This is a genomic window from Sandarakinorhabdus limnophila DSM 17366, from assembly GCF_000420765.1.
GTDB classification, from domain to species: domain Bacteria; phylum Pseudomonadota; class Alphaproteobacteria; order Sphingomonadales; family Sphingomonadaceae; genus Sandarakinorhabdus; species Sandarakinorhabdus limnophila.
Genome location: NZ_ATVO01000007.1, coordinates 1 through 57,671, shown reverse-complemented (window position 1 = coordinate 57,671; position 57,671 = coordinate 1). Strand labels below are relative to the sequence as shown.

Annotated in this window: 49 protein-coding genes and 2 pseudogenes (1 of these 51 running past the window's edge); 16 read left to right on the top strand and 35 right to left on the bottom strand. The window is 65.3% G+C overall.

Going from position 1 to position 57,671, the window contains the following annotated elements:
- A protein-coding gene (locus tag G566_RS0109900) for a class I adenylate-forming enzyme family protein (RefSeq protein ID WP_022680517.1) crosses the window boundary here: on the top strand, positions 1-532 show its end. It extends 1,166 nt beyond the left edge of the window; the window shows 532 of its 1,698 coding nt (coding positions 1,167-1,698); the start codon falls outside the window, past its left edge; it ends in the stop codon at positions 530-532.
- 15 nt (positions 533-547) lie between these two features.
- Here the strand turns inward: G566_RS0109900 and G566_RS14845 are convergent, their stop codons facing one another.
- The 4 genes from G566_RS14845 to G566_RS15420 form a co-directional block, all read right to left on the bottom strand.
- Positions 548-1,822 (bottom strand): SPOR domain-containing protein, encoded by a 1,275-nt coding sequence (locus tag G566_RS14845; protein WP_156874493.1) that lies wholly within the window; start codon positions 1,820-1,822, stop codon positions 548-550.
- On the bottom strand, positions 1,810-3,045 hold the full coding sequence (locus tag G566_RS0109890) for a dihydroorotase (RefSeq protein WP_029131521.1): 1,236 nt from the start codon (positions 3,043-3,045) through the stop codon (positions 1,810-1,812). The genes G566_RS14845 and G566_RS0109890 overlap by 13 nt, the downstream gene beginning before the upstream one ends.
- Positions 3,045-4,034, bottom strand: coding sequence for an aspartate carbamoyltransferase catalytic subunit (locus tag G566_RS0109885; protein WP_022680514.1), 990 nt, complete (start codon positions 4,032-4,034; stop codon positions 3,045-3,047). Before G566_RS0109885 ends, G566_RS0109890 begins: the two co-directional genes overlap by 1 nt.
- Positions 4,035-4,095: 61 nt before the next feature.
- Entirely contained in the window at positions 4,096-4,260 is a 165-nt protein-coding gene (locus G566_RS15420) for an MgtC/SapB family protein (RefSeq protein WP_022680513.1), read from the bottom strand.
- A gap of 62 nt (positions 4,261-4,322) precedes the next feature.
- Between G566_RS15420 and G566_RS14130 the strand changes: the two genes are divergently transcribed.
- The 3 genes from G566_RS14130 to G566_RS0109865 all read left to right on the top strand — a co-directional run bounded on the left by G566_RS14130 (position 4,323) and on the right by G566_RS0109865 (position 7,738).
- Positions 4,323-5,120: a glycosyltransferase family 2 protein gene (locus G566_RS14130; protein ID WP_022680512.1), complete on the top strand. Its 798-nt coding sequence runs from the start codon at positions 4,323-4,325 to the stop codon at positions 5,118-5,120.
- Between the two features lie 38 nt (positions 5,121-5,158).
- Positions 5,159-6,460, top strand: a complete 1,302-nt coding sequence (locus G566_RS0109870) for an alkaline phosphatase family protein (RefSeq protein ID WP_022680511.1) — start codon at positions 5,159-5,161, stop codon at positions 6,458-6,460.
- A gap of 69 nt (positions 6,461-6,529) precedes the next feature.
- Positions 6,530-7,738, top strand: coding sequence for an acyl-CoA dehydrogenase family protein (locus tag G566_RS0109865; RefSeq protein ID WP_022680510.1), 1,209 nt, complete (start codon positions 6,530-6,532; stop codon positions 7,736-7,738).
- Between the two features lie 4 nt (positions 7,739-7,742).
- Here the strand turns inward: G566_RS0109865 and G566_RS0109860 are convergent, their stop codons facing one another.
- From G566_RS0109860 to G566_RS0109845, 4 genes are all read right to left on the bottom strand, one after another.
- Positions 7,743-9,806 carry an alpha-galactosidase gene (locus tag G566_RS0109860; RefSeq protein ID WP_022680509.1) on the bottom strand — a complete coding sequence of 688 codons (2,064 nt, stop codon included), beginning with the start codon at positions 9,804-9,806 and terminating at the stop codon, positions 7,743-7,745.
- A 30-nt stretch (positions 9,807-9,836) separates the two neighbouring features.
- On the bottom strand, positions 9,837-10,160 hold the full coding sequence (locus tag G566_RS0109855; protein ID WP_029131519.1) for a hypothetical protein: 324 nt from the start codon (positions 10,158-10,160) through the stop codon (positions 9,837-9,839).
- A gap of 63 nt (positions 10,161-10,223) precedes the next feature.
- Positions 10,224-11,009 carry an enoyl-CoA hydratase/isomerase family protein gene (locus G566_RS0109850; RefSeq protein WP_022680507.1) on the bottom strand — a complete coding sequence of 262 codons (786 nt, stop codon included), beginning with the start codon at positions 11,007-11,009 and terminating at the stop codon, positions 10,224-10,226.
- 1 nt (position 11,010) lies between these two features.
- The gene (locus G566_RS0109845; protein WP_022680506.1) at positions 11,011-12,354 is read right to left on the bottom strand and encodes an L-serine ammonia-lyase; all 1,344 of its coding nucleotides are present in this window, start codon (positions 12,352-12,354) and stop codon (positions 11,011-11,013) included.
- Between the two features lie 117 nt (positions 12,355-12,471).
- On the opposite strand from G566_RS0109845, the gene G566_RS15130 reads away from it, so the two are divergent.
- Both G566_RS15130 and G566_RS0109835 read left to right on the top strand, forming a co-directional pair.
- A complete protein-coding gene (locus tag G566_RS15130) occupies positions 12,472-14,358 on the top strand; it encodes an acyl-CoA dehydrogenase family protein (RefSeq protein WP_022680505.1) in 1,887 nt (628 codons plus the stop codon).
- 9 nt (positions 14,359-14,367) lie between these two features.
- The gene (locus G566_RS0109835; protein WP_022680504.1) at positions 14,368-15,168 is read left to right on the top strand and encodes a crotonase/enoyl-CoA hydratase family protein; all 801 of its coding nucleotides are present in this window, start codon (positions 14,368-14,370) and stop codon (positions 15,166-15,168) included.
- Between the two features lies 1 nt (position 15,169).
- Here G566_RS0109835 and G566_RS0109830 read toward each other — a convergent pair whose 3' ends face one another.
- The 11 genes and pseudogenes from G566_RS0109830 to G566_RS0109790 all read right to left on the bottom strand — a co-directional run bounded on the left by G566_RS0109830 (position 15,170) and on the right by G566_RS0109790 (position 24,786).
- Entirely contained in the window at positions 15,170-15,571 is a 402-nt protein-coding gene (locus G566_RS0109830) for a hypothetical protein (RefSeq protein WP_156874492.1), read from the bottom strand.
- A gap of 65 nt (positions 15,572-15,636) precedes the next feature.
- Positions 15,637-16,824: a CaiB/BaiF CoA transferase family protein gene (locus tag G566_RS14125; RefSeq protein WP_040605584.1), complete on the bottom strand. Its 1,188-nt coding sequence runs from the start codon at positions 16,822-16,824 to the stop codon at positions 15,637-15,639.
- 242 nt (positions 16,825-17,066) lie between these two features.
- A pseudogene (locus tag G566_RS15935) lies at positions 17,067-17,189 on the bottom strand (acetyl-CoA C-acyltransferase); the annotation flags it as partial.
- 11 nt (positions 17,190-17,200) lie between these two features.
- A complete protein-coding gene (locus tag G566_RS15125; protein ID WP_022680501.1) occupies positions 17,201-17,323 on the bottom strand; it encodes a PEPxxWA-CTERM sorting domain-containing protein in 123 nt (40 codons plus the stop codon).
- A 21-nt stretch (positions 17,324-17,344) separates the two neighbouring features.
- Positions 17,345-17,824, bottom strand: a complete 480-nt coding sequence (locus G566_RS14120; RefSeq protein WP_169522837.1) for a hypothetical protein — start codon at positions 17,822-17,824, stop codon at positions 17,345-17,347.
- A 116-nt stretch (positions 17,825-17,940) separates the two neighbouring features.
- Positions 17,941-19,137 carry an acetyl-CoA C-acetyltransferase gene (locus tag G566_RS0109815; RefSeq protein ID WP_022680499.1) on the bottom strand — a complete coding sequence of 399 codons (1,197 nt, stop codon included), beginning with the start codon at positions 19,135-19,137 and terminating at the stop codon, positions 17,941-17,943.
- Complete coding sequence (locus G566_RS0109810) at positions 19,134-20,282, bottom strand: acyl-CoA dehydrogenase family protein (RefSeq protein ID WP_022680498.1); 1,149 nt, start codon at positions 20,280-20,282, stop codon at positions 19,134-19,136. Before G566_RS0109810 ends, G566_RS0109815 begins: the two co-directional genes overlap by 4 nt.
- A gap of 6 nt (positions 20,283-20,288) precedes the next feature.
- A complete protein-coding gene (locus G566_RS0109805) occupies positions 20,289-21,089 on the bottom strand; it encodes an HTD2 family dehydratase (protein ID WP_022680497.1) in 801 nt (266 codons plus the stop codon).
- Positions 21,086-22,294, bottom strand: a complete 1,209-nt coding sequence (locus G566_RS0109800; RefSeq protein WP_022680496.1) for a CoA transferase — start codon at positions 22,292-22,294, stop codon at positions 21,086-21,088. The genes G566_RS0109805 and G566_RS0109800 overlap by 4 nt, the downstream gene beginning before the upstream one ends.
- 22 nt (positions 22,295-22,316) lie before the next feature.
- On the bottom strand, positions 22,317-23,570 hold the full coding sequence (locus G566_RS0109795; protein WP_022680495.1) for an acetyl-CoA C-acetyltransferase: 1,254 nt from the start codon (positions 23,568-23,570) through the stop codon (positions 22,317-22,319).
- Between the two features lie 73 nt (positions 23,571-23,643).
- The gene (locus G566_RS0109790; protein WP_022680494.1) at positions 23,644-24,786 is read right to left on the bottom strand and encodes an acyl-CoA dehydrogenase family protein; all 1,143 of its coding nucleotides are present in this window, start codon (positions 24,784-24,786) and stop codon (positions 23,644-23,646) included.
- Positions 24,787-24,875: 89 nt separating this feature from the next.
- Here G566_RS0109790 and G566_RS15415 point away from each other — a divergent pair, with 89 nt between their 5' ends.
- Entirely contained in the window at positions 24,876-25,700 is an 825-nt protein-coding gene (locus tag G566_RS15415; RefSeq protein ID WP_040605589.1) for a hypothetical protein, read from the top strand.
- Positions 25,701-25,858: 158 nt separating this feature from the next.
- Here G566_RS15415 and G566_RS0109780 read toward each other — a convergent pair whose 3' ends face one another.
- Positions 25,859-26,419 carry a cysteine dioxygenase family protein gene (locus G566_RS0109780; RefSeq protein ID WP_022680492.1) on the bottom strand — a complete coding sequence of 187 codons (561 nt, stop codon included), beginning with the start codon at positions 26,417-26,419 and terminating at the stop codon, positions 25,859-25,861.
- Between the two features lie 102 nt (positions 26,420-26,521).
- Here G566_RS0109780 and G566_RS0109775 point away from each other — a divergent pair, with 102 nt between their 5' ends.
- A complete protein-coding gene (locus G566_RS0109775) occupies positions 26,522-28,912 on the top strand; it encodes a zinc-dependent metalloprotease (protein WP_022680491.1) in 2,391 nt (796 codons plus the stop codon).
- Positions 28,913-28,985: 73 nt separating this feature from the next.
- Here G566_RS0109775 and G566_RS0109770 read toward each other — a convergent pair whose 3' ends face one another.
- From G566_RS0109770 to G566_RS0109755, 4 genes are all read right to left on the bottom strand, one after another.
- Complete coding sequence (locus G566_RS0109770) at positions 28,986-30,569, bottom strand: amidohydrolase (protein WP_022680490.1); 1,584 nt, start codon at positions 30,567-30,569, stop codon at positions 28,986-28,988.
- 24 nt (positions 30,570-30,593) lie between these two features.
- A complete protein-coding gene (locus G566_RS0109765) occupies positions 30,594-33,497 on the bottom strand; it encodes a TonB-dependent receptor plug domain-containing protein (RefSeq protein ID WP_022680489.1) in 2,904 nt (967 codons plus the stop codon).
- A gap of 213 nt (positions 33,498-33,710) precedes the next feature.
- Entirely contained in the window at positions 33,711-34,205 is a 495-nt protein-coding gene (locus G566_RS14110; protein WP_022680488.1) for a DUF6702 family protein, read from the bottom strand.
- Entirely contained in the window at positions 34,202-36,604 is a 2,403-nt protein-coding gene (locus G566_RS0109755) for a M1 family metallopeptidase (protein ID WP_029131516.1), read from the bottom strand. The genes G566_RS14110 and G566_RS0109755 overlap by 4 nt, the downstream gene beginning before the upstream one ends.
- Positions 36,605-36,768: 164 nt before the next feature.
- Here G566_RS0109755 and G566_RS0109750 point away from each other — a divergent pair, with 164 nt between their 5' ends.
- From G566_RS0109750 to G566_RS14105, 5 genes are read left to right on the top strand one after another with little or no spacing between them, the layout of a single operon-like run.
- Positions 36,769-37,056: a hypothetical protein gene (locus G566_RS0109750; protein WP_022680486.1), complete on the top strand. Its 288-nt coding sequence runs from the start codon at positions 36,769-36,771 to the stop codon at positions 37,054-37,056.
- Positions 37,043-37,735 carry an ABC transporter ATP-binding protein gene (locus G566_RS0109745; protein ID WP_022680485.1) on the top strand — a complete coding sequence of 231 codons (693 nt, stop codon included), beginning with the start codon at positions 37,043-37,045 and terminating at the stop codon, positions 37,733-37,735. Before G566_RS0109750 ends, G566_RS0109745 begins: the two co-directional genes overlap by 14 nt.
- Complete coding sequence (locus G566_RS0109740; RefSeq protein ID WP_022680484.1) at positions 37,732-38,958, top strand: ABC transporter permease; 1,227 nt, start codon at positions 37,732-37,734, stop codon at positions 38,956-38,958. The genes G566_RS0109745 and G566_RS0109740 overlap by 4 nt, the downstream gene beginning before the upstream one ends.
- A gap of 9 nt (positions 38,959-38,967) precedes the next feature.
- The gene (locus G566_RS0109735) at positions 38,968-39,441 is read left to right on the top strand and encodes a DUF3299 domain-containing protein (protein ID WP_022680483.1); all 474 of its coding nucleotides are present in this window, start codon (positions 38,968-38,970) and stop codon (positions 39,439-39,441) included.
- The gene (locus G566_RS14105) at positions 39,438-40,928 is read left to right on the top strand and encodes a serine hydrolase domain-containing protein (protein WP_022680482.1); all 1,491 of its coding nucleotides are present in this window, start codon (positions 39,438-39,440) and stop codon (positions 40,926-40,928) included. The genes G566_RS0109735 and G566_RS14105 overlap by 4 nt, the downstream gene beginning before the upstream one ends.
- 29 nt (positions 40,929-40,957) lie before the next feature.
- Here G566_RS14105 and G566_RS14100 read toward each other — a convergent pair whose 3' ends face one another.
- The 6 genes from G566_RS14100 to G566_RS0109700 form a co-directional block, all read right to left on the bottom strand.
- Complete coding sequence (locus G566_RS14100; RefSeq protein ID WP_022680481.1) at positions 40,958-41,548, bottom strand: hypothetical protein; 591 nt, start codon at positions 41,546-41,548, stop codon at positions 40,958-40,960.
- A gap of 20 nt (positions 41,549-41,568) precedes the next feature.
- On the bottom strand, positions 41,569-42,114 hold the full coding sequence (gene mauA, locus G566_RS0109720) for a methylamine dehydrogenase (amicyanin) small subunit (protein WP_029131514.1): 546 nt from the start codon (positions 42,112-42,114) through the stop codon (positions 41,569-41,571).
- Between the two features lie 29 nt (positions 42,115-42,143).
- The gene (locus G566_RS0109715; RefSeq protein WP_022680479.1) at positions 42,144-42,749 is read right to left on the bottom strand and encodes a thioredoxin-like domain-containing protein; all 606 of its coding nucleotides are present in this window, start codon (positions 42,747-42,749) and stop codon (positions 42,144-42,146) included.
- 12 nt (positions 42,750-42,761) lie between these two features.
- Positions 42,762-43,292: a MauE/DoxX family redox-associated membrane protein gene (locus G566_RS0109710; protein ID WP_022680478.1), complete on the bottom strand. Its 531-nt coding sequence runs from the start codon at positions 43,290-43,292 to the stop codon at positions 42,762-42,764.
- A complete protein-coding gene (locus tag G566_RS0109705) occupies positions 43,293-44,495 on the bottom strand; it encodes an amine dehydrogenase large subunit (RefSeq protein ID WP_022680477.1) in 1,203 nt (400 codons plus the stop codon). It lies immediately after the preceding gene.
- A 181-nt stretch (positions 44,496-44,676) separates the two neighbouring features.
- Positions 44,677-45,342, bottom strand: a complete 666-nt coding sequence (locus tag G566_RS0109700; protein WP_022680476.1) for a TetR/AcrR family transcriptional regulator — start codon at positions 45,340-45,342, stop codon at positions 44,677-44,679.
- 155 nt (positions 45,343-45,497) lie between these two features.
- Here G566_RS0109700 and G566_RS0109695 point away from each other — a divergent pair, with 155 nt between their 5' ends.
- Positions 45,498-45,962: a c-type cytochrome gene (locus G566_RS0109695; protein ID WP_022680475.1), complete on the top strand. Its 465-nt coding sequence runs from the start codon at positions 45,498-45,500 to the stop codon at positions 45,960-45,962.
- On the opposite strand, the gene G566_RS0109690 is transcribed toward G566_RS0109695, so the two are convergent.
- A complete protein-coding gene (locus G566_RS0109690) occupies positions 45,955-47,997 on the bottom strand; it encodes a tetratricopeptide repeat-containing sulfotransferase family protein (RefSeq protein WP_022680474.1) in 2,043 nt (680 codons plus the stop codon). The two genes, G566_RS0109695 and G566_RS0109690, sit on opposite strands and share 8 nt — an antisense overlap.
- Positions 47,998-48,217: 220 nt before the next feature.
- Between G566_RS0109690 and G566_RS0109685 the strand changes: the two genes are divergently transcribed.
- The gene (locus G566_RS0109685; protein WP_022680473.1) at positions 48,218-50,872 is read left to right on the top strand and encodes a TonB-dependent receptor; all 2,655 of its coding nucleotides are present in this window, start codon (positions 48,218-48,220) and stop codon (positions 50,870-50,872) included.
- A 342-nt stretch (positions 50,873-51,214) separates the two neighbouring features.
- Here the strand turns inward: G566_RS0109685 and G566_RS0109680 are convergent, their stop codons facing one another.
- From G566_RS0109680 to G566_RS0109665, 4 genes are read right to left on the bottom strand one after another with little or no spacing between them, the layout of a single operon-like run.
- The gene (locus tag G566_RS0109680) at positions 51,215-52,216 is read right to left on the bottom strand and encodes a phospholipase C/P1 nuclease family protein (protein WP_022680472.1); all 1,002 of its coding nucleotides are present in this window, start codon (positions 52,214-52,216) and stop codon (positions 51,215-51,217) included.
- Positions 52,217-52,232: 16 nt separating this feature from the next.
- Positions 52,233-53,489, bottom strand: a complete 1,257-nt coding sequence (locus G566_RS0109675; RefSeq protein WP_022680471.1) for a YdcF family protein — start codon at positions 53,487-53,489, stop codon at positions 52,233-52,235.
- Positions 53,486-54,685, bottom strand: coding sequence for a Ca2+-dependent phosphoinositide-specific phospholipase C (locus tag G566_RS0109670; protein ID WP_022680470.1), 1,200 nt, complete (start codon positions 54,683-54,685; stop codon positions 53,486-53,488). The genes G566_RS0109675 and G566_RS0109670 overlap by 4 nt, the downstream gene beginning before the upstream one ends.
- Positions 54,682-57,201 carry a TonB-dependent receptor gene (locus G566_RS0109665; RefSeq protein ID WP_051136014.1) on the bottom strand — a complete coding sequence of 840 codons (2,520 nt, stop codon included), beginning with the start codon at positions 57,199-57,201 and terminating at the stop codon, positions 54,682-54,684. Before G566_RS0109665 ends, G566_RS0109670 begins: the two co-directional genes overlap by 4 nt.
- A 190-nt stretch (positions 57,202-57,391) precedes the next feature.
- On the opposite strand from G566_RS0109665, the pseudogene G566_RS0109660 reads away from it, so the two are divergent.
- Positions 57,392-57,671 (top strand): annotated as a pseudogene (locus G566_RS0109660) (transposase); the annotation flags it as partial.

The window sequence follows — 57,671 nt, the reverse complement described above, 5'->3', positions numbered from 1 at the left end:
CTATGAGGCCAAATGCGTTGATGATGCCGGCAACACTGTGGCGCCGGGCGAAATCGGCGAGCTGTGGGTGAAGGGCGCCGCCGTCATCAAGGGCTATATCAACCGCCCGGAAGCAACGGCGGCTTCAATCACCGATGGCTGGCTGCACACCGGCGACATCGCCCGCATCGATGAAGACGGCTTCATCTTCATCGTCGATCGCAAGAAGGACATGGTGCTGCGCGGCGGCGAGAATGTTTATTGCGCCGAGGTCGAAGCCGCCATCTACCGCCATCCTGCGGTGGCCGAATGCTGCGTGTTCGGCGTCCCCGATCACCGGCTGGGCGAGGAAGTGGCCGTGGCCGTGGTGCTGAAGCCCGGTGAAAGCCTTGATGACGCGGCGCTGCGCAGCTTTGTCGGCAGCCTGATCTCCAACTACAAGGTGCCGCGCCACGTCTGGTTCATGGCCGAAGCGCTGCCGCGCAATGCCAGCGGCAAGTTCCTGCGGCGCGAACTGCGCGACCGGTTGGCGAAGGATCTGCCGGCAGCGTAACCGGCGGCGCGCTGTTTAATCGATGTTGAGGGCGAAGCAGCCGTTCTTGCCGATTTCCAGCGTCTTGCAGCCGTCGCGGGCTTCGTCGCGGGTGGGGAACGGGCCGACCTGCAGGCGATAGTTGCTGCCGAATTTGCCGATCGTCGGGCGCAGGCCCTTGGTCGACTTCTTGTTTGCGGCGGCGAGCTTGGTCCAGGCCTGCATGGCGGTTTTCTGGCTGGGGTAGGTGCCGAGCTGGATGCGCCAGCCGGTTTCCTTCGGCTCAGCGGCCTTCTTGGCGGCCAGTTTCCTTTCGGCGGCGCGTTTTTCAGCAGCGGCTTCAGCGGCGGCGGCTTTCTTTTCCGCGGCAGCTTCGGCAGCACGGTTGGGCCGGGCGGTGGGCGGCGCCAGCGGCGGCGTGCTGGCGGCCGGGGCGGGTTGGCGCATCGGTTCGGCGGCAGCGGGCGCTGAATCTTGCGCCTCTTCGGTGTCGCCTTCGCCGGCATCGGCTTCGGCGGCTTTCAGCGCCGCGGCGTTCAGACCGGCAGTGCTGGTGCCGAAAGCCGCTGCTGGCGCACTGGCGACCACGATCGCCGGTGGCGGCGTGGTGACGGCCATCATCGGCGGCGGCTGTATGCCGGGCTGGAACTGCGCCGGGATGCCGCTGCCGTTGGCGAGCGATGTGGCGATCTGCCAGCCGTTCGCGCGATCGAGCGACTGGATCACCTGGGAAAGTTCATTCAGCGCCTTGGTGGCTTCGGGCAGGCCTTGCGCGGCGGCGCGCACCAGATAGGCATAAGCCAGCGGCAAAGATTTCACCGCGCCATCGCCGTTCCAGTGTACGATGCCGAGCACATATTGGGCGCGCATTTCGCCGCGATCGGCGGCGGCCTTCAGCCAGCGCACGGCTTCGGCCTTTTCGGTGGCCTGGAACAACAAGATGCCCAGATTGGCCTGCGCGGGCAGATGGCCCTTCACGGCGGCGCGGCGATACCAGTCGCCGGCGGTGGTCTTGTCGAGCGCGACACCGCGGCCGAGTTTATAAGCCTGGCCCATATTGAACATGGCATCGGCATCGCCGTTTTCCGCAAACGGCTGCCACATGGAAACGGCGGCATCCCACTTGCTGGCGCGCCACAGTTCAACGCCCTGGCGCACAGATGGCGGCGGCGGCGTGGCGCGGGCAGGTGCGGCAGCGGCCGGGCGGCTGGCACGCTTTTTCTTGCCCTTCTTCTTGCGGGCGGCGAGCGCAGGATCGCCGGCCACTAGGGCCAGCACCAGCAGGGCGCCAATGATCCTTACACCCGCCAAACCACGTCTCCACCTTTGATTGTCATGCGCACGATGCCGGCGGTTGGCACACCATCAAAAGGCGTATTGCCGGCTCCGTGAAATTTCCGTCCGTCGATACGCCAGGGGGCAGCTTCATCAAAGACCACAAGGTCCGCAGGTGCGCCCAGTTGCAGCGTTCCGGCGATGAGCCCAAAGCGGCGGGCCGGATTGAGGCTGAGCATGGCCACCAGGCGCGGCAAATCGATCACACCATCGCGCACAAGGCCAAGGCCCAGCGCCAGCAGGGTTTCGGCGCCAGCCATCCCGGCGCGGGCATCGGCGAAGGGCTGGCGCTTGTCTTCCTGGCTTTGCGGATCATGGCCTGAAGAGATTATGGTGATCAGACCGGCGCGGATGCCCTCGATCGCCGCCAGCCGGTCGCGCTCATCGCGCAGCGGCGGGGACAGGCGGGCAAAACTGCGGAAGCCGGAAACGGCCATATCGTTGAGGAACAGGTGGGCGGGCGTGATGCCGGCCGTCACATCCACGCCGCGCGCGCGGGCAGCGGCGAGCACAGCGAGCCCTTCGGCAGTGGTGACCTGACGGATGTGCAGCGCGGCGCCGGTGGCTTCAGCGAGCCGGCAATCGCGGCTGATGGCCAGGCTTTCCGCGAAGGCCGGCGCGGCGGCCAAGCCCAGCCGCGTCGCATATTCGCCGGCCGTGGCGACGGCACCAGCGGTCAGCGCGGGATCTTCCGCATGGCTCACCACTGTCAGGCCGTGGCCGTGGGCATAGGCGAGCAGCCGGTGCATGACGCGGGCATCGGCAATGGCGTGGCGGCCGGTGGCAACGCCCACGGCGCCGGCGGCCTTGGCCAGGCCGATTTCGGCCAGTTCCGCGCCGTTCAGCCCGCGCGTCGCGGCGGCGAGCGGGTGCACCCACACGTCCGGCTTGCCCGAGCCTTGGGCATAGGCGACCAGCGCCGGCTCATCCAGGGGTGGCGACTGATCGGGCATCAGCACCATGCGGGTGATGCCGCCCGCGTTCGCCGCAGCGGTATCGGCCTTGAACACGCCGGCATCGATGATCCCCGGCGCGACCACCAACCCACGCGCATCGATCACCGTGGCATCCGATGGCGGTTCGGCATGACCGATGCCGGCAACCTTGCGGTCCTTCAGCAGGATAGTGGCAATCGCGTCATGCCCGGTTGCCGGGCAGATGACGCGGGCGCCGGTGAGCGCGAGGGGGGCGCTTTGCATCATGCCCAGCCCTCCACACCGCGCCGCTTGCGGGTCAACACATCAAGGCAGGCCATGCGCACCGCCACGCCCATTTCCACCTGTTCGGTGACGGCGCTGCGGGCGATATCGTCGGCAATCGCCCCGTCGATCTCCACGCCGCGGTTCATCGGGCCGGGATGCATCACCAGCACATCGGGCGCGGCCTTGGCCAGCCGGGCTTCGGTGAGGCCGTAGAAGCGGAAATATTCCCTCGGACTGGGCACATAGGCGCCCTCCATCCGCTCCGTCTGCAGGCGCAGCATCATCACCACGTCGGCGCCGGCGAGGCCGGCATCCATGTCGGTGAAGCTTTGCACGGCATAGCCATCAAGCCCGTCGGGCAGCAGGGTGGACGGGGCCACGGCGCGCACTTCGGCGCCCAGGCTGGCCAGCAGCTGGAAATTGGAACGGGCAACGCGGCTGTGCAGGATATCGCCGCAGATCGCCACGCGCAGCCCGGCGATGCGGCCCTTGCGGCGGCGGATGGTGAGCGCGTCGAGCAGCGCCTGGGTGGGGTGTTCGTGGCGGCCATCGCCGGCATTCAAGACCGGGCAATCGACCTTTTCCGAAATAAGCTGCACCGCGCCCGACGATCCGTGGCGGATCACGATCATGTCAGGATGCATGGCGTTCAGCGTCAGCGCGGTATCGAGCAGGGTCTCGCCCTTCTTAAGGCTGGAGCCGGAGACGCCGAGATTGACCACGTCTGCCCCCAGCCGCTTGCCGGCGATTTCGAAGCTGAGCAGCGTGCGGGTGGAATTTTCGAAGAAGGCGTTGATCTGGGTGAGGCCGGCCAGACGATCATCGCGCTTGGCCGTGCGGGCGCGGTTCATCTCCACCCATTGTTCGGCTTCATCGAGCAGGAAGGCGATTTCCCACGGTTTCAAGTGCGCGATGCCGAGCAGATGTTCATGCGGAAACGGGTGCGCGCCGTCTGCAAGAGCCGGATGGGAGGGGGTGCGCGCCATGGGCTCCACCCCTAATGGCACGGGGCCTGCCAATCAACCCGTGTGGCCATCAATCGCCCCGTCAATCACTGCGCCAGCGCAGGACGGGCAGCACCGAAGCGAAATCATCGCTCCACGGCGCCAGCTCCGGCTGGCTGCGGGGTTGGCGCCAGCCGCGTTCCAGCCCGATCAACAGGCCGATGGCCAGCGGCATCACCAGCCGCGCCAGATCAGCGTTCGAAAGCATCGGCAACAGCCGTGCCGGGCGATGGCTTGCCGGTCAAGCATCGCCGCCGTAAGGCAGCGGCCATGGCCACCGCTTTCCGCCCCAAATGGTTTGTCGTCATCGCCTTCTACAACGAGGCGAACTATATCGCGCCCACCGTGCAGTGCGCGCTGGCGCAGGATCGCGACGACATCATGCTGGTGTGCGTGGACAATGCCTCCACCGATGCCAGCCCGCAAATCGTCGCCGATGCCATCGCCGGCAATCCGCGCGCCATGCTGGTGACCGAAACCAACCAGGGCCACACCTTTGCCCTGCGTCGCGGCCTTGCCATCGCGCAGGAGTTGGGCGCCGAAAACATCGCCTTCTGGGATGCCGATACCTTCTACCCGCCGCATTACATCAGCCGCGCCGATGCACTGCTCGGTACGGACCAGCGCATCGTGGGTGTCCAGGCCTTCGACATCTATGGCCCCTACGACAGCCCCAAGAACCGCATCGTCCGGCACCGCATGGCGCTCACCGCCAATCTCTTGAGCGGCCAGGGCCACACCGGCACCTTCGGACAGGCTTTCCGCATTGCGCCACTGGTGGCGGCCGGTGGCCCCAAGAGCGATGACTGGCCGTTCGTGCTGTACGATCATGAATTGATCCACCGCGTGCTGAAACAGGGCCGCCTCACCCACGCCGCCGATCATGTCTGCTGGCCGGCGCCGCGCCGCCAGGTGAAGGGCCATGTGCGCTGGAATCTCACCGAACGGCTGCTCTATGCCCTCACCCCCTATGCGGTGAAGGACTGGTTCTTCTACGATTTCCTTAGCCCCCGTCTGCGCGCGCGCGGCATGTTCGAAGCCGGCCTGCGCGTGCGCGACTGGGAATAGGTCACACGCCTGCAACACGGCGTGGGCATGGCAGGCGTATGAAACGCATCCTCGCCCTCACTATCGCCCTGTTTGCCCTGCCCGCCGCTGCCGGGCCGCCGGTGCTGATGATCGCCATCGATGGCCTGCGCCCACAGGAATGGCAGCGCCGCGACAACGGCCTCGATCTGCCCGCCCTGCGCGGGCTGGCAGCGGGCGGCACCAGCGCAGCGGTGACCGGCGTGCTGCCCACCGTCACCTACCCCAGCCACACCACACTGATCACCGGCGCCACCCCACGCCGGCACGGCATTGCCAACAACCTCACGTTCGATCCGCTGCGCGGCAATGCCGACGGCTGGTACTGGTATGCCAGCGACATCAAGGCCGATACGCTGTGGCAGGCCGCCAGCCGCGCTGGGCAGAAGGTGGTGAACGTCCATTGGCCAGTGAGCGTTGGCGTGACTGGCCTCACCGCCAACCTGCCGCAGATCTGGCGCACCGGCCTGCCCGATGACGACAAGTTGATGGCCGCCCTAGCCACCCCCGGCCTGCCACTTGCCGAAGCCGGCCCCTACCCCACCGGCAAGGACGAAAGCATCGCCGGCGACGAAGGCCGCACCGCCCAGGCCATTGCCCTGTTGCGCCGGGTGAAGCCGGATTTCGCCACCGTCTATCTCACCGGTTTTGATCATGAACAGCATGAAGCCGGGCCGGATTCGCCCGCTGCGCGTGCCGTGCTGGTGCGGATCGATGCCGCCGTGGGCCAGCTGGTCGCTGCGGCCCGCGCCATCAACCCGCAAACGACGGTGGTGGTCGTCTCCGATCATGGCTTTGCACCAACCGCTCGCACCACCAATTTGTTCGTGCCGTTCATCAAGGCCGGGCTGATCCGGCTGAACGGCAACGCCATCGCCAGCTGGGATGCCATCCCGTGGACCGCCGGTGGCAGCGCCGCCATCCGTCTGGCCCGGCCCGATGATGCCGCCTTGAAAGCCAAGGTCGCCGCTGTGCTGGCCGAGGTGGCCGCCGATCCCGCCGCTGGCATTGAGCGCGTGCTGGATGCAGCCGCCATTGCGGTAGCCGGCGGAAGTGCCGATGCCGCCTTCTGGGTGAATTGCCAGCCGGGCTGGCTGATGGGCGGCAAGCTGGATGGCGTGCAGGGTGAGCCCACCGCAACCAGGGGCATGCACGGTTATTTCCCCGATGTGCCGGCGATGCGCGCCAGCCTGATCGCCAATGGCCCCGGCATCACCGCTGGCCGCGATCTGGGCGTGATCGACATGCGCGCCATTGCGCCGGCCGTGGCCGCCCGGCTGGGCGTGACGCTGCAGGATGCGAAAACGCCCGCCGCCTTCTGACGCGCCTCCCCAAAGCGCCGGTTTCGCTACACCGCCTTGCGGGCCAGAGTGCGCCCAGGGAGAACGGCGATGCAATTGGCCTGGAGCGCAGACGATCTGGCTTTTCGTGACGAGGTGCGGGCCTTCCTCGCCGCCGAACTGACGCCCGAACTCAAGATGGCCGCCGCCGGCATGACCAGCGTCTATGCGCCGCCCGATGTGGCGCTGGCCTGGCAGAAGAAACTGCATGCCAAGGGCTGGGTGGCGCCAAGCTGGCCAGTGGAGGCCGGCGGCTGCGACTGGAGCGTGGCGCGCCGCTACATCTTCGCCCGCGAAACCACCGAAGCCGGCGCGCCGCCACTCTCCCCGATGGGGCTGGGCATGTGCGGGCCGGTGCTGCTGCATTATGGCACCGAGGAACAGAAGCGCCGCTTCCTGCCGCCGATGCTGGCCGGCGATGAATTCTGGTGCCAGGGTTATTCGGAGCCCAACAGCGGATCGGACCTCGCCTCGCTGCAGATGAAGGCGGAACGCGACGGCGATCACTTCGTCTGCACTGGCCGCAAGATCTGGACGACGCACGCCCATTATGCGGACTGGATCTTCTGCCTGGTGCGCACCACAAGGCTGGAGAAGCCGCAGCTCGGCATCACCTTCCTGCTGATCGACATGAAAACGCCGGGCGTGTCCGTGCGCCCCATCGTCTCACTGTCGGGCGAGCATGTGCAGAACGAAGTGATCTTCGATGAAGTGCGGGTGCCGGTGGCCAATGCGGTCGGCCGGATCGACGATGGCTGGACGGTGGCCAAATATCTGATGGAATTCGAGCGCGGCGGCCATGCCTATGCGCCGTCTTTGGTAAAGCGGGTCGATACGCTGGTGGTGCACCTCGCCGAAACCGGCCAAGCGATGCCGGGGCGCATTGCGGCCTTGCGCACCGAGATCGAGGCGCTGGATGCGCTGGAACTGCAGTTCAATGCCGGCCTGTCCAACGGCGCCGCGCCGGGGCCGATGGCCAGCGCGCTGAAGATCCTTGGCACCGAACTGAGCCAGCGGCTCACCGAACTGGAAGTGGAAGCCGCCCTGCCCTGGGTGGAAGCCTATCAGCCGCACCTCACCCTGCCCGGCGGTCCGGTGCCCGGTTTCGCCGCGCCTGCAGACGGTCTGGGCGTTGGCCCGGCGTGGGCGGCGAAAGCCTTCCCCAAATATCTCAACGACCGCGCCGGTTCGATCTATGCCGGCACCAACGAAATCCAGCGCGGCATCCTCTGGCAATATCTGGCGCGGCGGAACAGCTGAACAATCAGGCTTTCAAGTGGAAGACCGCCACGCTTTCCGCCAGCAGCGGCGGCAGCGGCAGGCCGGCGTGAGCCAGCCAATTGGCCGGGAAAGTGACGCCATCGCCTGAGAGCGCGGCCAGCAATTCCGGTTCGCCAAAACCCTTGTGCGGCAGCGTGCCGGCACGGGCCAGTAGGCGGGCGTGGACAGGCCCAGCACCGGCCAGGAACGGCAGCGTCAGTGGCTGCGGCCGGCGATCCTGCGGCGGCGCGATACGGGTGACGAACAGCACCCACTCATTACCATCGCCGCTGGCCTGCCACAGCAATCCGTCCGGCCCCTCGCCCATCAACAACGTCTGCAAATGCAGCAACTGTCGCCACTTTTTGTGGAAAGCGATCCAGCCGGCCAGTTCGGCGCGCTCGGTTTCGGGCAGCTTGTCAGGGTCCAGCTCAACCCCGAAATGGCCGGGCAGCGCCACGCCGGCGCGGAAACCCAACGTCTGGCGGCGGCCGGTGGCATGGGCCGGGCTGGCGCCCACGTGGGCGCCCATCAATTCGGGCGGGAAGAACGCCTGGAACCCGCGCTGGATGGTGGCGCGGGAGACGGCATCAAGATTGTCGCTGGTCCAGAAGCGGTGGGTGAAGGCAGCAATGCCGGCATCGATGCGGCCGCCGCCGCCGGCACAGCTTTCGATTTCCACATCCGGGTGCGCCGCGCGCAGGCGGGCGAGCAGGCGATAGAGGCCCTGCACCTGGCCCAGCCCGCCGGCGGGCGCCAGATCGCGGTTGTGATCCCATTTCAGGTAGGCGATCGGCACGTCGCTGAGCAGTGTGTCGAGCGCGGCGAAGAGATAATCCTCCACCTCTGGCAGTGACAGGTTCAGCACCAGCTGATTGCGCGCAGTGGGCTGCGGCGCACCCGGCACATGCAGCGCCCAATCGGGGTGGGTGCGGTACAAATCACTGTCAGGATTGACCATTTCCGGTTCGACCCACAGGCCGAACTCCAGCCCCAGCGCGTTGACGCCCTGTGCCAGCGGCTTCAACCCGTCGGGATATTTCGCCGGATCGGCCACCCAATCGCCCAGCCCGGCACGGTCATGGTTGCGGCCGAGGAACCAGCCGTCATCGAGGATGAAGCGCTCCGCCCCGATGGCGGCGGCAGCGCGGGCGAGATCAAGAATGCGGGATTCGTCATGGCGGAAATAGCAGGCTTCCCAGCTGTTCAAGTGCACCGGGCGCGGGCGCATCTCTTTGCCCGGCCAGTCCGGCCGCGCCCGCACCAGCCCATGCATCTGCTGCATTGCGCCGTTGCGGCCCTTGGCGCTCATTGCCAGCAGCAGCCGCGGGGCTTCGAAACATTCTCCGGGTTGCAGGATAAAGCCATCTGCCATGCCCGCCGATAGGAAATGCCGGCCTTCATCGTCGCGCTCCACCGCCAACGCGGCATCACCTGACCAGGCCAGTTGCGCCGCCAGCACGAGGCCCTGATCCCAACCGGCTCCCTGACCCAGCAGATACAGGCCGGGCGGCCCGCCATGGCCGGGCAAGCCGCGCCGGCCCTCCCGCCGCCACTGGTGGGCGGGCAACGGTTCCACGCACTCCACGAACTCGGCGGCATGGCGGCCGCGCCAACTGAGAATGCGGTCGAGCCCAGCGGGCAGCGGCAGCAGCGCACTGGCCAGATGAGCGACCGTGAGCGGCACCGGGCCATCGTTGCCCAGTGTCGCGCTGATCGCGAAGCCGCCGCCGGGAGCCAAGCAGACAGTCTGTTCGAGCAGCAGGCCGCTATCCGGATCGGTTAGGGTGCAACGCAGCGAGTCCGCGTCCGCCGCGACGTCCTTCACTGCCCAGCGCAGCACCCGGCCGGCGACCGACACCGCCAGCGGCCCGAACCAGCCCAGGCCGGGCGCGGTGGCAAAGGGCACATCTTCATCCAGGCTGAAGGTCGCCGCGCCGCTCGTGCTGGCGAGTGGCGGCAGGCCGGTGGTCTCGACCGGCAAACCCAGGTGACGCCACAACAGCGCATCGCCTGACTGTTCAAGGACCAGGCTGGCTTCGGGGCTGTGGAGCGCAAATATCGTCACCGCGCCAGATTGGCGGCGCGGGCGATTCCGTCAACCCACCAGCAGTTTGCGCACGTCGCCGTTGCAGCGGAAACTCTGCACGAACAGATAGACCGAAAGGAACATCGCTCCGCCCAGAAAGGCAACAACGGCCAGCGCCAGCCCGGCCGGCGTGCCACGGTGCCGCCAGCCGATATAGAGGCCGGACAGGGTGAGCATGAACATGAAATCCAGGTTGAACTGCCCCTGCCAGCCGCCGCCGGAAATGGCACCGAAGAAGGCGGGAAACAGGTTCGGTTCCGCCATCAGCACCGGCGCGGTGTAGATGGTCAGGCTGGCAAAGATGACGATGCAGAGCAGGCGGATGATGAGCATGAAATTCTCCCCGTGATGGCTCATCATCGGGCGGCGAGGGAGGCGTGGCAATTACCTTGAGCGTCAGTTTCCGCTGAATCGTCCGGGGCGTTTCTCGCGGAAGGCGGCCAACGCCTCGGCAAAATCCGCGCCTTGCGTCGCCAGCAGCCATTGATCGGCATCGGCGTGCAGCACGGCGGCATGGAGCGCGCCCGAAACGGCGTTGATGCTGCGCTTGATCATCTGCACGGCCATCGGCGGCAGCGCGGCATAGTCGGAAGCCAGGGCCAGCGCCCGCGCTTCCTCGGTGCCGGCCGGCACGATTTCATCGATCAGGCCCCATCGCTCGAGCGTTTCGGCATCGAACAGCGCACCGGTCATCACCATGCGCTTGGCGCGGGCCGGCCCGACCAGTTCGATCAGCGGCCCCAACGCGTTCCACATCAGGTTGATGCCGATCTTCACCTCGCCATAGCCTGCCCGCGAACCCGCCGCCGCCACCCGGAAATCGCAGGCCGTGGCGATGCAGGTGGCGCCGCCGGTGGCCACGCCTTTCAGCGCCACAATAGTTGGCTGATCAATGCCCTGCACCGCCCGCATCACCCGCGCGCCAAGCTGCGCAGCGCGGCGGGCTTCAGCCAATGGCGCGGGCGCCGCCAGCCGGCCTTCCATCTCGCCAATATCGGCCCCCACGGAGAAATCCGTCCCCTCCCCGCGCAGCACCACCGCACGCACATCGCCGCTCCCACGCAAACTGTCCGCCAGCCGCTCCAGTTCCGCCAGCATCGCCTGGCTCAGCGCATTGCGCTTTTCCGGGCGGTTGAGGGTAATGGTGGCGATCGTGTCGCTCACGGAAAGGGTCACGTCCATTTCAGCACTCCACCACGTTCACGGCCAGCCCACCCTGGCTGGTTTCCTTGTACTTGTGGCTCATGTCGATGCCGGTCTGGCGCATCGTCTCGATCACCTGATCAAGGCTGACACGGCTCAGGCCGGGCCGGTGCAGGGCCAGCCGCGCGGCGTTGGCGGCCTTCACGGCGCCGATGGCGTTGCGTTCGATGCAGGGGATTTGCACCAGCCCGCCAACGGGATCGCAGGTGAGGCCCAGATTATGCTCCATGCCGATCTCGGCCGCATTGGCGACTTGTGTGGGCGAGGCGTTCCAAACGGCGGCCAGCCCCGCCGCCGCCATCGAGCAGGCGACACCCACTTCGCCCTGGCAGCCCATTTCCGCCCCGGAGATCGACGCGCGCTGCTTGTAGAGCAGGCCAATGGCGCCGGCAGTGGCGAGGAAGCGGCGGCGTTGTTCCGCCCCTTCGCAATAATGCTTCATCACGGCGGGCAGGATGCCGGCCGCGCCGTTGGTCGGCGCGGTCACCACCTGGCCGCCGGCGGCATTTTCCTCGTTCACCGCCATGGCATAGACGTTGAGCCAATCAAACAGCCGCTCCGGCTCGTTGGCGCTGCGGCCCTGCTGCAACTGCTGCCACAGCGATGGCGCGCGGCGTTCCACTTTCAGGCCACCGGGCAATATGCCTTCGGTCGTCAGCCCGCGATCGATGCAAGCCAGCATCATGGCGGCAACATGATCCAGCCCGGCCAGTGTCTCGGCGCGCGGGCGGATGGCGTCTTCATTGGCCAGCACGATGATTTCGAGGCTCTGGCCGGTCGCTTCGGCAATGGCCAGCAGCTCGGCGGCGCTGGCAAAGGGGTGCGGCACGTCCCGACCAGTCGCCACCCGATCGGCCGGGGCGGCCTGCTCCAGCTGGCGCCGGCTGGCGATGAAGCCGCCACCGGTGGAGAACCACTCCTCTTCGGCCAGCACTGCATCGCCGGCCAGCACGGCGAGGCGCATGGCGTTGGGGTGCAGCAGATCGCGGGTGTCGTAATCGAGGCTTATATCGGTGGCAGGATCGAAGGCGAGGCCACTCAGCTGCTGCGTCCGCTCCAGCGCAGCCAGATCGCGCTCGGCCTGCAGCGCGTCGAACGTCTCCGGCGCATGGCCCAGCAGCCCCAGCGCCGTCGCGCGCAGCGTGCCGTGACCATGGCCGGTGAAGGCGAGACTGCCTTGCAGCGTCACCACCACCCGCGCGCCTTCCGGCCAGCGCCGCCGCGCCAGCCGTTGGCCATAACGCAGCGCAATGCGCATCGGCCCCACCGTGTGCGAACTGGAAGGGCCAACGCCCACGCGAAACATGTCGAGCACCGAAAGCATGGCGCAATCGTGGACGAGGCGGCGCAGAGGGGCAATGGGGGGCCGCAATGGCGGGCTGCAATGGCTGGCGGAAACTCCAGCCTGTGCGCAGACGAAAGCTGCGCCTAAGCTGCTGCCATGGATGAAGTGCTGATCGATCAAGTGAGCCGGCTGCTCGCGCATGAAGCGACCGACGCGCGCCTGCGCGCGGCGCGAGCAGGCGGCCGAGCGGACGGCTGGGACGCCATCACCGCTGCCGGCCTGCCGCTGGCGCTGGCCAGTGAGGCGGCGGGGGGATTGGCGCTGGATGCCGCGACCGTGCTGGCTATCGCCCGCGCGCACGGCAAGGCCGGCGCGCCATGGCCGCTGGCCGAAGCGATGATCGACGCGGCGCCAGAGTGTCCGGCCGAGCTATGGGCGCCGGCGCTGGCCAGCGCCGAGATCGCCGGCCTCGCCGAAACCGTGCTGGCGCTGACCCTGGAGTGGACCCAGACGCGCCAGCAGTTCAGCAAGCCGCTGTCGAAGAACCAGGCGGTGCAGCACAGCCTGGCGCAGATGGCGGCCGAAACCGCTGCAGCCGGTGCAGCGGTCGGGCTGGCAGGATTGGGGCTGGCGGGTGAAAACTGGGCGATGGTGGCGGCAGGCAAGGCCCGCGCCAGCGAAGCGGCCGGCGTGGTCGCGGCGCTGGCGCACCAGTTGCACGGCGCCATCGGCGTGACGGCGGAACACCGGCTGCACCTGTTCACCCGTGCGCTATGGCAGCGCCGCGATACGGCCGGTAGCGAACATGATTGGCACACACGGCTGGGGGCTGACGTGCTGGCGCGCGGCAGCCTGTGGCGGCTGGCGACGGATGAACCGCTGCTCGGTCCGGCCGAATCGGCCGCGGCCGGTGATCGTTTCCGCTTTCCGGTGGTGGCCGAAACCGCCGCGCGCGCCGATTTGCGCTGCGACGTGCGGGATTTCCTGGCCGAGGAGCTCGCCGCCCTGCCCCCGGATGTCCGCGCCCACAGCTGGAACGGCCACAGCCCGGATTTCAGTCGCAAGCTGGGCGAACGCGGTTGGCTGGCGATGACATGGCCGAAGGCGGTAGGCGGGCATGAGCGCAGCGCGCTCGACCGACTGGTGGTGATCGAGGAACTGTTGGCCGCCGGAGCGCCCGTCGCGGCGCACTGGATTGCCGACCGGCAGACCGGGCCGTTGCTGCTGAAATATGGCACGCCGGAACAGCAGGCGGCGTATCTGCCCGCCATCGCGCGCGGTGAGCTATTTGCCTGCATTGGCATGAGCGAGCCGGGGGCGGGATCGGACCTGGCCGCGCTCACGACCCGCGCGCGGCCGGTGGACGGCGGCTGGCGGGTGAACGGCACGAAATTGTGGACCACCTATGCCCACAAGGCGCACGCCATGCTGTTGCTGTGCCGCACGGGCGAAGGCCAGCGGCATGAAGGTCTGAGCCAGTTGCTGGTGCCGATGGACTCGCCGGGCCTGAAGCTGCGCCCGATCATCGATCTGATGGGCGAACATCATTTCAACGAAGTGCATTTCGATGATGTGTTCGTACCCACCGATGCGCTGGTCGGCAGCGAGGGCAATGGCTGGGCGCAGGTGATGAGTGAGCTGGCTTATGAACGCTCCGGCCCCGAACGCTTCCTGTCGACACTGGTGCTGGCCGAGGAACTGGTCGCGGCACTGCCCGAAGACGCGGCGGCCGCCCATGCCCCGCTGGGCCGGCTGGCGGCGCACCTGATGGTGCTGCGGCTGATGGCGCGCGGTATGGCGGCCCTGCTGGAAGCCGGCGAAGATCCCGCGTTGGAAGCGGCGATGGTGAAGGACCTTGGCGCGACCTTCGAACAGGCCATCCCCGAAATCGCCCGCAGCCTGTTGCCGCTGATCCCCGATCCGCCCGGATCGCTGCTGGCCACGCTGCACGCCACCGTACAGATCGCGCCGATGGTGAGTTTGCGCGGCGGCACCCGCGAAATATTGCGCGGCATCATCGCGCGCGGCCTTGGCGTCCGATAGGAGAGTGAAATGACCGAGCATGTCCTTTACGAACGCGATGGCCACATCGTCACGCTGACCCTCAATCAGCCGGAACTGCGCAACCCGGTTTCGGATGACGACATGGTGGATGCGATCCTGGCGGCGCTCATCCGGCTGGAGAATGACCCGGATGCGCGCGTTGCCATCCTCACCGGAGCCGGCAGTGCCTTCTCCTCGGGCGGCAACCTGAAGAAGATGGCGAGTGGCGACGGGCTGGCCAGTGCGTCGCCGATCAAGACCCGGCGCAATTATCTCACCGGTATCCAGCGCCTGCCCCGCGCCTTTGCCGCGCTGGAAGTGCCGATCGTGGCGGCGGTCAACGGCCCGGCCATCGGTGCCGGCTGCGACCTCGCCTGCATGTGCGACATCCGTGTCGCCGGCGAGAGCGCGAAATTTGCCGAGAGCTTCGTGAAATTGGGCATCATCCCCGGTGACGGCGGCGCCTGGCTGCTGCCGCACGTGGTGGGCCATGCCAAGGCGGCTGAAATGGCGCTGACCGGCGACTTGGTGGACGCTGCCGAAGCACTGCGCATCGGGCTGGTGAGCAAGGTGGTGCCGGATGCGGAATTGCTGGATGCGGCCCGCGCTTATGCAAACCGCATCGCTGCCAACCCACCGCAGGCGGTGCGGATGACCAAGCGGCTGCTGTGGGAGGCCCGTCAGGCCAGTCTGGAAACCGTGCTGCAGCTTTCCGCCGCCATGCAGGCGCTGGCCCACACGACCAGCGACAACAAGGAAGCGATGACGGCCTTCCTCGAAAAGCGTCCGCCGCAGTTCAAAGGACAGTAGTTCAGCGGGCGTTGAAGGCGCGGCGGTGCAGCGTGGCCATCCCGATCACCACCAAGAAGGGCTGCATCACGAAGGTCGCAAAGCCAGCACTTTCCGCCATCCCGCTCGGCCCGGCGATGGCCCGCCACGCCACTTCCAAGCCCAGCATCACGGCGAGCAGAAACAAGGCATCGGATGACAGGCGGTGCAGGCGAAGGCTGGTCAGGCCCCAATCCAGCAACGTCCGCGCCAGGCAATAGAAGATCAGCAGCCAGCAGATATTGCCGGCGAGATGGCTTTCATCCCAGCGCCCCAGAAAACTGCCAAGATGGCCCTGCACTACCAACCACAATGCCGACATCACCAAGAAGGCGCGCCGCACCCAAACAACGCCGCCGACGTCGGTATCACGATCTTCCATCACTCTTGCCACCCGCAACTATGCATCCAATACGGGTGTAATTATCGTCGTTTTACGTAAAATCCAGGTTAACCATCCAACCAATCGGCCAAAATACTCTGCTCGTCTTCACCCACGCGCGGTGGCGGGCGGCGCATTGTGGCCGGCGTGGCGCTGAGTTTGCCGGGGAAAGCGACGCTGGGGATATGGGCGCCATCGGCACGCACGAAATCATGCACGACATTGCGCGCGGTGATGAAGGGATCGGCAAACACCTCGCTCACCTTGTTCACCGGTCCGGCCGGAACCCCGGCGGCGGCCAGCCGGTCGATCAGTGGCAGGCCGGGTTCGTTCGCCACCAGCCGCTGCACTTCGGCCTCGATGGCGTCGCGGTTGATCAGGCGGGCGCTGGCGGTGACGAAACGCGCATCCTGCGCCAGTTGCGGCACGCCCATCAGCGCGCAGAAGGCACGGAACTGGCCATCGTTGCCGATGGCGATGATGATGGTGCCATCAGCCACATCGAAGGTCTTGTAGGGCACCACCGTGGGGTGGCGGTTGCCCAGCCGGCCGGGATCGACGCCGCCCACCAGCCAGTTCATCGCCTGGTTGGCCAGGCAGGCGATCTGGGTGTCGAGCAGACTGATATCGATGTGCTGGCCTTCCCCGGTGCGTTCGGCATGGCGCAGCGCGGCCAGGATGGAGATGGTGGCATAAAGCCCGGTGGTGACATCGGCCATGGCGACCCCGGCCCGCAACGGCTGGCCGCCTTCCTCGCCGGTGATGGCCATGAAGCCGCCCATGCCCTGCGCCACGAAATCATAACCGCCGCGGCTGGCATAAGGCCCGGTCTGCCCGAAACCGGTGACGGAACAATAGACAAGGTTGGGCTTCACCGCCCGCAGGCTTTCCCAATCGAGGCCATATTTCTTCAGGCCGCCCACCTTGAAATTCTCGATGACAACATCGGCCTTGGTCGCCAGTTGGCGCAGCAGCGCGGCGCCTTCGGACGAGGCAAAATCGACTGCGATGCTGCGCTTGTTGCGATTGGCAGCGAGATAATAGGCCGAAGTGCCGATCTCGTCCTCACCGTCCGCGCCTTTCAGGAAGGGTGGGCCCCAGGCGCGGGTATCATCGCCGCGGCCGGGCACTTCCACCTTCACTACGTCGGCGCCCAGATCGGCCAGGATCTGCGTGCTCCACGGCCCGGCCAGCACGCGCGACAAATCAAGCACACGAATGCCGGCCAGAGCGGCGGGAGCGGTCATTTCAGTCATGATCTGGAGGTAACCGGAAAAAGAAAACGGTGCCAGCCCACAAGGACTGGCACCGCTCCTAGCCCCCGACCGGGGTTAGCCGTTGCTGAAGGGCGATTGCCCCGATCTGGAGAAGTTTGCCGCGATCGTGACTGAACGCCCCTGTACGCGACTGACTCCCCCGAATCACACTCAAGTCTCTGTTACCAAACTATGAAGGTCCAACAAAGCGGAAAGAAGTTAACAACTTGACACAGAGGTGATCAGACACTTTCAAAGATGGCGGACAGTCCTTGGCCACCACCGATATACATGGTCTGCAATCCAAAATGGGCCTTTCACCGCTGCATTTCGTGGCACATCGAAGCCAATGTGCGCCCGCCAGTTATAGGGCTGGTCAGGCCATGGCGGTGCGGCGGCGCAAAATGGTGCCCACCATGCCAAAGCCGGCGATCATCATCGTCCAACTGGCCGGTTCCGGCACCGGCTCATAAGCACTGCTCAGGATTTCAACGCGCAAGCCTGAGGGGTTGCCATTGGCCTAGGCGAGGTTGAGAAGCCGAAAACTGAGCGTATTGAGACCGCCAATAAAGCCGGTGCCGGCCGAAAAACTGGTCCACTGGTTGAATGTCCCCAGTCCGGCCTGGGTGATCTGGGTGCCATTGAGCAGGATCGAGGTCACCGTATTATCGGACGCGAAACGGCCGTTGAAGCTCGCCGTACCGGGCACGAATTTGCCGAGATCGAAGGCGATCGAATAGGTGTAGAAGCCGTTTGAAATGGGGTCCAGCGATTGGTTGCCGTTGCTGGTTGGCGTCATCCAACGCGAAACGCTGTTGTTGGCCAGCCACGCGCCATTGATGGAGCCGCTATTCCAAGGCCGGCTGATGCCATTCAAGAACCAGTTCTGTTCTTGCACTGTGCCGGTTGTGACAGCCGAATTATTGGCTAGCCGGCCACTGTTGAACAGCCCTGGAATGGCCACGACGGCCTGCGCTGGAACCGCAGCAATGACCAGCAATCCAAATGCGATTGAACGCACAATCATGTGCTTGCTCCGCGTCGACCCCGGGCGATGACATAATGTATTAACGTTAAGAAAACACAAACAAGACAATGGCCTTGGCGCGATTCCTCTTATGCTTTCTCAAAGATGGCCGCCAATCCCTGGCCACCGCCGATGCACATGGTCTCCAATCCGAACCGTGCATCACGGCGGTGCATTTCGTTCAACATCGTCGCCAATATGCGCCCACCAGTTGCCCCGATCGGGTGGCCAAGGCTAATGCCGGAGCCGTTGACATTGAGCTTGTCGGGGTCGTTCCAGCCCCAGCCTTTCAACACCGCCAGCACTTGCGGTGCAAAGGCTTCGTTCAATTCGACCAGATCAATATCATCCCATTTCATGCCGGTCCGCGCGAACAACCGCTCCACCGCCGGCACTGGGCCGATGCCCATGCGTGACGGGTCGCAGCCGGCCGCGGCCCAGCCGGTCAGCCAGGCCATAGGTTCAAGGCCCAGCGGTTCCAGGAGCTCTTCGGCCACCACGAGGCAAGCAGACGCCCCGTCGTTCTGCTGGCTGGCGTTGCCGGCGGTCACCACGCCGTCTTTCTCGATGGACTTCAACAGCACCAGGCTTTCCGGCGTCGCGTCGGCGCGGATGCCCTCGTCCGCCGCAAAGATGATGGGCGGGCCCTTCTTCTGCGGGATTTCCACCGGCACCAGTTCATCGACGAATTTGCCGTCTGCCCAGGCCTTGGCGGCGCGCTGGTGGCTTTGCGCGGCATAGGCATCGCATTCTTCGCGGCTGATGCCATAATCCTTGGCCAGATTGTTGGCGGTTTCAATCATGCCTGAAATCACGCCGTAACGGCTAATTGGCTGGCTCATCACCCGGCCCCGCACCAGGCGGTCGTGGAAAGTGGTACTGCCCATGCGGGCGCCATTGCGGTGATCGGTGCTGTAATATTCAACCTGGCTCATGCTTTCGACGCCGCCGGCGACAACGATATCAGCCGCGCCCGTTGCCACCCGCATCGATGCATCGATCACCGCCTGCAGGCCCGATCCGCACCGCCGGTCGAGCGAGACGCCTGGCACGGATTCGGGAAAGCCCGCCGCCAGCCACGACCAGCGCGCCACGCACGGCGCCTCGCCGTTGGGGTAGCCGTGCGCGAACACCACGTCGTCCACGCGTTCCGGATCGATCTTCGTGCGCTCCACCAGCGCCTTCAGGATGATCGCGCCCAATTCGCCGGCCGGAAAGCCCGCCAGCGACCCACCAAAACGGCCAACCCCAGTGCGAATGGGGGAAACAATTGCTGCGCGCCTCATTGGGTCTTCTCCCGCATCATGGCCTTGGCGATGATCGTCTGCTGGATCTGGCTGGTGCCTTCATAGATCCTGAGCAGCCGTACATCGCGATAGAAACGTTCCACCTTGTATTCCGCCATGTAACCGGCGCCGCCGTGGATCTGCACGGCGCGATCGGCAATGCGGCCCACGCCCTCGCTGGCGTGGAGTTTCAGCACCGAACATTCGCGGGCGCTGACTTGGCCGGCATCAAAGCGCGCGGCGGTGCGCTCAAGCAGGGCAGCGGTGGTCAACCGATCCACCTCCATATCGGCCAGCATGGCCTGCACCAGCTGGAAATCGCCGATGCGGCTGCCGAATTGCTGGCGCTCCATGGCGTAAGTCAGGCTCATGTCGATCAGCCGGTCCGCCATGCCCAGTGCAACGGCAGCGATGTGGATGCGGCCACGATCGAGCACCTTCATGGCGGTGCGGAAACCCTGACCGGGCACGCCGCCGATGATGTTGGCGGCGGGCACCATCACGTCTTCCAGAATCACATCGCAGGTCTTGGCCCCGCGTTGCCCCATCTTGCGATCGGGCTTGCCCAGCGAGATGCCGGGGCTGTCGGCGGGCACGATGAAGGCGCTGATGCCGCCGGCGCCCTTCACGTCGGGTTCCGTCCGCGCCATCAGGGTGAACACCGTCGCGCGTGGGGCGTTGGTGATGTAGCGCTTGGTGCCGTTGATGCGGTAATGATCGCCTTCGCGCACCGCCGAGCAGCGCAAGGACGCCGCATCGGAACCGGCGCCCGGCTCAGTCAGCGCGAAGCTGGCAATGGCCTCACCGGTGGCGAACTTCGGCAGCCACGTGGCCTTCTGTTCCGCCGTGCCTTCGATCATGATGCCCTGGCTGCCGATGCCGACCGTGGTGCCGATCAGGCTGCGGAAGGTGACGCTGGCGCGGGTGAGGATGCGTACCAGCTGCGATTCCTCCGCCATGGTCAGGCCAAGGCCGCCAAACTCTTCCGGCACCGACAGGCCGAACAGGCCCATCGCCTTGAATTCGGCTACGATATCGGGCGGGATATCGTCGGCTTCTTCCACCGAGTCTTCGGCCGGGATCAGCCGTTCTTCGACATAGCGGGCCAGCTGGTCTTTCAGCAGACCAAAGGTTTCAGTGTCCATCGCGCTTCACCCCGCGTTCGCTTGCATTGCCACCGTGCCGTCACAGCGCAGCGCCTGCAAGCCATCATCACTCGCTGCCAGCGCAATCGGCTGCCCGGCGAATAGCGGCGCCTGGGCCCGGAAGGCGAATGTCTTCGCCGGCCCGTGTCGCTGTTCCCACAGGCCAAGCAGTTGCGCTGCCACCAGCGGGCCGTGGACAACAAGGCCGGGATAGCCCTCCTCGCCGCTTGCATGGGCCAGATCATAATGGATGCGGTGCGCGTTGGCGGTGGCGGCGGAAAACAGAAAGAGCTGCACCGGGCCGGGGGTGAAGGCGACATCACACGTGGGCGGCGGACTTACGGGGATAGGCAGCGGCACGGGCGGGCCATCATCGCGCCACACAATCGTCTGCACTTCCTCCAGCGCCTTTTCGCCCTCCTGCCAGATCTCGATCCGCACCTGGCCGAGCAGCAGCGTGCCGGTCTTGCCATGCTTGGGCGCAAGGCTTTCCAGCACCCGCATCTGCATGGCGGGCATGCCGGCGATCAGCGGGCGATGAAACTGATAGTCCGCACTGGCGAACATGCGGCGCGGCAAGAAAACCGGCGGGAAGAAACCGCCGCGAACCGGGTGGCCGTCCACCCCGCGCTGGCCGGGCGGCGGCAGGAACAGCGCAAGATGGCCCAAAGGCGGCCAGCCCAGCGTCTCCACGTCCCAACTCAACGCCTCGGCCAGCCGCACCACATCCGGGCCGTGCAGCACCTCCTCGCGCCATTCCGGCTTGCCACACCAGCTTTGCCAATGGGCGATGTCTTCGGGCGTCATGCCACCAGCCCCTTGTCATGCAACGCGCCGATGGCGCTGCCGGACAGCCCCAGCACCTCGCCAAGCACGTGATCGGTATCGGCCCCCAATTGCGGCGCCGGGCGCACCGGGCCGCGCGGTTCGCCAGCCAGCGTCGCCGCCGGACCGGCAGCGGGATAGGTGAGGCCGGATTTGTGCGTGATGGTCTGGAAAATCGGGTTGGCGGTGAACAGCCGCGCATCGCCGTGCACGGCCTCAGCCAATGTCTGATAGGGACCCCAGGTCACGCCGGCCGCATCAAGGCGTGGGCCAAGCTCGACAAGTTTCTGCGCCGCCATCGCCGCTTCGAACAACGGGAACAGCAGGCCGCGATGGGTGAAGCGGGCACCTTCATCGGCCGTGAAATCAGCGCCAGTCGCGGCCTCCACCGCCGCCACGGCCTCACCCAAGCCCAGCGCCGCCACCAAGCCGCGCCATTGTTTCGGCGTGATGGCGACAAGGTAAATGCGCAGGCCATCTGCGGTGGCAAAATCTCGCCCGAACGCGCCGAACAGATCATTGCCCAACCGGCCGCGATCCCCCTGCAACAGGGCTTCGGCAGCAAAACCGAGGTGAGACAGCGACGTGGCCGCCAAATCCGACAGCGGAACGCGGATCTCGGCTCCCTCCCCCGTCTGCCGGCGGCGATGCAACGCGCTGACCATCGCAAACGCCGCCCAGGTGCCGCCCAGCAGATCCCAGGCCGGCAACACGGCATTCACCGGGCGCGTGTCGTCCACCGGCCCGGTCATTGCTGGCACACCCACGGCGGCATTCACCGTGTAATCCAGCGCCGGCTTGCCGTCGGCCCAGCCCATGATACGTGCGGTGATGATGTCCGGCCGGCGCGCGGCGAGATTGGCGTGAGACAAGAAGCCATCCACCGGAAAATTGGTTAGGAACAGGCCGGCCTCGTCGCCCGGCGCGGTGGCCAGGGCGAGGGCCAACTCGCGGCCTTCAGCGCGCGACAGATCAATCTGGATGGAACGCTTGGCCTTGTTCAGCCCCTCCCAATAGAGGCTGTCACCAGCCTTGGTCAGCGGCCAGCGCTTGTAATCCGGGCCACCGCCGATCTGATCGATGCGGATCACCTCGGCGCCCATCTGGGTCAGATAAAGCCCGCCGGTCGGCCCGGCGACAAAGGCCGCCGCTTCAACGACGCGCAGGCCGGAGAGGAGCTGGTACATCAGCCCCTCCCCCGCTCTGCAATCACATGCGCTCGATAATGATCGCCGGGGCCATGCCGCCAGCCGCGCACATCGTCACCAGGCCGCGCTTCAGATCGCGGCGTTCCAGTTCATCAAGCACCGTGCCGATCAGCATCGAACCGGTGGCGCCGATCGGATGGCCCAGCGCGATGGCGCCGCCGTTCACGTTCACCTTGTCGCGATCCAACTTCAGATCACGGATGAACTTTTCCGCAACCACGGCAAAGGCTTCGTTGATTTCCCACAGGTCGATATCATCAACGGTAAGCCCGGCCTTGGCCAGCGCCTTGCGGGCGGCCGGCACCGGCGCATTCAGCATCAGTGTCGGGCAATCGCCCATGTTGGCCATGGTCACGATACGGGCGCGCGGCTTCAGGCCGTTCTTTTCGGCATAGGCCTTGCTGGCCAGCAAAACGGCGGCGGCGCCATCGACCACGCCCGACGAGTTGCCGGCATGGTGCATATGCTCGATCTTCAGATCGGGATATTTGGCGTTGATCAGCTTGCGGAAGGTCGTGCCCTGCGCGTCCAGCGGCATGTCCGCGATCTTGGTGAAGCTCGGCTCCAGCGCCGACAGGCCTTCCATCGTGGTCTGCGGGCGCGGGAACTCTTCATGATCCAGCGCCAGCGTGCCGTCTTCGCGGTAAACCGGGATCACACTCTTGGAAAAGCGTCCTTCGGCAATGGCTTGCGCGGCGCGCTTCTGGCTTTCCAGGCCCAACGCGTCAACATCGGCGCGGCTGATGCCTTCCATGCTGGCGATGGCATCACCGCACACGCCCTGGTGGCTTTGCGGGTGGTGCGCCTGCAGGCGGGCGTTGCCGCTGCCCATCATCATCGGCGGCAGACCGGCCGCACGCTCTTCCTGGGCCATGGTGGCGGTATAGCTCATCATCTCGGTGCCACCGGCGATCAGCAGATCTTCCATGCCGCTCATGATCTGGGCGGAAGCCAGGTTCACCGAAGTGATGCCGCCGCCGCAGAAGCGATCCAGCGTCATGCCGCTGGCCTTCAGATCATAGCCGGCATCAAGCGCGGCCATGCGGCCAAGATCGCCGCCCTGCTTGCCCTTCTGGGTGGAGGTGGACCAGATGATATCGTCAACTTCAGCCGTATTCAGATGGTTACGTTCGGCAATGGCCTTCAGCACGGCCGCGGCGAGGTGCTGCGGGTGCATGTCAGCCAGGCTGCCCTTGCCCACCTTGCCAATGCCACGCGGGGTGCGGACGGTATCGATGATATAGGCTTCGGCCATTGATCTTCTCCCTTATGGAACCGGCGTACCCTACGCTTGTCGGCGCCTGCGTCGATTGCGGTTTTTGGCAGTCTCAGTAACTCTTGGGCAGGCCCAGCACATGCTCGGCGATATAGGCGAGGATCAGGTTGGTGGAGACCGGCGCGACCTGATAAAGCCGTGTTTCCCGGAACTTGCGCTCAATGTCATACTCGGCGGCGAAGGCGAATCCGCCCAGAGTCTGCATCGCCGCCTCGCCGGCCTGCCAGCTGGCTTCGGCGGCTAGCATCTTGGCCATATTGGCCTCCGCCCCGGCCACTTCGCCGGACTCGTAACGTCGGCAGGCATCGGCGACGACCAGCTTTGCGGCATGAGCGCGGGCGTGGGCCTGGGCGAGCGGGAACTGGATGCCCTGGTTCTGCCCGATGGGGCGCCCAAACACCTGGCGCTCCTTCGCGTAACTGGTTGCGCGATCGAGGAAAAACCGCGCATCGCCGATGCATTCGGCGGCGATCAGGATCCGCTCTGCGTTCATGCCGGACAGGATATAGCGAAAGCCCTGCCCTTCCTCCCCGATGCGATTGGCGGCGGGGATGCACACATTGTCAAAGAACACCGCCGTCGTGCCATGATTCATCATGGTTTCAATCGGTTGGATCGAAAGGCCGGGACAATCCCGCATGTCGAGCAGGAACACCGACAGGCCCTCGGTGCGCTTGGCCACCTGATCCTTGGGCGTCGTGCGGGCGAGCAGCACCATCAGATCGCTCTGCGCGGCGCGACTGGTCCAAATTTTCTGACCATTAATCAGATAGTTGTCGCCGTCCCTTACTGCTGTCGTGCGCAAGGACAGCGTGTCACTGCCCGACGTTGGCTCGGTCACGCCAAAGGCCTGCAGGCGCAGCTCGCCCCGCGCAACGGCCGGCAAATATTGGCCTTTTTGCGCCGTCGAACCATGGCGCAGCAATGTGCCCATCACATACATCTGCGCATGCGCCGCCGCACCATTGCCGCCGCTGGCGTGGATCTCTTCCAATATCGCGCAGGCCGCCGACAGCGGCAGGCCAGAGCCGCCAAACTCTTCCGGAATCAACGCCGAAAGCCAGCCTTCGCGCGTCAACGCCTGCACAAATTCAATGGGATAGGCGCTGCTCTTGTCCTTCGCCCGCCAATATTCGCCGGGGAAGCCAGTACAGAGTTTCGCCACTGCGGCGCGGATATCAGGCCAATCGTTCATGCCGCCATCAGGCCCTGCCAGCGCCTTGTCTGCAAGCCCTCCTGATGGGCAGGGTTGCGGGCCCGCCCAAGCCGGGGCAGCGTGGCGGCATGGACGCCCTGCCCCTGCTCCTCGATTGGCTGAAGCCCCGGCTGGGGCATGGCCCGTTGATCATCGGCCTGGCCGGTGCACAAGGCAGTGGCAAGTCCACATTGGCGGCGCAACTAGCGCAGCGGCTGCCGTTCTGTACCGGCGCGCTGCCAAACGGTGCCGGCGCGCTGCCGGACGCTGGCGGCAGCGTGGTTGCCGTGTCCCTCGACGATTTCTACCTGACCCGCGCTCGCCGGCAGGCGCTGGCCGCCCACGTCCACCCGCTGTTTGCCACCCGCGGGCCACCCGCCACGCATGATCTGCCGCTGCTGCTGGATGTGCTGCTGCGCGTCCGTTCCGGCCGGCCGGTTTCGCTGCCGGTGTTCGACAAATTGGCCGACGACCGCCTGCCCCCGCAGCACTGGCGGCACTTCGCGCGGATCGACGTGCTGATCCTGGAAGGCTGGTGCATCGGCGCCCGCCCGCAGCCCGCCGCCCTGCTCGCCGAACCAGTGAACGCGCTGGAAGCCGCCGAAGACCCCAACGCCCTCTGGCGCACCCACATCAACCAGGCCTTGGCCGGCAGCTATGCCCGCGCCTGGGCGATGCTCGACGCCCTCGCCTTCCTCGCCGCCCCCGATTGGGAAACCGTCCCCCGCTGGCGCGCCCAGCAGGAAGCCGGCCTCACCCGCGCCACCGGCCGCACGGGCATGTCCCCCACCGCTATCACCCGCTTCTGCGCCCACTACGAACACCTCACCCGCTGGCAATTGGCGGATACGCCCCGCCACGCTGGCCTCACCTTACGGCTGGATGGGCAGCGGCGGGTGATCGGCGTGCGCTGAACGGAGAGAAGCCAAAGTGGCCTCCGGCGGCCAGGGTCGCAGACCCTGGACCCGTTTGCTTTCAGGCAGCCTCGATCCCCAACGTCATCCAAAGCGACAGATCACGAAAGCGGGTGCAGGGGCTCAGCCCCTGCCCGCCGGAGGCCTCTTGTCCGACTTCACGAAAACGCTGGCGTGTCCGGACCGTTGGCGTAGCCGGAGATGAAGGGCTTGATGCCGCCCTCTGGCGGATAGACGTGGCGCGGGTGGCGGCCGATGTCGGTGCCATAGACGTGGATGCTCACCGAGACGGCTTCGACGGCGTTCGAGACCTTGTGGATGTCACCCACATCCGGGCCGACCAGTTCGACCATGCCGGGGTGGAGTGTGTGGCGATCGCCGATGGGGCGCGGTGGGGTGGTGCCGTCGGCGGTGTAGGCCTGGCTGTGCTCGGCGCCGCGGAGCACGCCGACAGCGCCCCAAACGCCATGATCGTGGATGGGCGTCGCCTGCCCCGGGCCCCAGACGAAGCTGACGATGGAAAATCGCCCCGTGGGATCAGCGTGAAGCAGATATTGCTGATGATGTTCGGGGTGCGGCTGGGCATAGGCGGGGGGCAGCCAATAATCGTGGGCGACGAGGCGAGCGAGGGCGGCGCTCACGGTTTCGTGGGCGGCGGGCTGACCGAGGGCGACGTGCACGGCGGCGATGAAGCGCATCAGGGGATCGGGCGTGTTCATGCGTGGTGAGTGTGGCGCAGGGCTGGGCCTGCGTCAAAAACCGGCTTTCGCTGGCCGGGTTCGGGTGCCACTCTACCGGGGATTTGATCAATGGGGGCAGGCATGAAGCGGTATTTGTTGGGCACGGCGGTTGTGGCGCTGTTGGCGGCTCCGGCTCTGACGCAGGAAACGGCCTATATGCCGGTGAGCATCGACGCCGCGAAAGGCCGCGTGCTGCTCTCCGTGCCGGCGCTGGATACGGATATTCTTTACTACGTCAGCCTGGCCAGTGGCGGCGGATCGGTGGAATTGCCGTTGGATCGTGGCACGATGGATTCAAGCCTGATCCATTTCCGCCGCGTGGGCAGCAAGATCCTGGTGGAGGAGCAGAACCTGTCCTTCCGCAGCCTTGCTGGCGATGCCGCGCACAGCCAGGGCGTGAAGGACAGTTTCCCCACCTCCATCATCGCCAGCCTGCCGATCGAAAGCGATGCCGGCGGGAAGATCGTGGTGGATGCGACCGCACTGGTGATGCGCGATGCGGCGGGCGTGGAGGCGATCATGCGCCGGGCCAACCAGGGCGCGTACAAGTTTGATGCTGGCCGTTCGGCGCTGAACGCGGCGCGCACCAAGGCCTATCCGCTGAACACGGAGCTGGAGATTTTTGCCAACTTCACCGCCGACAATCCCGGTGGGCTGGTGCGCGAGGTGGCGCCCACACCCGGCCAGGTGACGATGCGGGTGCACCACAGTTTCCTGAAGGCGCCGCCCACCGGCTACACCCCGCGCGTGGCGGACCCGCGCATCGGGGTTTCCACGTTGAAGTTCAAGGATTTCAGCGCGCCGTTTTCGGGCGGCATCGATACCGAGTGGGTGACGCGCTGGCGGCTGGAGAAGAAGGATCCGACGGCGGCGCTGTCCGAACCGGTGACGCCCATCACCGTCTATTTCGATCCGGCCATCCCGGCCCCCATTCGTCACGCTATGAAGCAGGGCCTGCTGTGGTGGAACAAGGCCTATGAAGCGGCCGGTTTCACGAACGCGCTGGTGGCGAAGGACGCGCCGGCGGAGATGGATGCGCAGGATATCCGCTACAACTACATGCAATGGATCAACCGGGATGAGCGCGGATTTTCGTCGGGCGGTTCCTATCGCGATCCGCGCACCGGTGAGATTTTGGGCGCCAAGGTGCGGATGGACAGCCACCGCATTCGCACTGTGGGCAATTATTGGGATGCCTATGCCGGCGGCCTGCCGGGCGATGGCAGCGGCGTGACCGTGGCGGATGCTTCGTTGGTGAACGGCCAGTTCGCCGCCATGCCGCAGGGGCAGCGCGACATGGTGCTGCTGCGCCAGGCGTTGCTGACGGCGCATGAATTCGGCCATGCGCTGGGTTTTGGCCATAATTTCGCGTCGAGCCTGAACAACCGCGCTTCGGTGATGGAATATCCGACACCGCGGGTGACGGTGAAAGGCGGCAAGCTGGACCTGTCCGAGAGTTTCCAGAAGGCGATCGGCGCGTACGACACGATGATGGCGCGTTATGCCTATACGCCTTTGAAGGATGAGAAGGCCGGGCTGGACGCGATCATTGCCGACATGCGCAAACAGGGCCTGCTCTATGTGCCCGAAAGCGATCCGCGCTGGACCTGGTACGATGATCGGGCAACCCCGGCGGAGGGCCTTGCAGAAGCGCTGGCGGCGCGGCGGATCATGCTGGCCAATTATGGTGCGGACAGCGTGCTGTTGCCCGGCGAGCCGGTGGGGGAATTGCGCAATCTGCGGCTGTGGATGGTCTATCTCCATCACCGCTATCAGGTTGAATCGGCCGTGAAATATATCGGCGGGCTCTATACCGACATCAAGGTGAAGGGCGAACCTGGCCCGGCGACCATCGCCATCCCGGCCAAGTTGCAGCGCGACACGCTGGGGCGGCTGCTGGAGAGCTTGCAGCCGGCCGAACTGGCGATGCCGGAGAAACTGCTGGCCGAGCTGACCCCCGATCCGGGCCGCAATCTTGAGGATCTGTCCGACGATCCGGTGTTCAACCAGTTGCAGGCCGCGCGAATTGCCGCGGCGCTGGTGGTGGAGCCCCTGCTCGCCCCCGACCGCGCGGCGCGGCTGGTGAGTTTGCAGGCGCGCGGGGCGGATGGCGTGACGCTGCCCGAACTGATCGACGCGCTGATGGCGGCGAGCTGGAGCGCCAAAAGCGGCGATGCGGCCCTGCTGCGCGTGGTGCAGAAGGCGGTGCTGGATGGCCTGATGATCCTGGGCGCGTCGTCCACCACTGCGCCGGAAGCCCGGGCACTGGCATTGCAAACGCTGGCCGGGTTGGCGAGCGCCCTGCCTGCGAAGGGCGGCGATGCGCTGGGGGCGGCCTTCAACCGACAGACGGCGGCCGATATCGCGGCCTATCTCGCCGATCCGGCGGGTAAGGCACCCAAATCGGTTGGCATTCCCTGGGGCAAGGGCCCGCGCAGCCGCAACCCGCTGCCGCCGGGGCCGCCGCTGTAAGCCAGACGGAACCGTTACGAAAAGGGCCGGCGCCTCGCGGCACCGGCCCTTCGGTTTGCGGATCGCGCAAGGCTCACTTCACCTTGGCGAAATCCTCGTAATTGATGCCCAGTTGTTCCAGGTAGCTCTTGTACTTGGCCGGGTCGTAATAGAATTTTTCCTGTTGCGGGCGCATCTTGCTCATGATGTCGGCGTTCAGCCAGATCGCTGGCTTGTCCTCCGGCGTCAGCAGCGGGTCGTACTTGTCGCTCTTGAACTGCACGTCCTGCTGATAGGTCTTGGCATCCGAGATGATCTTGGGCGTGGTCGCCAGATCGAGGATGGTCATGGCAACGGCCTTGGCGGCGACCACCACGCCCTTGTGGGCGATCGGCGTCGCCATGGCGATGGCCGATTGGCGGTTATGGCCGATGGCGTTGGGGATGTTGGACGGATAACGGATGGTGACAGTGGGCACCGTCCACATGATGTCGCCAATATCATCCGAACCGCCGCCCATCGAAACGCCGCGCAGATCGGGCGTCGAAAGCGGGGCAAGCGTGGTGGAGAGCGCCTCCACCTTCTGGCCGTTGGCCTGCTGCATCGCCTTGGCAAAGCCTTGGTCGGCCGCAGACCAGCTGGGCAGGCCCACGCTCTTGATGTTGGCGTACAGCGCTTCGGCCAACGGCTTGTTGCCATAGTTCGGCGCGGCATAGCCCAGAGTGCGCTTAGTCACCGTGGTATCGGTGGCCATGGCGGCGGCATCGGCGATGCGGTTGCCGATTTCATAAAGGCCGCGGATCTTGGCGAAGCTGCCTTCGCGGAAATAATACCAGACGCTGGCCTTTTCCGGCACGATGTTGGGCTGGCCGCCGCCTTCGGTGATCACATAATGGCTGCGCTGGGTGACGGGCAGATGCTCGCGCCGCATGTTCCAGCCGATGTTCATCAGTTCAACGGCGTCCAGCGCGCTGCGGCCGTCCCAGGGCTGGCCGGCGGCGTGCGCGGTCTTGCCCTTGAACGTGTATTCCACGCTGACCATGCCATTGTTGCCGGCTGGGCCCCAACTCACGCCGAAATCGCGGCCAACGTGAGCGAAGATCGACGCATCCACATCCTTGAACATGCCGGCGCGCACATAATAGGCCTTGGTGGCGAGCAGTTCTTCGGCAACGCCGGGCCACAGCATCAGCGTGCCCTTGATGCCGTTCTTTTCCATCACCTGCTTGGCGGCGATGGCGGCGACGATCATCATCGGCATGCCGCTGTTGTGGCCTTCGCCGTGGCCGGGGCCGCCTTCCACCATCGGCTTCATCTGCACGACGCCGGGATATTGCGACAGGCCGAGCAGGCCATCGATGTCACTGCCCAGCGCGATCTTCGGGCCGGGGCCGTTGCTCCACGTGGCGGTGAAGGCCGTCGGGATGCCGGCGGCGCCGCGCACCACGGTGAAGCCGTTCTTTTCCAGGATGCCGGTCAGATATTCGCTGGTCTTGTGTTCCTGGAAACCGGGTTCGGCATAGCTGAACACCATGTCCACCATTTCCTGCGCCAGCTTGCTCTGCGCGTCGACCAGTTCGGCGCTCAGTTTCTTCTGGGCCGGCGTGGCCAGCGCCAGCGCCGGGCTGGCCATCACACTTGCCGCCAGCAACGCGGCGATCATCTTGGCAGTCTTCATCGTCAAAGCCCCCCTGTTGGCTTCTCAATATTCGAAACGCACGCCCATACGGTACACGCGGCCGAGCACATCATACAAGTTGCGGTTGGTCATCGGATAGGCCGGCGTGTTGTTGCCGGTCGGGCCGTTGCCCACCAGCACCGGATCGCTGTTCAGCAGGTTGCGGACATACAGGAACAGATCGACCTTGGATCCGCCCAGCTTCACCTTCTTGGTGATGGAGGCATCCACATACCATTGGCCGGCGATCTGGTTGTTGTTGATGGTGCGGGCCTGCGGCGTGGAGGCCGGGCAGCCGGTGGTGCATTCGATGAAGTTGTTATCATACACCCCGCCCGAGAAGCCGCGGCCGACGAGGTTGAAGCTCCAGCTGTCGATCTCGTAATTGGCGGTCAGGCGGTAGTTCCACGATGGCGTGGCATCGCCGCCGCCGGCATTCTGGCCAGCCAGATCGCGGGCGACATCGATGCCGTTATCGATGATGTTATCGATATAATGGCTGGCCAGCGCGCGCAGCGTGGCCTTGCCGCCGCCCAGATCAAAGCGGTAGCTGGCTTCCAGATCGATCCCGCGCACCTTCACCGAAGCGAAGTTGAACGGCACCAGCTTGATCGAGGTGATCGGGCTGGCGGCGCCGGGGGTACCGTTGAAGGTGATGAACTGGCACAGATCCTGGCGGTTCTGTTCGATGCACAGCGACGTGATGGTCTGTGCGGTGATGGTGGCGATGGCGCCCGACAGATCGATGTCGAAATAATCCACCGAGGCGGCAAAGCCGGGCAGGAAGCTGGGCGTGAACACGCCGCCGATGCCCCAGGTCAGTGCGGTTTCCGGCTGCAACGCGGTGTTGCCGGTGGTCTGTTCGAGGAACTGATCGGTACGCTGGGCGCCGCCGGGCTGCAGCACGTTCACCGTGTTGGTGCGGGCGGTGCCGGGGGCGAACAGTTCATTGAGGTTGGGCGCGCGGATGTCGCGGCTGCGCACGACGCGCAGTTTGAAATCATCGATCACCTGCCAGGTGGCACCGGCCTTCCAGGTGGTGACGCTGCCGGAAGTGGAATAATCGGTGACGCGGATGGCGCCGTTGAAATCCAGACCCTTGGCCAGCGGCACCACGGTTTCGACGAAGGCTTCCTTCACGTCATAGGCACCCTGGGTGACCAGATAGTTGCCGTAGAGCCAGCCGGAATTGAACTGCGGATCGACCGAGCCATTCACCCGCTCCCGACGATATTCACCGCCGAAGGCGAAGCTGACCGGACCAGCCCAGGTGTCGAACAGTTCGTTGGTGGAGATGTTGATGGCCGCCACGTCCTGACGCAACGACTGGAAGCGCTGCGGCTGCTGGCCGTTGTTGAACACATAATCGATGGCAGCCTGCGTCACGCCGCCGATGCCGATGCGGTTCAAGGGAACGCAGCCGTTGGTCGGAGCGGTCAGGGTCGAACGGCAGACGATGGTGCCGGCCGCGATGCCGGCGGCATTGCCGGCGGGGGCGCGCACCGCATCCTGCGCGAGGCTGACCCGGCTGTTGAGCCAGGTGTTGGTGAGCAGTTCGTTGGTCTTGGCAACACCGACCTGATAATAGGCCGCATATTTCCAGCCGATCTTGCCGGTTTCGAATGCGCCATCGGCGCCGGCGACAAAGCGATAGACTTCGCGGGTGTTGTTGGAACCAGCGGCCGGGAAGCCGGCATTGCTGGTGCCGATCGAGATGTTGGTCAGGCCGCGCGCGGTCATGTCGGTGACCAGCGCGGTGGGCAGGAAGGCGTTGTCACGCTGGATGGTGATGCCGGTGGACGGCGTCTGCTGGTAGAAGCTGCGGCCATTGTAGCCGGAATAGCTGTACTGCACGAAGGGCACGAAGGCGCTGCTCACCTCGAAGCTGAGGCGGCCAAACACGTTGCCGCGCTCTTCATCGGGCGACAGGCTGTTGCTGTTCCAATGGCCTTCGCGGCTGACCCGGAAATCGCCACCCACCATCCACTGGCCGCGATTGGGGCCATAGGTGAACTGGTTCAGGCTGGCCTGACCGTTGGTGATCTGGCCGAAATAGGTGCCACGCAGCGGGCCGGAATTGATGATGCCGCCGGGTGTGAACTGATAGGTGCCGATGCCGCTGGCCACGAGGCGTTCGGGCTGGCCATTGCCGGCGACGAAGGCCGGATTGTCGATCTGGAAAAAGCCGCTTTCCTGCCACGGGCGATCATAGGTATCGACGCCCTTCTGGGTGAAATAGTCGCCGGCCAGCAGCACCTTGCCGCGGCCATCGGCGAAATCGAAACCGCTGGTGATGCGGAACGTATGGTTGGGCGTGTCACCATAATCGGTGATGCCGAATTCATATTCGGCGCGGAAGCCCTTGAAATCGCGATTGAGCGCGAAGTTGATCACCCCGGCGACGGCATCGGAGCCATAGGCCGACGACGCACCGCCGGTGACCACTTCAACGCCCTTGATCAGGCCCTGCGGCACGGTTTGCGTATCGACGAGACCCACCGGCGAGGACGCGACCGAGCGTTGCCCGTCGATCAGCACCAGCGTGCGCGCCGCACCCAGGTTGCGCAGGTTGACCGTGGCGATACCGGCCTGGCCGTTGGACAGCGAACCCGAGTTGGTGGACGAGCTTTGCGAACCGCGCACCGATGGCAACGTGTTCACATAATCGCCGATATTGGCCTGCGGTTCAGCCTTCAGTTCGGCTTCGGTGACAACAGAAACAGGGGTCGGCGCATCATAGCCGGTGCGGGCGATGCGGCTGCCGGTAACGGTGATGACGCTGGTTTCAGCCTCTTCGGCGGCCGGATCGGCGGCAGCCGTTGCGGCGGGCGCGGTCTGGGCGAAGGCCGGCGTGATCAGCGCCAGGCTGGCGACCCCCAGCAAGGCCATGCGGCGGATATCGGCAACAGCACGGTGGTTCGTCGTCATCAATCAAGACCCCCAGAAATGCCCGGCCTGCACCGGAGCGAACCCTGCCAGATCGGGCGATGGGCCGGAGCGTTTCATGCCCTTCAAAACCCGATTCTCTCCAAATCCTGCGCGTGACAGATGCATGACAGCGCCGCGCGGGGCGTTACGTTGTTTGGCGTAGGCAAGCGGCGGCAATGCGTGCCGCACCTGCGGCAACAGCGCGCAGGCGCCTCAGCTGCCCGGCAGCGCGATGGGCTTTTCCGGATCGTGCGCGCCGAAATTCAGGCTGCGGGTGATGCCGGCCCCTCGTCCGACAATGCGGATGTTGACCTGGGTGCTGTGATCGTCCCACGTCTCGCCGAACAGCGCGCCGCTGATCAGCAATTGCTTGGGCTTGCCCTTCAGCAGGCCGATGTAGCGCAGCACCACCGTATCGCCATCAAGCCGCTGCCCGGCCGGCGCGAGGCGGACACCGGCGATCCGGAAACGCTGGCCAACATAGGCGACCAGCGCCTTGAGCGCGTCGGGATCATCCAGGCTGGGCTGGGCATCGGGCGCGATATCGACCAGCGCCGGTTCGACATCATGGGCCTGCAGATGGTGGGTCACGGTGGCGGCGCCGGATTTGGCGTCAATCTCCACCACCGCCAGGCTGGCGTGGCCGCGATGCGCGTTGGCCGGGGCAGCAAGCCCAAGCAGCAGCGCAATCGCGGCCAGCAGCCTCACTCGTCGTCCTTCTTCTTCTCGTCCTTCTTCACCGGACGCGTCTTGATGCTGTCCGGCGACACTTCCAGTTCGCTGTCGGCCATGCGGTTGTCGCCGCCGGCCGGATCGTCGCGCACCTTCAGCACGGTTGGTTCGATGCGGCGCGGATAGGCGTTGTTGCTGCGATCAGCGTCCGCGGTTTCCCACAGCGGATCGACTTCGGCGGCCTTCAGCGTCTTCGGCGTCACATGCTGCCAGGTCACCGCCTTGGCATTATAGCGCCACAGCTCGGCCGGGATGCGGATGGTTTCAGTCGAGCCATCCTCATAATCCAGCTTCAGGATCACCGGCATCACCAGGCCGCCGATATTGCGGAAGCTGAAGTGATAGAAATTGTCCTTGAAGGCCAGCGCAGCCGCCTGTTCCGGCTCCAGCTTCTTCAGGCTGGCCGCGTAGTCCTTGCGGTCCTTGGCGGTCACAGTGAAGCGATCGGTTTCGTCGTAGAAATCGCGCGTTTTCGGATCACGATCGATCATCGGCGGCTCGGTGTTGCGCACCGCGGTGAGCGGGGTCGGCGCGGTCTTGTCGCGGTCCTTTGCCCACGCCTTCTCCACCTCCGGATTGCGGGTGTCGAGCCGGGCCTGCACCACCTTGTCGAGGCTGATGTCGACATGATCGGTGGTGTAGAACCAGCCGCGCCAGAACCAGTCGAGGTCCACGCCCGAGGCTTCTTCCATGGTGCGGAAGAAATCGTACGGTGTCGGCCGCTTGAAGCGCCAGCGGCGGCTATATTCCTTGAAGGCGAAATCGAACAGTTCGCGGCCCAGGATGGTTTCGCGCAGGATCACCATCGCGGTGGCCGGCTTGGAATAGCCGTTGTTGCCGAACTGCAGCAGGCTGTCGCTGTGCGTCATCAGCGGCACCTGATCGCGGCTGACCATATACTCGGTGATGTCACGCGGCTCGCCGCGGCCACGGGTCTTCACCGGGTCCCAGCGCTTTTCAGCTTCGAACTGCAGGAAGCTGTTGATGCCTTCGTCCATCCACGTCCACTGGCGCTCGTCGCTGTTGACGCTCATCGGGAACCAGATGTGGCCGACTTCGTGGATCACCACGCCGATCAGGCCATATTTGGCACGCTCGGTATAGGTGAGCTGGCCGGTCTTCTTGTCCTTCACCGGGCGCGGGCCGTTGAAGGTCATCATCGGATATTCCATCCCGCCCACCGGGCCGTTGATGCTCTGCGCGGTGGGATAGGGATAGGGGAAGGCGAAATCGCTGTAGACGTCGATGGTGTGGGCGATCGACTTGGTGGAATAGGCATCCCACAGCGGCCGGGCTTCCTTGGGGTAGAAGCTCATCGCCATCACCAGCGGCACGGCGGCATCGTCCTGTTTGACGCCCATCGCGTCCCACACGAACTTGCGTGACGAGGCAAAGGCGAAATCGCGGACATTCTTTGCGGTGAAGCGCCAGGTGCGGGTGCCACTGGCCTTGCCCTTTTCGGCGGCCAGCGCTTCCTCGGGCGTGACGATATAGACCGGCTCCTTGGCAGTGCGGGCCTGGCTCAGGCGAGCGCGCTGCGCTGCAGAGAGGATATCCGGGTTGGCCAGTTCGCCGGTCGCCGAGACGACGTGATCGGCCGGCACGGTGAGGCTGACATCATAATCGCCGAATTCCAGCGTGAATTCGCCGCCGCCAACAAAGGCCTTGTTGTGCCAGCCTTCATAATCGGAATAGACCGCCGCGCGCGGGAACCATTGCGCGCCAAGGAAGATGCAATTGCCATCCTGATCCGGCTTGGTGAAGCATTCATAGCCCGACCGGCCGCCAACCACGCGGGTTTCCGGCATCGGCAAGGTGAAATCGATCTTCACCGTCACCACGCCGCCGCTGGCCAGCGCTGCGGCCAAATCGATGCGCAGCAGCGTATCGACCACGGTGAACTTCAGCGCGCGGCCCGAAGCGTCGGTCACCTTCAGATTGTTGAAGCCGCCTTCCCATTCCTTGTAGCGCATGGCCTTGCGCACGTCGGTCATGCTGATCTGGCCGCCGGGCGACACGGTTTCGGCGCGCTCCGCAATGTGGTCGCGCTTGTAATTCTGATCGAGCAGCAGCCAGAGATACTTCAACGCATCCGGGCTGTTGTTGTGATAGGTAACGGTCTCGCTGGCGCTGATGGTGCGGGTGGCTTCATCAAGCTTTGCCGTGATGCGGTAATCCACCTTCTGCTGCCAGTAACGATGGCCCGGCGCGCCGGCGGCGTTGCGGGTGTCGGTGGGGGTTGGCCAATCCTCGCCTTCCAGCTGGCGGAACTTGTCGACGAAATCGCCCTTGGTCTGAACGATCGGGCTGGCCTGTGCCGTTGCCCCCAGCAGGGCGAGCGCCGCCCACATCACTACCCGTCCCAGCACGCGCATCTTGATCCCGTCCCTTGCAGCTCAATCGTTGCCCATTGCCGCGCTGGCCGGGCCTTGGCAAGCACCGCCACCGCGTCTGCGGCATTTGCCCACCGGCAGACGCGTTGCCGGGGGTGCGCGAATGTGACAATGTGTCGTGTCTGAGTCGATGGGAAGGGTTTTCCATGCGTCTGATCGCTGTTGTTGCCGCCACTGCCATGCTCGCTGTCGCCGGCCCGGCTGTTGCCTGCGCCTTTGATGGCATGCCGGGTTACAGCCACTACGCCCCCGACGGCACCGATCCCTATGCCGGCGCCTATGCCGAAGCCGCTGCCCGCATTGCCGAGCAGCGTCGCCAGGAAGCCATCGAAACCGCACGCCTTGCCATGCTGAAGCGGTTGGGCATGAAGGATGACGTCGCCACTGCGCAGGCTGCTGCCGGCGCGGTTGCCGTGGCCAATGTCCAGCCCTGACACGCTGACCAATTCGAAGACCGCGCAAGGGCCCCTGGTGGAAGCCAGGGGCCTTTCGCATGTGCGTGATGGCCGCACGGTGATGGCCATCGGCGATTGGCAACTGCAACCCGGCGCCCACGCCCTGCTGCTGGGGCCATCGGGTTCGGGCAAGACCACCTTCATCAACATCGTCACCGGCCTGCTCACCCCCAGCCACGGCGCGATCAGCGTCGCTGGCGAGGTGATGAGCGCCCTGCCCCCGGCTTCCCGCGATGCCTTGCGCCGCCGCACCATCGGTCTGGTGTTCCAGACGCTGCGGCTGATCCCGGCCTTGAGCGTGACCGACAATCTGGCCCTGGCCCAGCAACTGGCGCTGGGTCATGTTGACCGCGCTGCCATTGCCGGCATGATCGATCGGGTTGGCCTTGCCCACCGTGCCGCCGCCCGGCCGCGCCAGCTTTCGCAGGGCGAAGGCCAGCGCGCTGCCATCGCGCGCGCACTGATCACCCGGTCGCGGCTGGTTGTTGCCGATGAGCCAACCAGTGCGCTGGACGATGCCAACGCCGCGCGCATGATCGATCTGATGTTCGACGTGGCCGATGCCACCGGCGCCACGCTGCTGGTTGCCACCCACGATGGCCGCATCGCGCACCGTTTTGCCAACCGGCTCAATCTGATGGCGCCGGTGGCCGCATGATCGGGCTGAGCCTTGCCTATCTGAAGGACCGCGGCCTCAACACCGCGCTCAACATCCTGTTGCTGGCCTTGAGCGTTGCCAGCCTCGTTATCCTGCTGCTCTTTTCCAGCCAGTTGGAAAACCGCTTCGACAAGGATGCGCAAGGCATCGACATGGTGGTGGGTGCCAAGGGCTCGCCGCTGCAGCTGATCCTGAGTTCGGTCTATCATGTCGATATCCCGACCGGGAATGTGCCGCTGGATACCGTCCCGCTGCTGCGCCGCCAATTGGGCGTGGCCGAAGCGATCCCGCTGGCGCTGGGCGACAGTTTTCGCAGCTTCCGTATTGTCGGCACCGAACCGGCCTATCCGGCGCTGCTCGGCGCCAGCCTTGCCGATGGCCGCATGTTTTCGGCGAAGATGGAGGCGGTGATCGGTGCCGATGTGGCGGCCCGCACCGGCGCGACGCTGGGCCAGCGCTTCGTGGGCGGCCACGGCATGAGCAGTGGTGACGAAGGGCCGAAGCACGAGGAAACGCCGTTCATCGTGGTTGGCCGCCTGAAACCGACCGGCACGGTGATCGACCGGTTGATTCTGACCCGCGTTGAAAGCGTGTGGGGCGTGCACGGCATCGAAGATCCCGGCGAAGACCATCACGACGGGGAGAGCGCCGAAGACCATGAAGCCCATGCCGGTGCCGCTGAGGTGACAGCCGTGCTGGTGCGCTTCGGATCGCCGATTGCGGCGGTGCGCCTGCCCGGCTTCATCAACCGCCAGACCAATCTGCAGGCCGCCGTGCCCGCCGTGGAAGTCTCCCGCCTGTTGGCGCTGGTCGGCGTCGGGCTGGACGCGGTGCGCGCCTTTGCCGTGTTGCTGATGCTCACCGCCGGCCTGTCCATCTTCGTGGCGCTGCTCACCGCGCTGAAGGAGCGGGAGGGCGACATGGCCATGCTGCGGGTGATCGGGGCCAGCCGCGCGGCGATCATCGGCCAGGTGGCCAGCGAGGGGCTGATCCTGGCCAGTGCCGGTGCCACGTTGGGTCTGTTGCTGGGCCATGGCGTGATCGGGATGGCGGCGGCCAGCATCGAACAATTGCGTGCGCTGGGCCTGAACGCTTTCGCCTTCCACCCCGGCGAGGCGCTGATTGTCGCCGCCGCGCTGGGGATCGGGCTGATTGCCGCCTTGATTCCAGCCTTGCGTGTGCTCAAGAATGATATTGCCGAAACGCTGGCAAATGCCCGCTAGGAGGGACCAATGCTCGCCCGTGTTGTCATCACCGCCGTCCTGATGCTCGCTGCTCCGGCGGCGCTCGCGCAAACCGCGCTGAAGCCATCGGAATCGATCTGGAAACCGGCCCCCACCCCGCCCGGCGGCGTGCCGTGGGCGGTGCTGGAAAGCGCCAAGGAAGATCCCGCCGCTGCCAAGGTCGGCGCGGTGAAGCCAGTCTATCCCGCCACGGTGAAATCGCTGGCGGGCAAGCGGGTGAAGATCAATGGCTACATGCTGCCGCTGGGCAAGGGCGCCAGCCAGAGCCATTTCGTGCTGCTGGCCTATCCGCCCGATTGCCCGTTCCACCTCAATCCCGGCCCGCAGCAGTTCATCGAGGTGAAGGTCTCCAGCGCCGTGCCGATGAATTACGACGTGCGCACCATCGAAGGCACGCTGGAACTGGCCGGCGGCGACGGCGCCGGCGTGTTCTACAAGATTCGCGACGGGAAAGAGATGTGAGGACGCTGCTCGCCCCACTGGCGTTTGGCGCCCTGCTCGCCGCACCGGCAACCGCTGCCCCCCCGACTGCGACTTTTCCGCCCGAACTTGCCGCCAGCATCGATCGCAGCATGCGGGAATGGGCCGACGCCAACCAGGTGCCGGGCCTGACCTGGGGGATCGTCAAGCGCGGCGAAGGCCTGGTGCACAGTGGCGTTTCCGGCATCGCCGATGTCGATGCTGCCCGCCCTGTAGAAGCCGACACGCGCTTTCGCATTGCCAGCATGACCAAGGCCTTCACGGCGCTGACGCTGTTTGATCTGGCCGGCGAAGGCAGGCTGCGGCTGGACGACAAGGTGGCGGCGCATGTGCCGGAAGTGGCCGGTTGGGGCGACGCGCTCACCGTCACCGATCTGGTGCACCACATGGGCGGTTTCGTCACCGATGATCCCTGGGGTGATCGCCAGACGCCGCTGCCCGAAGCGCAGTTCAGCGCGCTGTTGAAAAACGGTGTGCCCTTCACCCGCGCACCGGGGCTGATCCATGAATACAGCAACCTGGGCTATGCCCTGCTGGGCCGCATCATCCGCAATGTGAGCGGCCAGCCGTTCGAAGCCGAAATTGCCAAGCGCCGGTTCCGGCCGCTGGGCATGGCGGCCACGACATTTGATCTGGCCGATGTGCCGCGTGGGCTGCTGGCCAGCGGCTGGCGCTGGGAAGACGGCAAATGGCAACGCGAGCCTGACATGGCCCCCGGCACCTTTGGCGCCATGGGCGGCGTGATCACCACCGGGCCGGATTATGCCAAATGGGTGGGGCATCTGCTCTCTGCCTGGCCGGCCGCAGCACCGGGCGAGGCCGAAGCGCCGGCCCGTGCCACGGTGCGTGCCCTGCTGCGCGGCGAAGGTTCACCGCGCCGGATGATGCGGCCCACGCAGGCAGCAAGCTCGCCCTGTGCGGTGGCGGTCGTCTATGGCGGCGGGCTCAGGGTTGGCGATGATTGCACGCTGGGCCGGGTGGCGTTCCACGGCGGCGGCTATCCCGGTTATGGCAGTTACATGCTGATCGCGCCGGAAAGCGGCTGGGGCGCCTTTGTGTTGACCAACCGCACCTATGCCGGGCCAGCCGCCCCCACCTGGGACGCGCTGATCGCCATCCGCGAAGCCGGCCTTGCCCCCAACGATGTGCTGGCGCTGTCGCCAGCGCTGGCCGGGCTGGCGGAACCGATGCACAAGGTGCTGACCACGGGCGAAGTGGGCAACGCCGGGCTGGCGGTGAATTTCCTGATGGACCGCGACGCCGCCCACCGGCGTGCCGATATTGCCGCCATCACCGCCAAGGCCGGCCGTTGTCCCAACGCGCCCGGCGTCTCGGCAAAGGGTGCACTGGAAGGCGAATTTTGGTGGAAGTGCGAACGTGGCATGATCATCGCCTATGCCCTGCTCGCCCCCACGCCCACGCCGCAACTGCAGGCGCTGGAATGGCGCTGGCAGCCGCCGAAGCCGTGAGCTGAACCTTCCCCGGTGGGGAGGGACGGTCAGGATTTGGGCGGTTTGCCGGCCGCAGCCAGCACCGGCATGGCGCTGGTTCCTTGCGGATACATCAGCCGCAAGGAGGCCGGCGCGCCGCATTTCTGGATCACCTTTTCGACGATCTGTGCGCGGGTCTTGATCAGGCTAACCGAAGTGAAGGCCTTGGTGCGGCCAACCGCAACTTCGGCGGCGGTGAAGGGCTTGGTGCCGGCGGGCGTGGACTTGCCGCCCAGGCCGAACACCATGAAGTTCATCAGCGCGGCGAGTTGTTCGTTGTCGTCAATGCGGCTGCGGGCGATGTTGGGCAGCCGCATCAGATAATCGCGGCCTTCGGGCAGGCACATGAACCAGCCGACGCGGCCCTGCAGATTGGGCAGTTCAGCCGGCGCGGCATTGCCCTTGATGCCGTGGCAGCCGCCGCATTGTTCGACATAATCGGATTGCGCGACGTCCATATCGGCCGGGTAGCTGACCGGCAGGCCGGTTTCATCGCCGGGGGCGCGGTAATCAACGGCCGGCGGGGCGGCGGCCACCAGAAGCAACAGCCCCGCCAGTGCGCCAGCCGGCGCCCAGACCGAACGTGTGGGCAGAGCCATGGTTCAGCCCTGCCCGCGCGTCACGAAGCCTTGCCGACGAGAACGGCGGTGGAGCAGTGATATTCCATGCTCTTGGTGCCAAAGCACCAGATCACGTTGTTGTTCAGCTGCGGCATGTACAGCTGGGTTTCGCGATCGGTGTTGTCGCAGCCGCACTGGCCACACGCCGATTTGCCGCAGCAATCGCGATAGGCGATCAGATAGGCCTTGCCGTCATCGGGATTGATGCAGGTGCCGACCCACGACACCGGCGAGGGCTCGGCGCCGGGCGGGCAGCTGCTCATGCCGCCGCCGCAGCAGGAGCACAGGCTGCCATCGATGGCGCAATAGCGCCAGTAATCGCACTTGGTGTCATCCTTGGTCTGGGCGTTGCGGGCAAAGGCGGTCTTGGCCTCGGGCGAACGATCCTTGGTGGCGGCGCTGGCCCGGCTGACCGGCAGCAACGGGAAGGCCGGCGCGGCCACGATCGTGGCCCCCAGCTTGGTGAGGAAGGAACGCCGCGAACTGTTGCCGGCAAATTTGCGCAGCAGCTTCTCGCCAAGGCCATCGATATCGAAACGCTTCATGCCTTTTCCCCCTTGGCTCCCCTTGCCGCTCATGCGTCCACCTTCGCCGGTGTCGGCAGACCAGCAATATAATCCTGAACGCTGTGCACGCCCATCTCGTGGCTGATGATCAGGCTTTCGAAATGCTCGCGGCTGTTGACCAGCCCCTTGGCCAGCACGGTGCCGGTCGCATCGAGCAGTACGGCGTGGGGCAGCTTGTCCACCTCGAACAGGCGGCCGACAACGTCGCTGTTGATGAACGGGAAGGCCGCCAGATCATGCTTGGCGACCAGCGCCCTCTGCGCGGCCGGATCATCATCACCAACGAACACCAGGCTCACGCGCTCTGCGGCGGCGAACGACTTGGCGACCGGAATCAGGCTCTTGCACATCGGGCAGGAGGCCGAAACGAACATCAGCAGTTGCAGGCCCTGGGCCGGGCCGCCGATCAGATAGGGGCGCCCTTCCAGCGTCGTCACCGGCGTTACCGGCGCTTTGTCGCCAATGGCGGGGCCGCGATTGGCATCCAATGCACCGGCCGGGGCCACGCGCACATGCAGCACGCCCACCTGCCGCGCCAGCGCCAAGCCAGCCACACCCAGGCCGATCAGGACCAGCCACTGCAGCGCTTCGTTGATGAGTCCCAAGGTTGACATCAAAACCCTTCCTCAACCCTGCTTGGGCGCCGACGCAACCAATGCGCCCACTGCCGAGAACATCAGCAACAACAGATAGAGGGCAACGCCCGCCGCCGCGCCAAGGCCCACATCGGCCATGCCCAGATCAGCCCGCCCTGCCGCCAGCGCCGGCAACAGTGCCGTAGCCAGCACGAGGTTGCGCGCCACCTGGCTCCAGCCCAGTTGCTGGCGCAAGCCCACATGGCCGCAGCCGCAATCGATATGCCGGCGGCCGCGCCCGATGTTGATCGCCATGGCCGCCGCAAAAACCAGCAGCAGCGCGATGGCCACCATCGGCGCAAGCGGGGCAAAGCCCAGCAGCAGCCCGGCCGCCACCAGCAGTTCCATCCCCGGCAGCACCGCCGCAGCGAGCGCCACCAGTGCATCGGGCAGCAACCGATAGTTGGCGATCACGCCGGGCAGCAGATCGCGGTGGCGCAGCTTGTCGATGCCGGCGACGGCAAACAGCAGCGCCACAGCGACGCTGGCCGCCACACCCAGAAGAGGCAGCGCCTGTTCCACTCAATCCACGTCCGGCACGACGATCATGCCGCCGCCGCCGCGTTCGATGTCATGCTTGATCTCGTAGGTGGCGGCATCCATCACCTGCACCACGCCTTCGTCACCCGACAGGAAGATCAGTGGCTTGGCGTCTTGCGTCACCTCGATATTGCCGATCGGCTTTTTCAGCGGCACACGCTTGACGACCTTGCGGGTGGCCATGTTGACCACCCAGATTTCCTCGCCATCGGCCTTCTGGGTCCAGTATTCGCCCCGGTGCATCAGCACATAAAGCATGCCGGTGGCGCGGTGCAGCGTCGTCGCCGCGCGGCCGCCAGGGAACCAGTTGATGTCCAGCGGGCGGGTATCGCCGGGGCGCACACCCGCCGCCGCCTGGATCGACCAGGCATCGCCGATGGTGGGCGCCGCGCCCAGCTTCACCGTGCGGATAAGGCCGGTGTAGGTGAGCGTCACGATCTCACCCTTGGTGCGATCATAGGTGAAGAAATCGAACACGCCGTCTTCAGCGGCCTTGAAGAAGGGCTGGCTGTGGCTGACGGTGGAGGTTTTCGGGCCCACCGTCACCGTGGCGATGGTGCCATCTGAGCACAGCGCCGAGAAGCCGATGCCTGTCACCGGCACGAGGCTGGCACAGCCCGGCAGTTCGACGACCTGTCCAACCTTGCGCTTTTCCAGATCAACCACGATCACCGAAGATGCCGGGCTGAAATCATAGACGAAGCCCGTCTTGCCATCATCGCTGATGACGAAATTGTTCTTCATGGTGCCGATGATCAGCCGGCCCGGCAGCGGAATTTCCGTCACCAGCGCCATGTTCACCGAATCATAGACCGAGATCATGTCCTGTCGGGTGCCGCGGTTCACCTTGGTCCAGATGCTTTCCGAAACGTAGATGAAGCGCCGCTTGGGATCGAGGGCGAGATCGGACCAGCGACCCGTGGAAACGAGGCCGACCATCTTGCCGGTATCACCGTTCCAGATGCGGGTGCCGCCACTTTCCCAGCCGCCGCGCACGAAGCCCCAGTGCGGGGACCATTCCGGCAGTTTGTGGGTGAAGGGCTCTTCCGGCTCGACCGGGGCCATCGTGGCGGCTGGCGCCGGCGCGGCGGCCGGCTGGGCCTGTGCGGCAGCAAGGGCGAGCAGCGAAATCGCGACCGTGCCTGCCAGCCGGCCAATCCCTGCCATGGTTGTTGCACTGATCATGCTTGCCAAAGCCCTTCCCCCAAATGCCCATTCGGCGACCGCCCGCTTGCCCACTTACGGACCGGCGACTCCGAACCGGCGACCGGATACCCGGCGCCATGCAACTTCAGACTGGACGCACGTCAAGTATTCGTCAAGCCAGCGCGCCGGCCGGCACAATGCCTGAATAACGTAGCGGGTTTCAGCCGAGATCGGGCAGGTCTTCGGGCTTTATGGTGCGGGCCAGGTGCAGCAGGGCGTGCACGGCGAGGCGCTGCATTTGCGGCATCTGGTGGGCCCAGGGCTTGCCGTGGCCGGCAAAGATGGTGGTGCCTTCCAGCGCGGAACTGACAAAGCGTGCCACCACGTCCAGCTGCGCGGGCGACAGCGCCGGATTGAGCGGCGCGATGGCGGCCGCGATATTGGCGTGGGCATAGCGGTAGAAGGCCGCCACCCGTTCCGCCACCGCCGGATTGTGATTGGACAGCGCCCAGAGTTCGGTGAACACATGCGTGGTGCGCTTGGTACCGATATCATCGAGCACCAGGGTAATCATCCGGCGCAGCTGTTCGGCCGGATCGAGGTGCGGCTGGCGCACCGTTTCGTCGAGCATGCGCTCATAATAATCGAGCAGATCATCGAGCAGCAGCTGGATCAGCAACTCCTTGCGGGCAAAATGATAAGACAGGCGGCCCACCTGCATGCCGCAGCGCGTCGCGATCCGGCGCAGGGTGAAGGCCGCCGCGCCTTCTTCCACCAGCACATCCAGCGCGGCATTCAGGATCAGATCCACCGTTTCGGTGCCGCGCCCATAGATCCCCGGACGCACAGGCGCTGTTCGCGCCGGCTTTTCGGCTGTTTTTGTCATTGTATCCGGCTTAACGCAGCCGTCTGCCGGCGTCCAGCGATGCGCGGTTTGCCCCATGGAGGACGGCTTGACGCCGCCTTGATGACTGTCCAGTATTTGCCGCACATCGTGGCCCACGCTGGGCCGCCCCATCCTGATTGCAAGGAAAAATCGGCATGATTTCAAATCGCTGGCTTTTGGCTTTGGCTGTTGGAGCCGGGGTGGCAATGCCGGCGGCGGCCGAACCCAAGGCGGCGTTCGTGGCGCGCTGTGCCATGTGCCATCAGGCCGGCGGCGAAGGTCTGTCCGGCCAGTTTCCGCGCTTGGCCACCCGCGCCGCCGCCATCGCCCAAAGCCCGGAAGGGCGGGCCTATATGGCGCGCGTCGTGCTGTGGGGCATGGCCGGCCCGATCACGGTGGAAGGCGCGCCGTTGATGGGCGTAATGCCGGGCATGGCCAGCATGGCGGATGCCGAGATCGCCGAAATCCTGAGCCACGCCGTCACGCTGGGCAAGCCGGCCAAGCCGGCCAAGCCGTTCAAGGCCGCCGAAATCGCCGCGGTGCGCACCGCCGGCCGGGTGAGCATGGCTGAAAATAACGCCCTGCGTGCCAAGCTGGCGGAAACTGGTGTGATCAAATAGGCGACAATGACGCCGGCACCGCCGGATAGAGCGTTGCCACATCGCCCAATGTTTCGCCCAGCGGACCCAGCCAGGCGGCATAGGCCTTCCAATGGTCCACGCCGTCGGTGAAGATCGGCTGGCGCACCTGTTCGGAACTGGCGGTGCGCACCGCGCGATCATTACGCCAGAATTCAAGGCAGGCCGGCTCATACGCCAGCCCGACAGCGCTGAGCAGGCGGCGCACCTGGGTTTCGGTGTCGGCCACCATCTCCTCATAGACGACTCGGGTGGTGGCACCGGGGGCAGCGGCATCGAAGTGCGCCATCAGCCGCACATAATCGCGGTAATAGCGGCCCACGTCGACCAGATCGTAGGAAAAGCCCTGCCCGCGGGCAAAATGCTGTTTCCACGCCGAAAAACAGCAGCCCATCGGGTGGCGGCGGGCATCGATGATGGTGGCATTCGGCAGGATCAGCCGGATCAGGCCGACGTGCTGCCAGTTGTTGGGCATCTTGTCGATGAAACGCGGCTTGCCGGACTTGCGGTGGATGCGGGTGCGTTCGAGATATTCCTCGCCCAGCCGCTGGCGATCCGTCGGGGTGAGCGCCGCCATCATCGAACCGAAATCGGCAAATTCCCCTGCCTCCACCCGCGCGGCCAGCCGGCTGGCGATCATCATCATGTCGGGCAGTTCCATCGTGCCTTCGACCTGGCTGTGGCTGGCAAGGATCTGCTCGATCAGCGTGGAGCCGGAGCGCGGCAGGCCGACGATGAAGATGGGATCGGGCGCGGGGCACCCGCCATCCCGGCGTGCCGCGAGGAATGGCGCGGTGAAGGTTGAAACGGCGGCATCGATTTCGGCGGAGAAGGCATCGGCATCATGCACGATCCCGGCGCGGCGCAGGCGATTGCCCTCCGTGTAATGGCGGAACGCGGCTTGCGATTCGCCCAGATCCTCGTGCGCCTTGCCCAGCGCGAAATGCATGTGGAACAGGTCTTCGGCGCGCGGCGATTCCTGCCCGGCGAGCGCGGCCAAAGCCGCCTCCATCGCGGCAATGTCGGCCGCGCCCAGCTTCACCGTCTTCAGATTGGCCAGGCTCCACCAGGCTTCGCCCAAGGTGGGCTGGCGGGTGACGGCTTCACGATAGGCGGTAACGGCGCCGGCCTGTTCGCCCAGCGTCTTCAGCACGTGGCCAAGGTTCTGCCACACCTGCGGCTGGCCGGGATTGCGGGCGAGCAGCCCTTCATACAGGTCGCGCGCCCGGCCCTGTTCGCCCAGATGCACCAGCACGGAGGCGAGGATGAGATCATGGCCGGGATTGTCCACCGGCGAGGTGGCCAGCAATTCTGCATGCACCAGCGCATCGGGCAAGCGGTTCGATTGCACCAGCAGGCGAATCAGAAATTCGCGCGCCATGTCATAGCCCGGTGCTTGGTTCAGCACCGCCTCCAGCCCGGCGATGGCGCCCGGCATGTCGCCCTGGCGCCAGCGGATTTCCGCCGCCAGCCGGCTGGCGGGGGGATCATCGCCGGCCCGCACGCGGCGCGCCACCAGCAGGGCGGCGGCATCATCCAGCTTGCCCTGCTGCATGGCCAGGGCGGCCTGCACCAGTTCGGCATCCTGCGTGGCGGCGTTCACGCCCTTCAGATCGGCCAGCCAGCCATCGCGGGCGCGGCCGGCGGCGCGATATTGGTTGGCGAGCAGGAACCAGCCGCCCGGCACCGCCGGCAATTGCCGGGTCAGTTGTTCAAGCGCGGTGATGGCAACTTCCGGCTGGCCGGCAGCGACGGCGGCCTGCGCCAGTTCCCAGCGCACGGCCGGCACAGTGGGTGCTAGTGCCGCCAGCGCCGAAAGCCGCGCAACGGCCGCATCGAACTGGCCCAAATGGCGCAGCGCCTGGCCCGCCAGCAATTGCGCCGGCAGCAGATCGGGCGCGCTGGCCAACAGATCTTCGGCCACGGCCAGAGCGGCAGCCGGATCGGTCGCCAGCTGCGCTGTCGCTGCGGCCAACACCGTCTCCGCTGGCCGTGATCGCGTGTTGCCCGATTGCATTTCGCTCCCCCTGATCGTGTTGCAACGCTAGGCGCAGATGGCCGAACAGACAATTGGCGGCGCAGCCCTGCGGGTGGGGAGAATGGCGCATAGGCGCAGCCGGCCGATGCTGCATTATGAGATGACAGAAAAGTGACGTGACCAGCTCCGACAGGTGTTGCTACACTTCAGGTCAGTTGCGCTGGGGAAGGTTATAACAGTTTCAAGGGGGAATGGTTTCATGACGGGCACGCAGGCGCTTCAACAAGGCAACAGCCGCACACGGTTCATCCGATTGCTGGGCATCACCACCATGCTGGCCGGCCTTGCCAGCCCGGCGCTTGCCGCCGATGATCAGGCCACCGCGGTCGCCGAAGAGGAAAAGGGCTTCGAGGAAATCATCGTCACGGCCACCCGCACGGCCACCAGCATCCAGAAGGTGCCGATCTCCATGCAGGCGCTCAGCGCCGATACGCTGCAGCAGCGCAGCGTGAAGGGCCTGACCGATTTTGCCGCGTTGATCCCGTCCGTCTCGTTCGCCGGCCTCGGGCCGGGCCGCACCGAAGTCTATTTCCGCGGTATCGTGCCGGCCGGCGGCGCCTACCCTGCCACCGGCTATTATCTCGACGATATCTCCATAAACGTGAACGGCCTGCCCGATGTCCACGTCTATGACGTAGAACGCATCGAAGCGCTGTCTGGCCCGCAGGGCACATTGTTCGGCGCCGGCTCGCTGGCCGGCACCATCCGCGTCATCACCAACAAGCCCAAGCTTGGCGAATTTTCCGGCGGCATGGACCTGGAAGCCAACAAGTTTGGCGGCGGCGATTTCGGCGGCCAGGCCCAGGGCTTCATCAATATCCCGGTCACTGAGACGCTGGCGATCCGCGCCATGGGCTATTACCGCAAGGAAGGCGGTTACGTCGACAACGTGGCCAACAACGGCAAGTTTGCCGACGGCAGCCCGGCCATCCTGAACCTGGGCGATGAGAACCCGCTTACCAGCTTCACGCTGAACAACGCCAGCAAGACAAAGAACAACTACAACAGCATCGATGAAGTCGGCGGCCGCCTGTCGCTGCTGTGGGAACCGGTCGAAGGCTGGTCGATCAACCCGCAGATCACCGCGCAAAAGCAGATTTCGCTGGGCTATTTCGGCTTTGATCCCCGGGTGGGCGATCTGCAGGTGCATGATTATGACGACACCCGCCAGAACGACCAATGGTATCAGGCGCAGGCCACCATCCACGGCCACATCGGCGATTTCGATGTGGTCAGCGCCACCGGCTATTTCCGCCGCAACATCAAACTGTTGAACGACTACACTTATTACACCGTGGCCTATGACAGCTTTGGCCCTGGCTATGAGAGCTATCTGCAGTTCTTCGACAAGGCGGGCTGCACCGGTTCGGGCGCGTCGCTGCGCTGCTCCACCCTGCTGAACCCGACCCAGTATTACAGCGGCAACCGCCACGAGCGCATCTTCACGCAGGAATTGCGGATGAAGACGCCGGAAAGCTGGCCGTTCGATGTCACGTTCGGCGGTTTCTACCAGTATCAGAAGAACGAGATCAACGACGACTACGCCACGCGCGGCTTGGGCAATGTTGCCGGCTATACCGAAGCCGGCGGCGGTGATCGCGCCGATTTCGCCACATCATTCGGCGTGCCTGATACGCAAGGCGGCAGCATGATCCTGGGCACTCCCGCCGTGAAGCGGGATGCCTTCTACATTACCGAACAGGACCGCGTCACGCGCGACTATGCCGTGTTTGCCGAGGGCCATTACAACATCACGCCAGCGCTGAAGATCACTGGTGGCATCCGTTATTTCTGGACGGAACTGAACGTGGTCGGCTTTGCCGGTGTCGCCGCATCGGCGCAAAACGTGCGCAGCACCGTGGCAGCAACTGGCCAGGCGGGCGGCTGCCCCACCCCGCTGTCGGCCACGGAACGCCTGACCTGCCTCAACACCAACTTCTCGCGGCCCGATCACCAGCTGATCTATCGGGAACAGGGCCAAACCCACAAGATCGCGCTGGATTGGCAGGTGGCCCCCGGCAAGATGATCTATGCCAACTATTCCACCGGCTTCCGCCCCGGTGGCCAGGGCCGGCCGCTTCGTATCGGTGGCCAGGTCTATGCCGTGGCGCCATTCCGCTCGGAAGATCTGACCAACTATGAAATCGGCTTTAAGACAACCTGGGGCAATGTCTTCCGCCTGAACGCGGCCTTCTACCTCGAAAAGTGGAATGACCTGCAATATACGGTGGTTGTCGCCGGCGCCCAGGGCGCGGGCATCACCGGTAACGCCGGCAACGCCGAGGTGAAGGGGGTCGAATTCGATGCCGATCTGCGGCTCGGCAAGTTCACCATCTCCACATCGGGCTCGTACAATGATGGCAAGCTGAAGGGCAACTTCTGCAACTTTGCCGCCAACGCCGCGACCTTGTCCATCGCACAGCTGGCGTCCTGCACGCTTGGCGCCTTCGCGCCGGGCAACCCGCCCACGCCGGAAGTCGCCGCCGCCGATGGCACCCGCCTGCCGCGCCAGCCCAAGTTCAAGGGCACCACATCGGTGCGCTTTGATACGATGCTGGGCAAGATGGATGCCTATGTGCAGGGTGCCGCCCTGTATCAGACTGGCGCCACCCAGGATCTGAACACCGAACTGAACGATCTGCTCGGCAATTCGGCGGGCTTTGTCTCGTTCGATTTCTCGGCCGGTGTGAAGAAGGACAAGTGGTCGGTGGACGTGTTCATCCAGAACGCCTTCGATCGCCGCGGCATCCTGACGACGAACACCTTCTGCTCGATCTCGATCTGCTCGGGCTCATCGCGGAACTTCCCGATCCGGCCGCAGTTCTTCGGCGTGAAATTCGGCCAGCGTTTCTGACGCTCGGCCTCTGACGCGAAACGGCCCCGGCAAACATTGCCGGGGCCGTTTCCACTATGGTCGGGAAGCCAGGACGCAAAACGTTAGAGACCCAATCAGTTTTATCCCAAATGCTTACGCCACATCAGCGACATCTGCCCGCGACCTGTTGCGGCTCACGTGACGAACCGTAGCCGAAGCGAGTGTAATTGATGAACAATCCCAACCTGACGAAGCGCTCCGGAACCAGTAAGGTTCAATATCGCGAGGCCATACTGAAAGACGGAGAGAAGATTTTGGTCTCGCAAGGAGAGGCCCCGAGAAAAAAAGTCTGCGCCAAAAGGCCGGCCGCAACTGACGCCATCATTTGACGGGTGCGGGCGCCGAACCGGTTTCGGGGTTGTAGGCCGGATTGGCCGGGCTCAACGGATCGGCGGCTGGGTTCTGTGGCGGAAGGGCTGAGACCAGCCAGGCGCGGTGCAGCAGGTCGCGCAGCATGGCCGCGCCGGTGGCGGTGCGGGCATAGACCAGATCGCGCGCTGGGCGCGAGGCGGGATCGGCGAGCGCGCCCTGCTGATCCAGTTGGTAGACACGCTCCATGTTCGCGGCGCTGTCGTCAAGGAACGCCAGCACCGCGTCGAACACGTCGCCCTGCTGCCGCGCCGGGGCCGGCACGCCGCGCAGCACATCCTGTTCAGTCAGGCCGATCGCATCGACGAACATGGTTTCAAAGCGGCTGTGGATACTGCGATCGGTCGTATACTGTTTCGGATTGGCGCCGCGCCAGCCATCGCTGTGAATGGAGGCGTGCAGCGGTTGCGCGCCATCGCCGACATAATGGGCGATCCGCACCACATCATAGGCCAGTGCCTGATCGATATGCCGCGTGTCTTGGCCCTGCGCGGCCAACCGGCGGTGCATGCGCATGCCGGCCACCAGCCGGTCAAAGGCTTCCACGGTGGCGTAAGCCATGGTGCCGGTCCATCGCACGTTTGTGCGCAGTGCCGCGTCTGAACCAGGCGGCATCTTGCGCTGCGCGTCGAGCAGCGCAATGACGAATTCATATCGTGAGCGCGGCGGCTTTTTCATGAAGGCGAACTGTTCGCGGAACCAGCCATGGTTGGGGTCCTCCTCCATCTTGGCGAAGGGATCGACCGGCTGCCGCCAAAGATCGGGCAGGCTGGCCATGCCGCCGATGAAATCGGCATGCGCCTGCAGGAACACCGGGCCATCGGCTGGCAGGCTGGCCAGCGCGGCGCGGTTGATCGCAGCGTGCGCCCGATCACCCCAGGCCGCCGCCGGCGTGGCTGTAACGATCAACGCCAGTTGCAGGCCGACCGCAATGATCTTGAAACGATTGCGCATGGGTTCATCCTTTCGCTCAGGGATCGAGCGGATCGAGCGGTTCGACGTGAAAAGCCACCCGGTCCGGCCGGAATTCGAAGGCAAATGCGATGTCTGCCGGCGTCACCTGGCCGGGCAGCACGCCGGTTTCGGCGCGCGTGCGCTCCAGCAGCACCGGGCTGCCAATATAGCGCGCGGTCATCGGATCGGTGACGATCAGCGACGGGCGATCGGTGGGAAAACGCGCGGCAAACAACAGGCGCGCACTGTTGCGCAAATTGGTGGTGGTGTGCCGGGCGTGGGGGTCGATCAGGATGCGATCCGCCGGAATGGCATAGTGCGCGATCAGCAGCCGCTTCATTTCGATGGCTTCGTTGAACGGCGTGCGATTGGGGTGCACGTTGCCGCCGCTGACAATTATGAACGGCGCCAACCGCTGCGCAAACAGATCGGCGGCGCGCGCCAAGCGGATATGGCCCAGCACCCCAGTGCGCGACTGCGCGTCTTCCGGGCCGTGACCGAACACCAGAAGCGCCGGATAGCGCCAGCTGGCCCAACGCGTGCGGCGCGCCTGGGCCACGGCCTGCGCATTCTCGCCAGCCAGCAGCGGCCGGAACGCCGCCGCCTCGGTCCGCTCGTTCATGCGCAGCAGGCCGACGGCAAAGCGAAGCGACGGATCGAACGGCAGATCATCGCCGCGCGCCGCCGCGAAGGTCACCTGCGCATGCGCATCGAGAGCGCCGGCAAACTCCGGCCGGTTCACATCAAGAATGCCTGCATCGATCAGCGGGTAACGCGGCGGCTTGCCCTGGCCATAGACGGCCACAAGATTGTTCAGGCCAGCCGCCGTATCGGCCCAGGCCGCCGCCAGCAGTTCGGCATCGCCCAGCCCGGCATGGCGGGCAAACCGGCCAGAGGCGCGCAGGTGGGTACGCACCAGCGCATCCGCCAGGCCCGGCCGCGCCGCGATGCTGCGCAGCGCGCTGGTCATGGTTTCAGTGTCGGCCGGGGTCCACAACCAAGCTTCGGCCAAGCAACTGGGCCGCGGCGTGCAGGCGCTGGCGGCCGTGACCCGCTGCGCCCGTGCCGTCGCCAGCGTCTGCAGGGCGGGATCGGCTCGCACCGCCGCCGCCCAGCCTGGCACCTGCCTGATCATAGCAAGCAGCGGGAAGTTCAGCGTTTCCAACGTCTCGGCAAAGGGGGCGGCATAACCGGGCGGGTCCATCGCCATCACCTGAGTTGGCGCTGCCATCACCGCCGCCAGCAAGGCCGCAAACAGCGTGGCCTTCTTCATTTGCGGCAGCCCTTGGCGAGCGGGTTGCCCACAGGATTGCAGCGCCAGCCGCCAACAAAGGGCGCCAGGTGATAATCATTGCCGTGCACATTCGGCCGGGTGAGATAATCGGTGGAAACGATCTGCGCGCCGCTGGCCAGCGTGCGGTCACGCCGTGTGCCATCCCCGCGTCTTGCCTCGTCAGTGTCGATGTCCGCACGCGAGCGGACCAGATAGCCGGCCTTGACCAGCGCCGGGATGCGATCCGGCCGGGTCAACGCATTGTCCACCAGCACGAAGGCAGTGTGCGCCATCCCCGGCAGGCCCTGCACGAAGGCGACACGCCCCTGCAACGACGGCCGATCCTGCATGTAAGGCGCGAACGCCACCAGGTTCAGCCCCGGCACCAGATAGAGAAACACGAACTTGCCGCGCGCCGCCGACAGGCGCGGCCATGCCTTGGCCAGCGCGGCGGCCTCCAGCGTGGGATGGCGCCCACGCAGATCATCGGGGGTGAAAAGGCGCTCCGCGCCCAGCGCCGCGCGGATGCTGACGTCCACCTCCTCAAAGGCTGCGGCATCGAACGGCGGCACGGCGACGGCGCCGGGCACCACACCGGCAAAGGCAGAGCCTTTGGGTTCGAGCAGCACGAACACCGGGCTGTGGCCGGGATTGGCGTCCGACCAGCGCCGCAGCAGGCCCAGGCAATCGCGCAGCCGCGGGCACTGGCTGCGTACATCGAGATCGGCGACATGCAGCACCTTCATGCCCGGCTGGCGCAGCGTGTCCACCGGCAACGGCGCCAGATCCGTGATCCCGGCGGCGCGCAATTCGCGGTACGGCAGCGGATCGGTATAGAGGCCGCCGGCCGGATCGGGGTGAAGATCAAGCTCGATGCTGCGCACGCCGGTGCGCAACTGGGCTTCCAGCGGCATCTGCACATAATCGAGCGCCAGCGCCGGATCGTTGATGCCGCCCGGATGCTCTTCGGCGAATGCGGCGCGCCGGTCCGCCGGCAAGCGCACCATGCCGGCAGCATAAAGCGCCGCCAGTTTGGGCGCCATCAGCCCCATCACCCGCGGATCGGCCGGAATGGCATAACTGTTGTGGGTGCCAACCACCTGAATCGCGTTGATGGGCGGATCAATCGCCGGCGCGGCGCTGGCGGCGGCAGGCAGCAATGCCGCCACCAGCAGCCGCCAGAACCAGCGATTCACCAAGCTTTTGTCACCACGAAGCGGACGTTGCGGCCGAACAGCGGGCGGCCATAGATCGCCGTGCTGGACCCTTGCCCGGCCAGCTGATCAGTGCGCGGATTGCCTTCGGTGAGGCCGCGGGCGTTGGTGATGTTGTCACCCACCACCTGGAAATTCCAGGAGCGATATTCGACGATCAGGCCAGCGCCCAGCGTGTCATAAGACGGCAGTTCGGTGCGGTTGAACAGATCGACGAAGCGCTTGCCGACATAATTATAGCGCAGATAGGTCTGCACATTCGCCTCGCCGACATCGAAGCTGATGGCCGGGCGGAAGTTGCCGTACACCTTGGGCTGGCGGATCGGCTGGTTGCCGTCCACCGCGGCGGCCGACGCACCCTGTTCGTTGACCAGATCGGAAATCGTCGGATCGCTGACCGTCACCGTGCCGGCGAGCGACAGCCACTTCACCGGGCGGATGTCGATATCGGCTTCAGCGCCCTTGGTCACCGCCGAACCGATGAAGGTCAACGGTACATTGTTCTGGCCAGTCACCGGGTTGAAGGCCAGGAACGACGCATTGAATGGATCGAACTTGGTGTAGAAACCGGTCAGATAGGCCGAAACGCCCGGCATCGCGATCTTCACGCCGGCTTCATACTGGCGCGCCTTGGGCACGACGTTGGCGGCACCCGAATAGACGTTGAACTCGCTGGGCACGCGGAATGCTTCCGACACGCGGCCATAGATGCCGAACTGCGAGCTGAGATCGAAATTGGCGCCGAACGTCCACGGCGTGACGTTGACCGTAAAGCGGGTGTTGTTCGGGATGCCGGTGTAGGCCCGCGTGGCGTTGTCGGCCAGGGTGGTCGGATCGCCGAGGTTGACCGTGGTCTGGCCGATGCCGAAGCCGCGGAACGTGTAGCGTTCGTGGCGGACGCCAGCATCGATGCGCAGATTGTCGGTCACCTGCCAGGTATCGTTGGCAAACGCCGCCCATATCGTCACGTCGCTTTCACCCGCCGTGATCGTGGTGGAATAGCGCAGGACACCCTTGTCGGTCACATAACCCAGGATCTGGTTGGTGTCTGAATAGGCGATCAGGTCCAGCGTGCGTGGCTTGGTGGCCAGTTCGAACAGATAATCCTGATAGCGCTGGCCATATTCGTTGCCATAGGCCGACGCATAGCCGCCAAAGACGACGCTGTGCTTGCCAAGGCCGGTCTTGATATCGCGATACAGGCGCACTTCGCCCTGGCCCGAGTAGAAATCGCTCGCGATCGCGCGATACTGGGCGCTCAGCACTAGCCCCGACGTGGCGCGCGGATCGAACACGGTGGCGCCGTTGGTGCCGCCGATCGCATAGCCCAGGCGGGCCACCGTCTGCGTCGGCGTGTTGAAGGCGGTGCGCGCCGCCGCCAGGAAGCCGCTGGCAAACACGTTGCTGTCGGCCGGATTGGTGGTGGAATAGAGCGCGTCGAAATCGACCTTGCCGTCGGTCCAGCGGCCTTTGGCATCCAGCGTCCAGTCACCCAGCGCTTGCTTGTATTCAAGGCCGAAACTCAGCATCTTGGTGTGACGGCCGTCGGCGAGATCGCGATCTTCCGACAGCTTGCTCCCCGCGCCATCCGAATAGACCAGCCGGGCATTGCGCAGCGCTGGCGAATTCAGCGTGCCGGTGAAATAATCGAGGAACGGATCCAGCGAGCTGGTCGGATTGCGCGGATCGGCGACCGGGATCGGCAGATAAAACACATTCTTGTCATTCAGATACAGCACCGAGGCCTTGACTTCCCCGCCTTCGAACTCGTGGCGGATGTTGGCGCGGAACTGGCCGCCGTCATCGCTGGGGAAGCCGCCCGGGCGATAGCCCTCGTGGCGGCGCACAAAGCCACCGAGCGCGAAATAGGTGCGCTTGCCAATCGGACCGGAATGATAGGCATCGAAGCGATACAGCCCGGTGTCACCCAGCGTCAGGCGCACCGCACCAGCCGGCGTGTCGGAACCGGTGACGGTGATCATGTTGTAAATCGCCGAAGCGTTGCTGGCGAAAATCGGCGCCGGGCCGCCGCGCACGAATTCGACGGTGCGGGTCATCAGATCGACGCGGTTGAGCACGTCGCCCTTGAAGAAGGGGCCGTCGTTGTCGTGATAAAGCGGCAGGCCATCCTGATGGAAGGCCTGGAAACTGCCTTCGTTGGGAATGCCGCGCAGACGATAGACATTCTGGACTTCGCCGCCGGTGGCTTCGGCCTGAATGCCGGGAATATTGCCGAGCAGATCGGCAAAGTTCAGCGGCGCCAATTTCTGGATGTCGGCGTTGGACAGCGACGTCACCGCATAAGACACATCGAACTTGCGCTGCGCCGTCGACGAACCGGTGACGATGATCACGTCGTCTTCCGGCGCCGCCTTCTCGTCGGCGGCCGCCGTGCTCGCGGCCGGCGCTTGCGCTTGTGCCAGGCCCGGGTCAGCCAGAGTGCCGGCAAAAGCCGAAGCGAGCAGCAACCGCGAGAGACTGACGGTTGAGAATGACATGATTGGACCCCGTTTGGTTTTGGACAGGAGTTCCCTTTAAGGTCGGTGTGTGGCTGAAAACAGACACTAATTTGAAGTTATCGCTGCAACTTCATGACGTGTTCGGATCAAAAATGTTACAACCACCTGACCTGACCCCCTGATTTTCCTCCACGATCGATTAGAGTCCGGCCCTTGGAGAGGACGGACGATGAAGCGAACGAGGTTCACGGAAGAGCAGATCATCGGGCTTTTGAAGGAGGCCGAGGCGGGCGCGAAGACGGCTGATCTCGCGCGGCGGCACGGCGTGTCGGAAGCGACCATCTACAACTGGAAGGCCAAGTACGGCGGGCTGGAGGTTTCGGAGGCCAAGCGGCTGCGGTCGCTGGAGGACGAGAATGCCAAGCTCAAGCGGCTGTTGGCCGACACGATGCTCGATAACGCTGCGCTGAAGGACCTTCTGGCAAAAAAATGGTGACGCCTGCCGCGAT

Coding starts and splice junctions, on each gene's coding strand:
- G566_RS0109890 (WP_029131521.1), bottom strand. CDS start 3,045: ATGCAAAGCGCCCCCCTCGCGCTCACCGGCGCCCGCGTCATCTGCCCG.
- G566_RS0109885 (WP_022680514.1), bottom strand. CDS start 4,034: ATGGCGCGCACCCCCTCCCATCCGGCTCTTGCAGACGGCGCGCACCCG.
- G566_RS15420 (WP_022680513.1), bottom strand. CDS start 4,260: ATGCTTTCGAACGCTGATCTGGCGCGGCTGGTGATGCCGCTGGCCATC.
- G566_RS14130 (WP_022680512.1), top strand. CDS start 4,323: ATGGCCACCGCTTTCCGCCCCAAATGGTTTGTCGTCATCGCCTTCTAC.
- G566_RS0109870 (WP_022680511.1), top strand. CDS start 5,159: ATGAAACGCATCCTCGCCCTCACTATCGCCCTGTTTGCCCTGCCCGCC.
- G566_RS0109865 (WP_022680510.1), top strand. CDS start 6,530: ATGCAATTGGCCTGGAGCGCAGACGATCTGGCTTTTCGTGACGAGGTG.
- G566_RS0109855 (WP_029131519.1), bottom strand. CDS start 10,160: ATGCTCATCATCCGCCTGCTCTGCATCGTCATCTTTGCCAGCCTGACC.
- G566_RS0109850 (WP_022680507.1), bottom strand. CDS start 11,009: ATGGACGTGACCCTTTCCGTGAGCGACACGATCGCCACCATTACCCTC.
- G566_RS0109845 (WP_022680506.1), bottom strand. CDS start 12,354: ATGCTTTCGGTGCTCGACATGTTTCGCGTGGGCGTTGGCCCTTCCAGT.
- G566_RS15130 (WP_022680505.1), top strand. CDS start 12,472: ATGGATGAAGTGCTGATCGATCAAGTGAGCCGGCTGCTCGCGCATGAA.
- G566_RS0109835 (WP_022680504.1), top strand. CDS start 14,368: ATGACCGAGCATGTCCTTTACGAACGCGATGGCCACATCGTCACGCTG.
- G566_RS14125 (WP_040605584.1), bottom strand. CDS start 16,824: ATGACTGAAATGACCGCTCCCGCCGCTCTGGCCGGCATTCGTGTGCTT.
- G566_RS0109815 (WP_022680499.1), bottom strand. CDS start 19,137: ATGAGGCGCGCAGCAATTGTTTCCCCCATTCGCACTGGGGTTGGCCGT.
- G566_RS0109810 (WP_022680498.1), bottom strand. CDS start 20,282: ATGGACACTGAAACCTTTGGTCTGCTGAAAGACCAGCTGGCCCGCTAT.
- G566_RS0109805 (WP_022680497.1), bottom strand. CDS start 21,089: ATGACGCCCGAAGACATCGCCCATTGGCAAAGCTGGTGTGGCAAGCCG.
- G566_RS0109800 (WP_022680496.1), bottom strand. CDS start 22,294: ATGTACCAGCTCCTCTCCGGCCTGCGCGTCGTTGAAGCGGCGGCCTTT.
- G566_RS0109795 (WP_022680495.1), bottom strand. CDS start 23,570: ATGGCCGAAGCCTATATCATCGATACCGTCCGCACCCCGCGTGGCATT.
- G566_RS0109790 (WP_022680494.1), bottom strand. CDS start 24,786: ATGAACGATTGGCCTGATATCCGCGCCGCAGTGGCGAAACTCTGTACT.
- G566_RS15415 (WP_040605589.1), top strand. CDS start 24,876: ATGGACGCCCTGCCCCTGCTCCTCGATTGGCTGAAGCCCCGGCTGGGG.
- G566_RS0109780 (WP_022680492.1), bottom strand. CDS start 26,419: ATGAACACGCCCGATCCCCTGATGCGCTTCATCGCCGCCGTGCACGTC.
- G566_RS0109775 (WP_022680491.1), top strand. CDS start 26,522: ATGAAGCGGTATTTGTTGGGCACGGCGGTTGTGGCGCTGTTGGCGGCT.
- G566_RS0109770 (WP_022680490.1), bottom strand. CDS start 30,569: ATGAAGACTGCCAAGATGATCGCCGCGTTGCTGGCGGCAAGTGTGATG.
- G566_RS0109765 (WP_022680489.1), bottom strand. CDS start 33,497: ATGACGACGAACCACCGTGCTGTTGCCGATATCCGCCGCATGGCCTTG.
- G566_RS0109755 (WP_029131516.1), bottom strand. CDS start 36,604: ATGCGCGTGCTGGGACGGGTAGTGATGTGGGCGGCGCTCGCCCTGCTG.
- G566_RS0109750 (WP_022680486.1), top strand. CDS start 36,769: ATGCGTCTGATCGCTGTTGTTGCCGCCACTGCCATGCTCGCTGTCGCC.
- G566_RS0109745 (WP_022680485.1), top strand. CDS start 37,043: ATGTCCAGCCCTGACACGCTGACCAATTCGAAGACCGCGCAAGGGCCC.
- G566_RS0109740 (WP_022680484.1), top strand. CDS start 37,732: ATGATCGGGCTGAGCCTTGCCTATCTGAAGGACCGCGGCCTCAACACC.
- G566_RS0109735 (WP_022680483.1), top strand. CDS start 38,968: ATGCTCGCCCGTGTTGTCATCACCGCCGTCCTGATGCTCGCTGCTCCG.
- G566_RS14100 (WP_022680481.1), bottom strand. CDS start 41,548: ATGGCTCTGCCCACACGTTCGGTCTGGGCGCCGGCTGGCGCACTGGCG.
- mauA (WP_029131514.1), bottom strand. CDS start 42,114: ATGAAGCGTTTCGATATCGATGGCCTTGGCGAGAAGCTGCTGCGCAAA.
- G566_RS0109715 (WP_022680479.1), bottom strand. CDS start 42,749: ATGTCAACCTTGGGACTCATCAACGAAGCGCTGCAGTGGCTGGTCCTG.
- G566_RS0109705 (WP_022680477.1), bottom strand. CDS start 44,495: ATGATCAGTGCAACAACCATGGCAGGGATTGGCCGGCTGGCAGGCACG.
- G566_RS0109700 (WP_022680476.1), bottom strand. CDS start 45,342: ATGACAAAAACAGCCGAAAAGCCGGCGCGAACAGCGCCTGTGCGTCCG.
- G566_RS0109695 (WP_022680475.1), top strand. CDS start 45,498: ATGATTTCAAATCGCTGGCTTTTGGCTTTGGCTGTTGGAGCCGGGGTG.
- G566_RS0109690 (WP_022680474.1), bottom strand. CDS start 47,997: ATGCAATCGGGCAACACGCGATCACGGCCAGCGGAGACGGTGTTGGCC.
- G566_RS0109685 (WP_022680473.1), top strand. CDS start 48,218: ATGACGGGCACGCAGGCGCTTCAACAAGGCAACAGCCGCACACGGTTC.
- G566_RS0109680 (WP_022680472.1), bottom strand. CDS start 52,216: ATGCGCAATCGTTTCAAGATCATTGCGGTCGGCCTGCAACTGGCGTTG.
- G566_RS0109675 (WP_022680471.1), bottom strand. CDS start 53,489: ATGAAGAAGGCCACGCTGTTTGCGGCCTTGCTGGCGGCGGTGATGGCA.
- G566_RS0109665 (WP_051136014.1), bottom strand. CDS start 57,201: ATGTCATTCTCAACCGTCAGTCTCTCGCGGTTGCTGCTCGCTTCGGCT.